This window comes from Streptomyces sp. NPDC026673 (assembly GCF_040638135.1).
Classification (GTDB): Bacteria; Actinomycetota; Actinomycetes; order Streptomycetales; family Streptomycetaceae; genus Actinacidiphila.
Genome location: NZ_JBEZXR010000069.1, coordinates 1 through 45,441, shown reverse-complemented (window position 1 = coordinate 45,441; position 45,441 = coordinate 1). Strand labels below are relative to the sequence as shown.

The window sequence follows — 45,441 nt, the reverse complement described above, 5'->3', positions numbered from 1 at the left end:
GAGAACACGACCGGCCGGCCGGTCCCCCAGTCCTTGAAGAAGATCTGGGTCCCGTCCTTGGCTGTTGCGTACGGCATGATCCTCAGTCCTCCTCGTCCCGGCGGGAACGCAGGGCCCGGGGTCGCCGGTGCTCACGCCGGACGCCGGACCTGGCCTGGTACGCCATTGCTCAACGGTAATCCGGGGGCGAGGACGCGGCGCGTCGGAGCCGCGCCCGCCCAAGGGGTGAGCGAAGGCACGAGAGGCACGGGGCGTCCGGCGTCCACAGCCATCGGAGTGGCGGAATACCCCCTGACCGTCACCGTGGGTATCCGCCACTCCTGACGGGTTCAGGCCGCCTGTCCCCCCTGGCGGACCCCACTGCCCTCGACGCCCCGCCCGCGAGGGGCGGCGAGGGTCAGCGCACCTTGCGGAAGGTCTCGCGGACGTCGCCGATGTAGGCCCCGGGATTCTCGAAATGGCCGAAGTGGCCTCCCTTCGGGTGGGCGTTGACGTTGACCACGTTGAACGAGTCGTAGGACGGGCCGTGCACAAAGGCGGCGATGCGCTCCTCGACCGTACGGACACCGGGCGGGTAGACGTCACCGAGCAGGAAGGTGAAACCCGCCGGGGCCTCGACCACCGGCCGGCGGTCGTGCGACGGCGTCCAGGGGTAGCGGATGGTGTTGCGGTACATGCGGATCGAGGTGCCGATGGATTGCGTCACCCAGAAAACGGTGGCCTGGGTCAGAACGAAGTCCCGGGAGAAGGCTGCGTCGAAGTCGCCGTTCTTGTCGCTCCACTTCTTCCACCGCTGCAGCAGCCAGGCGAGCATGCCGACCGGGGAGTCGTTCAGACCGTGCGACAGCGTCGACGCGTCCAGCATGTGCACGGCGACGTGGGAGGCGTAGGTGGAGTGGAACGTCTTGATGTCATTACGCAGTTCGGGTGAGGCGTCCGCGGGGATGGGCTGGCCCATGGTCAGGTCCCAGTAGCGGTCGTGCTGGAAGAGACCAGGCGGCAGGTCGTGGCCGAAGTGCAGGGCGATGAGGCTGTCGGCGTACTTGTGGCCCAGGGCGCTGGTGACCAGGGCACCGTAATCGGAGCCCAGCGAGCCGTACTTCTCGTAGCCGAGCACCTCGGTCATGAGGGTGTGGAGGATGTCGGCGATCTTCCAGTAGTTCAGGTCGCCCCGCGTGAGGGGGGTCGACCACGCGAAACCGGGCAGCGTGGGCATGATGACATCGAAGGCGTCGGCCGGGTCGCCGCCGTGGGCGGCGGGGTCCGCGAGGGGGTCGAGAAGCGGGTAGCTGAACTCACCAGGCCACGGCCAGCCGTGCAGGACCAGCAACGGGGTCGGGCTCGGGCCCTTGCCGGGCTTGCGGACGAAGTGGACGGGCGTTCCGTCGATCTCCACCGTGAACTGTTCATGGCCGTTCAGCCGCTTCTCGGCCGCGCGCCAGTCGAACCCGTCGGCCCAGTACTCGACCAGCGGCTTGAGGTAGGCGGTGCTCACGCCGTAGTACTCCTCCTCGTTGTCCAGGTCGTCGAAGAAGCGGGTCCTCCTCAGGCGATCCGCAAGGTCGTCCAGGACGTCCTGTGCGACATCGATGGTGAAGCGTTCCGGCGACGGAGCCGTGTTCTCTTGAGCCATGAGCGCACTTCTTTCTGGGGAAATCTCTCGGGAGGTTTCTCGGGCAGTTCTCGGCAAGCCGGCGATGTGCCGAAGAGCGAGGTGCAGGGGCCCGGCGACGGGGCGCCGTCAGTAGCTGAAGTCCAGGCGCAGCCGGGTCTGCTCGAGTTCGGCGATGAACCAGGCGCCGCCGGTCCTGACGAAGCGCGCATGGTAGTGGCCGTAGCCGTGCATGCCCTTGAAGGGGAAGTCCGGGTTGGCCTCGGCGTCCTCGGGCCGGGTGATGATGTCCTCCATCGACCAGGTGCCGCGGGCGCCGGTCGCCGACTCGACGTCGATCTCGTCGGAGTAGAGATGGTGGACCAGGACGTCGTCGGGACCACTGCTCCCGCCGATCGTGGCGGCGATCTCCTCACGACCGGTCATCCGCAGCCACACCGAACCGTCGGGCTTGCGTGGGGTGAAGGTGCCGTCGGGAACGAACAGGCCGGCCAGGTCCTTCCACCGCTTCTGGTCGGCGTAGCGGACGTACCGTGCCATCAGGCGGCGCAGTTCTTCGATCGTGTTCAGGCGCTCGAGGTCGTTCATGTGGTGCTCCTCACGGGGTCGGGATGGTCGCCCGGCGGCAGTCGCCGGCTCAGCGCAGGAGCGCGCGGGCGTAGTCGGGGTTGGTGTAGTCGCGCCAGGCGGCGATCCTGCCCTCGCGGAGCTCGTAGACAGCCAGGTTCATCACGGGAGCCGGTGCCCTGCCCGGAAGGCCGAGGCCGTGGACCTGCTCGGCGATGACGACGTCGCCGTTGACGGCCTGGTGAACCGTCTCGAAACTGACCTGCTCGAAGGTGTCGAAGACGTTCCGCCACATCTCCAGAAGGGCGTCCCGGCCGCGGATCTCGTCGTCGCCGTAGTTGCGGAAGACGACGTCGGTGTGGAGGAACGGCAGCAGGCGGTCGGTGTCCTTGGTGGCGAACGCCTCGACGAATGCACGGACCAGGGTGTCGTTGTCGACGGACATGGATTTCACTCGCTTTCCGGGCTCGCACGCCGGGGCGCGCGGCACACGAGGGGGTCGAGGTACCGGGAGCGGTCTGGACCGGCTGGTCCATCTGTTCACAGCCGCCCAGCATGAGTGGAGAAAATTGGACCCGCAAGTCCAGAAGGTTGTTTATGGACCACGCGGTCCAGTTACCTATGATGGTGACGCCATGCTGATCTGGAAAGGGCACGGCGACCAAGGCGCGGATCACCGAGGCCGCCGCGCGGCTAGTCGCCGTCAAGGGCGCGGCCGGGACCTGTCTCGACGACATCCGCGCCGCCACCGGCACGGGCAAGAGCCGGCTTTTCCACTACTTCCCGGAGGGCAGGGCCCAGCTGCTGCTCGCCGTCGCGGAGGACTGCGCACAGCGCGCCCTGGAGGACCAGCGCCCCCTGCTCGACCGACTCGACACCTGGGAGTCCTGGGAGCAGTGGCGGGACCTGATGCTCCGGCTCCACACCCCCGACAACGGCCACTGCCCGTTGACAGCACTCACCCGCCGGTCCCCGCGGACGGGCCCGGGCGTTCAGGCGCTGATCTCCGACCACCTCGAACGCCGGCACGCCGCCCTCGCCAAGGGCCTGACGGCCATGCGGACCGACGGGCTGCTCCGTGAGGAAACCGACGTGGACGAGCTCGCCACAGCCGTCCTCGCCGCCGTACAGGGCGGGGCCGCGATGGGACGGATCACCGGATCCACCTCCCCTCTGCGTACCGCGCTCACGACGGCACTCGACCACCTGCGGACCTGGGCACCAGCCGAGCCGGTCCTTCCGTTCGGGCGGAGCCCGAAGCATGTACGTTTTGTCGAGCTGTCCGGCGGGGCGATGTCCGCTTTGCTCGATGGTGACCTGTCCGAAGCCGGCAGCATGGCCGGGATTCCGCCGCCAGGGATATGCCCGATCCGCACTGATCGAACTGCTCCGCCACGCCGCGGCCGAACCCGCGGTCACGACCGTGCGGGCGACGATCAGCCCCCGACAACGTGGCATCCCTGGCCACGATCTCGGGCTTCGGCTTCGTCGAGGTGGGCGAGCAGTGGGACGAGGAGGACGGTCGCGAACTCGTCTTCGAGGTTCCCGCCCGCCGGATGCCACCCGCTTGATGGGCAGGGGTTGTTCGCCCATGCCCGCCCATGCTCCGGCCCTCAACGGTCGCGGGCCTCAGGCGCTCCAGGAACGCGAGCAGAGCACCAAGCGGTAGCCGTCAGGATCGGCAACGGTGACGCCGTACTCGTCCCAGTAGGGGTTGTGCGCCGCGACGCGGGTGCCGCCCGCGGTGATGAGGCGACCCACGAGGGCGTCATCGACCGCGGCACCGAGATAGAGGACGAAGAGGTCGTCCACTGTGGGCATGGGCTCCAGCGGACGCTCGGGGTCGTGGGTGAGCTCGAAGTGCCAGGAACCGCCCGGGAATCCGAGCATGACCAGATCGTGCTTGCCGGAGACACTCTCGGTGGTGCGCCACAGAACGTCGAGCCCGAGGCCCTCGACGTAGAAGCGCTCGGCGGCCACGAGGTTGCGGGAGGGGCGGGCGATCCGGATGCGGGTGTCCGGCGTGATCACTCCGAGGCCTCCAGGGCCGCGCTCCAAACCGGGCTGTCGACGTAGTGGTTGTCGAAGCGCTCGGACGTCTCTGCGAGTCGGCCCGGGGGCTCCTCACCACGGGTGACCTGCCCCAGAAGACGCAAGTAGTCGAAGCGGTCCATGCCCGGCGTGAAGACGCACAGCACGTCGGCACCCGAGCCCGGGGCAGCGCGGAAGGCGTGCGGCGTGCCCGGCGGCACAGCGAGGAAGTCACCCTGGTGCAGGATGGTCACCTCCTCGCCGAGCAGCACCTGGAGCGATCCGCTCAGCACGAAGAACAACTCCCAGGCGCGCGTGTGGAAGTGGGCAGGCGCGCCGGCCGCCCCCTCGGTGAAGGTCGAGCGGTAGCTGGTGAACGCTCCCCCGGTCTGCGCCGAATCGGCGAACAGCGCCATCACGGCACTGGGGTCGGCGCAGGTCTCGGCCTCGCCACCGCGCGTGAGTACCGTCCCGCTGCCTATGTGGCCGTTCAGGCTGTGGTCCCAAGTCATGATCACGACCTTACCGATCAGGTAGGACAACAGGACCACACGCGAGGTCCCTGGTACGGCGAACTCGGGTCCGCTACGCGACTGCCGTGCTCGGTGCCGCCCTCAACGGGTGGTCGTGACGTATTCGTCAGACGACAACGCGAACACCCGCACTCGCCGGCCGCTGGTGGGATTGACGGTCTCACGGTCCAGACGCATGCCCAGTTTGACCATGATCCGCTCGGAGGCGTCGTTGCCCACCTGGGCGATGCTGACGATCCGCTCCAACCCTCGCTCTTCGAACCCGAACCGTACGGCGGCCGCAGCGGCCTCGGTGGCCAGGCCCTGCCCCCAGTGGGAACGTCCCAGCCGCCAGCCGACCTCGACCGCCGGCAGTACCTCCGGCAGGAACGTGGGCACCGAAAGGCCGGTGAACCCGGCGAGCTCGCCAGTGGACCGGATCTCCACGGCGAACAGGCCGAATCCCTGTGACTCCCACTCGCTCTCCCATGCCTGGATCCCGTTGCGAGTCTGACGTTCGTCACGGACGCTGCCGTCACGGATCCACCGCATGACCTCGGGATCGGCATTGACGGCGGCCATGGGCGCGACGTCTTCCTCGCGCCAACGACGCAGGATCAAACGGGGAGTCTCAAGCGTGACCATCCGATCATTCTGGATCACAAATGGGCGCTCTGCCATCCTCACCAGGCACTTTCGATACCGAAGGAACGCAGCGACCGGCAGCGCGGCGATCAGAAGACCTTGACTGCCCACCGCCGACAGTCCGGGACGCTCAGAAACCCGGCACCGGGCAGTCGGCCCACGCCCTTGAACTCGGAGTGCCGGGAGAGGCGGATCACCTCCCCGCCCGTGGCACGGTTGAACACCAAGGCATTGGCCGTGATCTCGGAATGGAAGTCGAACGAGACACCGGCCGGTCCGCCTTCGTACCGGAACACGGCGGCTCCGCTGCCGGACACCTCCCCTGCCAGAAGCGGCAGTTCCTCCCCCGAGAGCACCGACAGCCTCCAGCGCGCGACCCCACCGACACTGCGCCCCGGACACCGGCGAACCACCCGCAGAGCGTTGAAACCGGCGGGCACGACGGCCCGGGCCGGCCGGACACCTCTGGTCCAGCCCAATTCGCCTCCCGTGACGATCTCCCGGGACGTCTTGCGCAGCGGAAAGATCTGGAAGTTGCTCGTCCAGCCGCCTGTGATCTCCACCGGTACCGGCCTGTCCGGCGCATGCTCCGCGATCTCGATCTCCCGGCTGCGCCATCCACTCCACGTGGCGCGCGCCTCATCTCGGTTCACCATTCGGCCTTTCGGTCGCACCAAAGTCCCCACCGCGACGTGATGTCCGGACTCCCTCGTCGGCTCGCGGACCCGAGGACCGTCGGCCTGGCCATGAGCCCCTCATCTCGTGCGAGGGCCAGTATGGCGACACTGCACACCGTTGGTCATCTTCTCGGGACCACTCACGCCAGGCAGGCCGCGGCGTCGGAGATGACCGGGGGACGAACGCCGGGCGGCCGCCCGCGGGCGGCCCGCACACCGCGGCGGCCCGCCGGCCGGGAGACGGCCGACGGGCTGCCGGGGGCGTACGAACGGCCGGCGGCCGCCCGATCAGCGTTCGGCGAACATCGGCGTCCACCGCCCGGCGGCACCGTCGTTGCCCTTGCGGAAACCGCTCAGCGGCACGACCTTCTCGCTGCCGACCGTGACGAGCACGAGCCGGTTGCGGAACTCGTTCGAGCCCGGTGTGATGTCCCAGGCGATCAGCCGCCTGTTGTCGACCCAGGCGAGCAACTGCTGCCCGCGTACCGTGGTGACCTGCCTGCCGGTGTACGGGTCCAGGAGCGCGGAGGCACTGCGCTTGTTGTCGCCCGCGAAGTCACCCGCGACGAGCTTGCCGTCCGGGGACAGCCCCGCGTAGTTGGCCCAGTGCACGTACTCCTCGTTGGCGGGCTTGGCGACCCTCTTGCCCGCGAAGTCGTAGTACCGCATGTGGGGAACCGTGATGAGCCCGGAGTAGACCAGCTTGCCGTCGTGGCTGAAGGCGAAGTCCTGGCGGGCGTTGAGCTCGTCGACGTCGGTGACCTCGCTCCAGGATCCCTTCCCGGAGGCCACGTCGAGAACGTAGAAGCCGGTCCGGCTCGACTGGTCGAGCGGCCTGTCCCAGTCGTTCTTCTCGCCGTCGCCGTCGCTGTCGTAGTCCGCCTTGTACAGCAGGTCCGGGTTCGCGCTGTACGTCGTCGCGACGAGCTTGCTGCCGTCGGGCGAGAACTCGACCCCCGCGACGCCCTTGTCGACCGGAATCCAGCGCTCGACCTGCCCGGTGAGCAGGTTCAGCAAGCCGATCCGCCGGGCTGGAAGGTCCTTCTCCAGGACGGCGGCGGTCCGCATACCGGGAGCGACGTCGATGAAGGACCACTTGGTGCTCTTCACATACCTGCCGGTCTTCTGGTCCAGGAGCCGGTAGGTGCGAACCGCGACAGCACGGTCCTCGGTCTGCTTGACGTTGCTCCAGGTGTAGTAGCCGGCCAGTGCCACGTCACCCGCCGCGATCAGGTCACGCGGCGGTGTCTGGTCCGGATGGGCCACGATGTCGCCCGGGGTCATCTCGCTCGCGAGGCGCACCCCGTCCTTGCCGGAGTCCAGGAGGGGCACCGCCACCGCGACGGTGACCACCGCGGCGGTGGCCGCGGCTGCCAACGCCAGAGCCCGCGTCCGACGGCGCCGTCGGAGCGTCAGCACCCGCTCGGCGAAGCCCGGCCCCAGCGGCGGCTGTTCGGCGGCCTGGTCGCGCAGCGAATCGCGCACCAGTTCATCGACGTTCACGGACGCACCTCCACAGGCGAGAAATCACGGGACGGCTGCTGTTCGGCGTCCGCTGGGCCAAGCGCGGCCAGTTCGGGCGCCAGGCCCCGCAGCCGGGCCAGGGAGCGGTGCGTGGTGGACCGCACCGTGCCGACCGAGCAGCCCAGGAGACGGGCGACGTCGGCCTCCGGCAGGTCCTCGAAGTAGCGCAGGACCAGTACGGTGCGCTGACGGGTGGTGAGCCGGGCCAGCGCGGCGCGCATCACGATGCGCAGGTCGGCAGCACCGGGCCCGTCGTCGGAGCCGTGGCGTGCGGGGCTCTCCAGCGGCTCGGGAACGCTCAGTTCGCGCCGCGGCCACTTCAGCCGCCAGCGGCTCACCTGCTGCCGGTAGAGGATCTGCCGGACATACGCCTCGGGCTCCTCGATGCGGTGCCAGCGCCCCGCAGCCCTGATCAGCGCGTTCTGCAGCAGATCCTCGCCCGCATGCCGATCCCCGCCGCTGAGCAGGACAGCGGTCTTCAACAGCGCGGACGACCTGCTCTCCACGAACTCCCGGAAGCTTTCCTGACCCTCGGCATCCATCGTCACCTTCTCTGGCTCGTTGCGGAAGTTTCCGCGACCGGCTCGCTGTCCTTGAAGACGCGCGCGACAACCCCTCGCTATGCCTGCGTGCACACGGAAAAACAGGCGGCCGGCCCACACCGGGGTCCCGACGCCGCCGACACACCACGCCGGCAGCCCGGCAAAGGCGATCCCGCCGAGCCGGACACGACGGTGCCCGTTCCGGCGCGGCCCCCAGCCAGCGCGGCCCCCAGCCGGTACGGCATCAGCGTGGCGCGGGCTCAGCAGCGGCTGAACGAAGACCTTTACCGACCCCGCCTCTGCGCCGCCATCGTCGACCGGCTCACCTTCGGAGGCGGCATCATCGAGACCGGCACTGACTCCTGCCGGCTCGCCCCAGACGCGGGCACAACAGCGAGCCTCCGCCTGAAGACGGTCCAGGGCGCTCCTGCTACTCGACCTCCGGCGGAACGGGAGTGGCCTGGTGGTAGTACATCCGCCAGCCCGTCCCATCGCTCCGCTTGCGCCAGAGCGAGCTACGGCGCGCCCGCCGGCCATCGATCACCGTCTCGTAGGTGAGGTGCACCAACCCGGGTGCCAGAACGCCCCCCGCGATGTCCGACGGCTGGTACTGGGGACCTTCCTCGGAACTGCCCGCCATGTCCGGCAACGCGGCGAGCATCTGCTCGTAGGTCCATCGCCTGCCAGATGCACCGACCTCGACGAACTCAGGGTCCAGTAGTTCCCTGGCCAAAGATCGCGACGTCCGCACGTTGGGGGCCATGAGACGCAGCTCGCCCGCGACTGCCTCGTTGACCTCGTCCGATTCATGACTCACAGACGTATCTTCGCCTCGGCCCCCCAATCCGTTGCAACCGGGTTACCGCCGGCCGGGCCCTCGCGATCGCCCGCGGAGCAACAGTCGTGGCCGAGGAGAGCCTGATGCGCAGGCAGCGGACGCGTGCGAAACGAGCGCCGCGCTCAGTACGTCAGCGGCGGCGTCGCCCTCGGGGCGGTGACACGACCTGCCGACGGTCTGGGGCCCCGATCCTTCTCGGGCCGGCCGACTACGCGCCCGGCTTCAGGTAGTCGAGCTCGAACGCCGAGCGGTGTTCGTTGATGAACTCCTCGATCGTCGTGAGCGGCTGTCCCGTGATGCGCGGGGCCGTGTCGCTGATGCCCGCCAGGCGGCCCTCCCGCTGGTCGAGGGTCACGGCCTCGAAGTGCTTGAGCTTAGCCATGTCGTCCCCGATGCCGAGCAGCTCGAGGAATTCGGCCGCGGTGACCTGTTCGAACGGAAGGTCCCGGCTCAGCACCCGGCCGACCTCGGCGGCGAGTTCTTCATGGCTGTACTCCACAGGGCCGGTGAGGGCGTGAATCCGCCCACCGTGCTCTTCGGGCGAGGCGAAGATGCGGGCAGCGGTCAGCGCGATGTCGCGGCCGGCGATCGGGGCGAAGCGGCTCTCCTTGTCGAACGGCATCACGTACCGGCCGTAGCGGATCAGCCCGGAGATGTAGAGCAGCCACTGCATGAAGAACGTGACCCTCAGGTGAGTGGTGGGAACTCCCGACCAGTCGAAGATCTGCTCGGAGAGCCAGTGGTTCTGCGTGGTCTTGCTGTGCGCATGGGGCCGGGACTGGAAGTGCGACATGTTCACGATGAGCTCGAGGCCCTCTTCCCTGGCGGCCTGCGCGAACATCACCGCGGCCTCGACCAGTCCGTCCCCGATCGGGTAGTTGAAGTAGGCGCGCTGGACTCCCTCCATGGCCTTGCGGACGTCACGGAGGTTGAGCAGGTCGCCGAAGACGACGTCGGCGCCCTTGTCGCGCAGTCGCTGTGCCCGCTCGTCGTCGCTTCGGACCATGGCGCGCACCCGGAAGCCCGCCGTGAGCAGGTAGTCGACCATCGGTCGGCCGGTCTCGCCGTTGGCTGTCGTGATCAAGATCGTGGTCATGGATTCCTTCTTCGCTGGTGTTGCCGGTACACGGGGCCTGGGCTTCCTGGCGTCGCGCCCCTCGGGAAGAGGGCCCAGACCGCGGGAGCGCGGGAACGGACGGGATGCGGTGCGCCCTCCTGCGGGCGTGGGGTATCCCTGCCTGGGCCCGGGCCGCCGCATCGCCCACGGGCGCTGGACCCGGCGACGCCCCGCCGACGTCCCTGCCGGCGACCGGACCACTCACACATAGATTCTACATGAAATCTAAAGATGGCAACGGCCGCCACCCCGGGCGGGCGGCGATCGATCGGCCGCGGACCCGGCACCGAGGGCCACCGGCCCGGCGACACCCGGACCGAGGGCGACCGGCTCGCCGCGGACCCCGAGGCTCATGCCGATCCGCGGGTGTGACCGCGGTCTCTTCGCGCGCCGCCGGAGCCCCCCTTATCCTTGATTTCGAAATTAAAGCCAGAGTCTCCGACCGGTCGAGCCTCACCGCACCGGGCGTGACCTCCGGCACCATCAGCAAGGAACGAGTACATGAGCGCACACGAGCAGTTCCAGGTCCAGGCAGTCAGCTCGTCCTACTGGAGGGTGACCTTCTCCAACGGCGAGATCAACCTGATCGACCCGGACACCATCGAGCAGCTCGCGGAGCTGATCACCCGCATGGAACAGGCTCCCGACCTCACCGCCGTCGTCTTCCGCAGCGCGAACCCCGACTTCTTCATGGCGCACTGGGACATGCTGGCCGACCGCTCCCGCGTGGCCGGCATGAAGCCGGCACCCTCCGGTCTCCACCCCTTCGCGGACAACCTCTACCGGCTGGCCAAGGTGCCGGCCGTCACCATCAGCGAGATCAATGGACGCGCCCGCGGCGCGGGCAGCGAATTCGTCCTGGCCACCGATATCCGCTTCGCCGGTCCGAGCGCCATCCTCGGACAGTTCGAGGTCGGCGTGGGGTCGGTCCCCGGAGGCAACCCCAGCGGCCGCCTTCCTCGCCTGCTGGGCCGGGGCCGCGCCCTGGAGATCCTGCTGGGCGCCGACGACTTCGACGCCGACCTGGCAGCGGCCTACGGCTATGTCAACCGCGTCCTGCCGCAGGATGAGCTGGACCGCTTCGTCGACGCCTTCGCCCGCCGCATCGCCGGGTTCGACAAGACAGCCGTACAGGAGACCAAGGCGCTGGTCGACACCGTCACCGAGCCGCCCGTCGAGGAATTCGGCACAGCACTGGCGACCTTCTTCCGGACCTCCGGCCGACCCGAGAACGCCCACCGCGTCAAGCGGCTCTTCGAAGGCGGTCTCCAGCAGCCCGACGGAGTCGAACTCGACCTCGGCCGAGCGGTGGACCTCACCTCCTGATCCACCCGCGAGCCGACTGGGGCGGTCATATCCTGCCGAGCGCGTACGACGAACACGAACCGGCCGCTCACGCCGGGCGGCGAACTCTCTCGCGCACTCGGCTGCCCTCGCCACAGGGAGGGTCGGCGGTCGGGTACGCGACGTCGGGCGAAGTGATCGTGGACGGCCCCGCCGAGTCCTCCAGGGGACCGAACGGGAGGGGGATGCCGCACCGTTGGCATCCCCTCCCGCCGTCATGCCCCCAGGCGGTGCGGCCCGGCAGGACCGATGCGTCGAGAGGGGTGTCGCAGATCAGGGCCAGCGCGTGCCGAGTATCACCGGCGCCTGGCTGGAGTAGCCGCGCCGGCTGTCGCCGGGGTAGAGCCACAGGTCGTCGGTCCAGTAGTACTGGGCGATGATGTCCTGGTGCCCGTCGCTGTCCCAGTCGGTCACCCCGAAGGCGATGTACCAGGCCCAGCCGTTGCCGATGCGTACCCGGCCCTGACCGGAGTAGCCGCGCCGACTGTCGCCGGGGTAGAGCCACACATCGCCGGCCGTGTCCTCGGCGACGATGTCCTGATGCCCGTCACCGTCCCAGTCCGCCACCCCGAAGGAGCTGTAGCCGTTCCAGCCGTTGCCGATCTTCGCCACCGCCTGGGTGGAGGGACCACGCTTGCTCTCCCCGGGGTACAGCCACAGATCACCGGTCGCGTCGTTGCGGAAGAGGATGTCCTGATGGCCGTCGCCGTCCCAGTCCGCGACCCCGAAGGCGCTGAAGAAGCCCCAGGCGTAGCTGATTTTCACCGGCGCCTGGTTGGGGTAGCCGCGGCGGCTGTCGCCGGGGTAGAGCCACAGATCACCGGTCGCGTCGTTGCGGGTGAGGATGTCCTGATGGCCGTCACCGTCCCAGTCGGCCACCCCGAAGGGGCTGAAGCCTTTCCACCCGTTGCCGATCTTCACCGGCGCCTGGGTGGAGGGACCACGCCGGCTCTCCCCGGGGTACAGCCACAGATCACCGGTGTTGTTGCTCCTGGCGATGATGTCCTGATGGCCGTCGCCGTCCCAGTCGGCGGCGCCGAAGGGGGTGTTGACGATCTGGCCGGCCTGAGCATCCGTCGCGGCCGGCATCGGCAGGGCGACCGCCAGTACGACAGTGGCCACGCACCTGATCAGCCACCGTCTGCGGCCATGTCCGGGGCCACGCGGGGCGGGCGGGAGAGTACCGATCTTCACTGCGCCTCCAGCTACGTGAGTGTGCTGCCGGTGAGGGCGAAGACGTTGCGAACCTGCCCGTGAGGTCTCGGGTCTCAACCGAGAGGCCGATCCCATGCCGGATCGGCGCCGGTGCCGACCGACCTCGATGAGCCGCGTACGCGGCCTGCCCGCAACCTCGGTGCCGATCTTCTCCACCGAAGGCGGCGTTCCCACCCCCTGGGCAAGAAGCTAAGGCAACTCCCTTGGTGATGCGCTCAGTTGTGTGATTTTCAAACCCCTCATCGCCCCACCGGGACCGTCGTCACACCCGACGGTCGTCCACGCCGAGCGCCTCAAGCGATCAGCCTCAGGTGCCCCGTGGGGAACTCCCCTCCCGGCACAGGCCCGGTGGCCCGCACGGCTGCGGCGCGGTGCGCTCCGCAGAGTGCGACAGGTCCGACAGGGCGGGCGGTCGGCGTGGGTGCATCGTCAGCGGACCTGGCCGCCGCTCCGGCCTCGCGGGCGCCGGCCGCGCTGCGGCGGCCGGGACCGGCGCGGCGCGGCGCTCTCCTCACCGCCCGGCGGCGCCGAGAACAGCGGGGCCGCGGAGAAGCCGCCCGGCACGTCGGGGCGCACCTGCGCGGGAACCGCGGCCGGCTGGGCGGACGGCTGGGCCGTCACGGTCGCGGTCGCGGGGCGGGGGCGGACCGCGGTACCCATGGGCCGGGCGTGCGGGATCAGCGGGGCGCAGGCCTGGCAGACCTCTTCGACGGTCCACAGTTGGCCGACCGCGGGGTCGTGACGAAGGATCAGCACAACGCCGCCGGTGCACATCACCTTGGTGTCGGCGTGCGCGGCGCACTGCCGGGACCGGCAGTGGCAGGCGGCGTTGGGGCGGATGGTGGCGACCCTGGCGTGGGCGGCGGCATGCTGCGCGGCAAAGGTCCGCAGCGCTTTGAGGTCCCGAGAGCGGGGCGGCATCCGACAGGCGGTGCTGCTGCAGGTGACGGTGGCCGTTCGATCCGGGTGGCCCTCGAGACGAACCGCCCAGATTCGTCCCGGAACGCGCTCGGTCGCCGGTGGGGTTGACGCAATTGTCACGCAGAGCTTCCATTCATCAGTCGTCAACAGTGTCCGAACCCCCATGGGTTACCGGACGGGCACGGCAGCAGCGGACGAAGCACCTTCGGGCATGAAGGGCGGCTTGATGTCCGTCGGCAGCTTGGGGCCGAGCTCACGCACGGTCTCGTCGGCTGCGTTGCACTCCGATACTGAACCACACCTCCGTAGGCCTGCCCGACGGCGGCCCATCCGTCGTCGCGAGCTTGCGCAACCCGCTTCGCAAGGGGAGACAGACCACGATCCGCGCCTGTGACGCCCCTGCGCGCCTGTGCCCCGAGTGGCGCACGTCGCGTCCTCGTGTGCACGGCCGAGGGACGGGTCGACGGTGGGCGCGGGGCCCCTCGGCTGTGGTGTGCACGGCGTCGTCCGTCTGACGGGCCGGGGCGGTGCGGCTGGTGGCGTCGCTTCGCCTCACGCGTCGCCGAGCTACGACGCTCGTGACCCCGCCCGGGGACGGGAGGTGCCGGGAAGCTCCTGCTCCGCCCAGACGACCTTGCCGCCGGCCACCGTTCGCGAGCCCCAGCGGCGTGACATCTGGGCGACCAGGAGCAGGCCGCGGCCGCCCTCATCGGAATTGCGGGCGCGGCGCGGGCGCGGGGCGCAGGTGTCGGCGTCGGATACTTCGCACGTCAGCACTTGGTGACGTTTCAGGCGGAGCCGGATGGGGCCGTCGCTGTGGCGGATCGCGTTGGTCACCAGTTCGCTGACGATCAGCTGCAGGGAGTCGCTCAGTACCTCCAGGCCCCAGACGGTCAGCTGACCGGCCGCCAGGTGCCGGGCGCTGCGAACGGCGCTCTCGTCGCTGGGCAGGATCCAGGAGGCCTGCTGGGCCGGGGGCAGGGATCGGGTCCTGATCAGCAGCAATGTGGCGTCGTCGCAGGATGCCTGCCCCGGGTTGGTCTCCGTCGCGCGCGTGCAGAGTTCCTCCAGACTCCGGCCCGGGTCCTTCAGGGCGGTGCCCAGGCGGTGCATGCCGTCCTCGATGTCCCCACCGCGGGTCTCGATCAGGCCGTCGGTGTACAGGGCGATCAGGCTGCCTTCGGGCAGTTCCAGTTCCACGGTCTCGAAGGGGTCGCCCAGGCCGATGCCCAGAGGGGCTCCGGGGGGAAGGTCGGCAAAGGTGACGCGGCCCTGCGGGTCGACGATCGCGGGCGGCAGATGCCCGGCGCGGGCCATCGCACACACCCCGGTGGCGGGGTCGTAGACCGCGTACAGGCAGGTGGCGCCCACGGCCCCGGGCAGCGGGTTGGAGTCGTCGCAGTCCTCCTCGGCCAGGCGCTGCACGGTGTCGTCGAGGTGGGCCAGGAGTTCGTCGGGGGGCAGGTCCATGTCGGCCAGGGTGCGCACCGCGGTACGCAACGTGCCCATGGTGGCGGCGGCGTGCAGGCCGTGCCCGACCACGTCGCCGACGACGAAGGCCACCCGGGCACCGGACAGCGGGATCACGTCGAACCAGTCTCCGCCGACCCCGTGGTCCAGGTCGGCCGGCAGGTAACGCGACGCCGTCTCGATCGCCGTGCCGCCGGTCAGCCGGCGCGGCAGCAGATTGCGCTGCAGGGTGAGGGCGGTGGCGTGTTCACGGGCGTACTGACGGGCGTTGTCCAGCGACTGCGCGGCGCGGTTGACGAGCTCCTCGGCCAGCAGCAGGTCGGCCTCCTGGAACGGCGCCGGGTTGTCGGTGCGGACGAACATCACCACCCCCAGCAGCGCGCCCCGCACGCGGACGGGCACCACCATCAGCGAGTGCATGCCGCTCTCGCGGAACCGTCGGGCCAGCGTCGGCCGCCCGTCGACCCAGGGCCGGTCCAGATGCTGTTCCAGGAAGGACTTGCCGGTACGCAGGGCGACGGCGAGCGGCGACGCGGACGACATCGGGACCGGGTCGCCGCGGGTCAGCGGGGACTCCGGGACCCCGGGGTGGATCGAGGCCTGCCCGGCCCGTCGCAGTACGGGAACACCCCCGCCGGTGCCGGTGCCGGAATGGAGTGCCGGCACTTCACCGAACGGAACGGACTGCTCCAGGTCGACGGTCACGTAGTCGGCCAGCAGCGGCACAGCGAGATCGGCCAGTCCCTGGCTGGCCTGCATCACGTCCAGCGTCTCGCCCAGACGTGTACCGGCCTCGGAAATCGCCGTCACGCGCTCGCGGATCCGCCGGCTCTCGGTGACATCGGCACTGATCACGCACACCCCCACCGTCTCCCCGTCGGCGCCCAGAAGACAGTGGTAGGCCGCAGCGAACGGATGCTCCCGGCCCTGAGCGGTGGGCAGCCACGCGCGGTACTCGTGCACCTTGGTGACACCGCCCTGCAGGACCTGCTCCATCACCGCCTCCACCGCCTCGGCCCTGGCTCCGGGCGCCGCCTGACTCAGCCGCCGGCCCAGCCGCCGCTCCTCGGGAATGCCGTCGTGCCGCTCCATCACCTCGTTGGCGAACGTGCACCGCAGCTGCCGGTCCCGGATGACGACTCCGATGGGCGCGCGGGCGACGAGCGGTCCGCGCACCAATCCACTCAGCGCGTCCCCGGCCAGCGCCCCCGGGTCGGTCACCGACAGCAGCCAGCGCCTCGTGCCGCCCTGTCCTCTCAGCGCCGTGATCCGCAGGCTGACGTCCACCAGGTGACCGTCACGGTGACGCACCGCCGTCGCGCCCGGCCAGCCGTTCTGCGCCGCACACCGCTCGACGGCCACCGGCATGCTCGGCGCCGCCCCGAAACACGGCACCACCACCGCGGCACTGCGGGTCACCACGTCCCCGGCACCGAAACCGACCAGCCGCTCGGCTGCCTGCGTCCACCCCACCACCATCCCCCGCTCGTCCAGCAGCCCCAACGCCGTATCCGAGACGTTCAGCCCCTCCAGCTGCTCACTGTGAGCCACCCCATGCGCACCCGCTGTCGCCACCAAGACCCTCCTCCTCCATCCCGACCAAAGCGTCGAAAGATTCCACTTTCGACCCACTTAGTTGAAAGACAGACGGTCTTTCCGATTTGTGACAGCAGCACCGCGACGGCCGACAGCAATCACGCAATGGCGATCAGCGAGGGGCGTGAACATGGATCCCCACCGACCGCGCCGACGTCCAGAACCGCGGGCCGCCCCCTCCAGCCCTCCAGCCCTCCAGCCGGTGCCGCCGACGCGGCCCCGCGGCCACCCCCTGCCGAAACCTGGACACCATGCCGGGGCCACTCCGGCCCGAGGTGACGTTGGGGATGACACTCCGCTGGAGCGAGGGAGGACTCCACACCAGCGGCATTTCCCAAGCCCATGCGGGAGGCTCAGGGACCCCCCGGCCCGAGCAGGGGCTGTTCACGGTGCCGCGACCGTAACCCCCGTCCCGGACCACGGGCATCAGCTCGCGCGTCGCCCTGTGAGCAGGTCCTGGTACGACGTGGACTGGAGCTGCAGGGGTGGAGCCATGTCGCCGAAGGACTTGCCGAAGGCTTGCGGCGACCGCGCCAGTTCCATCAGCACCTGGTCCGCTGCGTCGTCGCCGGCAAGGTTGGGCGCCAGTGCCGCACAGACCCGAACACCTGCATGCGGGTCGGCCAGCCAGGGGCGCGTGTCGCCGTCGAGGTGGCCTATGGCGATCACCATCGTCGCCAGGTCGTGCGAGGAATCGGCGGCCCAGGCCATCGACGTCAACTGCTTGAGCAGCTCCGGACGCTGTGCGGAGGCTGCGGGATGCCGCGCCAGTGACCCGACAGCCGCGGCGGCGCATGTCCTGCGCCTGGCGCGTTCCGACGCGAGGTGCGGCAGTGTTCGCCGCAGCAGCGCGGGAACCAGGTCGAAGCAGGCAAGTGCCGCCTGATCGAGAACGAGTTCACCCAGACCCGTGCCGTCCCCCCACATCCGGGCCCTGCCATCCGCATCGGTAGACACGTACGCGGCGGTCCAGGCCCGCAGCTCCGGTGCGCGGTCCTTGACCCGAGCACGGATCTCCGCAGCCCGGTCTCCGAGGTCGGCGGCGACGCCGATCTCGTACAGATAGGCGAGCATGGCATCGCGCAACGAGGGATCATCCGGCCCCAGCAGCGGATTGTCCAAGAGCTCGGCGACAAGCAGCGCAGTGGGCGCCGTCGCGGGCCAGGCCTTGCCTTCGCGACGAAGCGTCGCCGACCACAGGTGCGAATACCCGTCGACGAAAGCCTTCGCATCATCGCCGAGGAGAGCAGTCAGGTGCCGCGGCGTGTCGCCGGCGGGGCCCACGGCATGGAAGAGGCCGGACCAATCCACGTCATGCGTACGGTCATCCACAGCGGGGATGGTGCCACAACACCTCGACGGGCTCACATGGCCCGGACTCACTCCGGATCGGCGGACACGTTCACCCAGCCCGGTCCCCGACTTCGGACGCGGACACCCGACCCGCCAACCTCGCTCAACCCGCAATCTGGAACCGGACATCACCTTGCGTATCGCCCTCTCAGGGGGTTGGGGCGGGCCAGGGAATGTCCGTGGCCACTGCGGCGGTGTAGTCGACGCCCGGCACGGAGAAGCCGTACAGGCGTTGGACTTCGGCGCGGAACCAGTCGAGGTCGGCGAGGCCGGCGATGGTGTCGGTCGTGGCGGCCTCCCAGCGTTCGGCCACCGCCGCTTGGACGCGGTCGGTGAGTTCCCAGGTGTCCAGGCGGATCCGGCCTTCGTCGTCCAGGGCGAGCGGCGCGGCACCGGTGAGCTGGTCCCACAGGGCGGCGAGCTGGCGTACCGGCGGAACCAGGTCCTCCCCGAGCACACCGCGCAGCAGGCCGGTGTACAGGGCGATGCCGGGGATGGCGGTGGAGGACTGGGTGACGGCGGCACCGTTGACGGAGGTCACGGCCCGCCCGCCCACCGTCGCGCCGAGCCGCTCGTCGAGCGTGCGGGCGGTGGCCTCCAGGTGTGCCTTGGCGGCGCCAATGGTGCCCTGCCGGTAGATCGCCGCGGTCAGCGGCGATCCGATGTACGACAGCGCCGCGGTGCTGAAGCCCTCGCCGAGCAGTCCCCGACCGTGCAGGTGGTCGATCCAGCGTTCCCAGTCGGCACCGCCCATCACGGCCACGGTCTGCTCGACGTCATCGCCCTCTGCCGGGCCGGTCTCGACCTCGCGCACCTCGGGAACGCCCTGGTCGTCGAAGACCAGTGTCTTGGTGCGGTTTGCCCGGCCGATCGGCTTGAGGACGGAGGCGTAGGTGGTGCCGGTGTCCGGGTCGGTACGCCGGGGCGCGGCCACCGAGTAGACCAGGTGGTCCAGCCTGCCGCCGAAACGCCGCTCGATGAGGTCGGCGACCTGGTTCTTCATCGTGTCGGAGAACGCGTCGCCGTTGAGGAAGACCAGATCCCGCCCGGCGGCACGGGCGATGTCGGCGGTGGCGGCGGTGCGGTACCAGCCGGCCGTGGCGGTACGCCGTTCGGTGGCGGCCTTCTCGAAGGAGACCATGATGCCGCGGATGCCGGCGCGCTTGAGTCCGGCGACGGTGGCGGCCAGACCGTATCCGGCCGACGAGCCGATGATCAGGGCCACCGGCCCGGCACCCTCCGGCACGCCGGCGGGGTCGGGGCATGCCTGCCACATGTCGGCCACGAGCCGCTCGCAACCCGCCGGGTGGGCGTCGAGGAAGAGGAAGCCCCTGTTGCGGGGGGTGAGAACGCGCTCGCTCACGATGCAGTCCTTGGGTCGACCGGGCCGAGGACGCGGCAGCCGGCCGGGCCGCCACGTCCTGCAAGTCTGCGACAGCACGGACACGGACAGTGGCCCGGCCAGGGACAAGGATCATGAGTCGATCTTGGAGTGTTCCCCTACTTCCGGCAGGGCACGACGCGGCTGCGACCGGGGTCGGCGGCCCTGACCGGGGGCCGTTGGCCGCCCGCCTGCCCGGGGATCAGAATCCGGTGAGGGTGATCTTGCCGATCGCGGTGCCGGACTCCAGGATGCGGTGGCCTTCACGGAGATTGGCCGCGTTGACCGGCCCGAGGTCCCGGTGGGCGGTGGTGGCGAGGACGCCGGCGTCCACCAGGCGTGCCACCTGGGTCAGGATCTGATGCTGCCGCACCTGGTCCGGAGTCCGGAACAGGGAACGTGTGAACATGAACTCCCAGTGGTAGGAGATGCTCTTGGCCTTCAGCACGCCCAGGGGCAGGGAGTCGAAGTCGTCGATGGCGACGATCTGGCCGAAGGGCCGCAGCGCCTCGGCGTAGTCGGCGAGGTTGCGGTCGGTGTTCGTCGTGCTGAACACATGGGTGATGCCGTCCGGAGCCACCTCGGCGAGCTGGGGGGCGAGCGGCTTGCGGTGGTCGACGATGTGCCGGACGCCCATGCGGTGGGCGAACTCCACGGTCTCGGGGCGGGACGCGGTGCCGATGACGGTCAGACCGGTCAGGGCACGCGCCATCTGCGCCGCGATGGCTCCCACGCCGCCGGCGGCGGCGGTGATCAGCAGTGAACCGCTGTGCTGCAGGCCGCCGTTCTGCAGGCCGAGCCTCTCGAAGAGGCCTTCCCAGGCGGTCAGGGAGGTCAGCGGGAGGGCGGCCGCCTCGGTGAAGCCGAGCGTGGCGGGCTTCAGGGCGACGATGCGCTCGTCGACGGTGTGGAACTGCGCGTTCGCCCCCGCCCGGTCGATGGCGCCGGCGTAGTACACCTCGTCGCCCACCCGGAACATCCCGACCCGGTCGCCGACCGCGACGACGGTGCCCGCGGCGTCCCAGCCCAGCACCTTCGGCTCGCCGCCCGGGTCGTTGCCCTGCCGGACCTTGTAGTCGACGGGGTTGAGCGCCACGGCCTCCACCCGCACCAGCAGATCGTGCGGGCCGGGCCGGGGCACGGGAAGCTCCAGGTCGACCAGGCTCTCGTCGTCGGTGATCGGCAGGCTCTTGCGGTAGCCGACGGCACGCATCAGGGCGCTGTTCATGGAATGACTCCGTTTGCGGTGGTGGTGGCCAGTGCACTCAGGGTGCTCCTCGACCTGTCCATGCGTCCAAGTACTGCCTGGCATCGTTCCCATATGCTGGACACATGGCGACGCTGCGACAGCTGGAATATCTGGTGGCCATCGTGGACGAGGGGTCGTTCACCCGGGCCGCCGAGAGCCTCAACGTCACCCAGCCCGGGCTGTCGCACCAGTTCCAGGCGCTCGAACGCGAGGTCGGAGGGCCGCTCCTCGAACGGCTCCCGCGAGGGGTACGGCTCACACCCGCGGGGCGGTCGATGCTGCCGCATGCGCGTGCCGCCCTTGCCGAGGCCGGACGGGCCACCGTCTCGGCCCGCCGAGCCGCGGGCGTCGCCACGGGCGAACTGCAGCTGGCGACGCTGTACTCGATCAGCCTCGGCGTCCTGCCCACCGTCCTGGGCCTGTGGCGCGCGCAGCACCCCGAGGTGCGGATCCGGCTGTTCGAGCACCGGCGCGCGGACGACCTGGCCAGGGCCATGGCCGCGGGCCAGGCGGACGTGGCGGTGGGCCCCCTGCCCGAGGACTGGGAGGGGACCGCCCGCCACATCGGTGCCGAGGAGTTCCTGGTCGTCACGCACGCCGGTGATCCCGCCGCGACGGCGGCCTCCGCTCCCGACGTCCCGCTGCCGGACCTCGCGGACCGCGAGTGGGTGCACTTCATCCCGGACAGCGGCCTGGCCGACGTCCTCGAGGCCGCGTGCGCGGCGGCCGGTTTCCGCCCCCGCGTCGCCGTGCGCACGGAGCAGGCGCCGACCGCCATCGGGTACGCGGCAGCCGGGCTGGGGCCGACACTCGTGCCCGCCAACACCATTCCGCCGCACTTCGGCGGCGCCTTCCTCCGGCCCGACCCGCCGGTGAGCCGCCGGCTGAGCGGATACACCCGCACGACTCCGGACCCGGTGACCGCGAGCTTCCTGGAAGTCCTCGGCGAGCACGCCCCTCTGATGCCCCACCACGTGGCCAGGCGCCTGCGCCCGACGGGCCGATCGACACGACGTTCCGGGGCGCGGCGGGAGTGAGGCCGGCCGCACCGCGCTCCGCTTCGACAGACCCATGGGCGGTGGCGAACCCCCTGCGCGCACGGGGACCGCTGGAGTCGCGCGGCCTACCGGCGCGCCGGACCGGCGTCCACCGTCACGCGGTAGAGCACGTAGGGCTTGCGCCGGAGGTCGGCCCCGGAGTTGTAGGCGGGCTGCCGGTTGAGCTGGTTGGCGATGACGTACAGGTTCCGGTCGTAGCCGATCGAGAGGGTATCGGGCCAGATCAGCCGGTCGTCGCGGACCAGAGTGCGATACCGCCCGCCGGGGTCCCGGACGACGAGCGCGTTGTGTTCGATGTCCCCTCCGTACACGCGTCCCGCGGCATCGGCCTCCAGCCCGTCGGACATGCCCTTCCGGCCGAGGTCGCGCACGGTCTTCGCGATCTGGGAGTCGGGCACCCGGCGGTCGGCCAGACCGTCGGTGGGGACGGAGTACAGGGTGCGGCCGGAGAGCGGGCAGTAGTACAGCGTCTTGCCGTCCCGGCTCAGGGCGATGCCGTCCACCCCGATGTCGATGGGGCTGGTCGGGCCGTGCGCCGGGCGGTTGAGCATCCGCTTCCCCTCGATCACGGGCACGAAGTCCGGGACGGGCCGGGTCGAGGGCTGGTTGTCGAGCCGGCGCCACGACGTCCCGGAAGCCAGGTCCACGACGATGAGACCGTTGGGGCCGTCGGGTGAGGCGTCGGTGAGGTACGCGGTGCCCGCCTTGCCGCGGGTGAGGTCGAACCGTACGTCGTTCACGAAGCTGCGCGGTCCGGCCACCCCGCGTGGCAGGACGATCGTCCGGACGATCTTGTCGGTGCGCAGGTCGATCGCGACGAGCTTCGGGCCGCCCTTCGGTGCGTCGCCGAACTCGATACGGCCGGTGTCCACCACCCACAGCCGGTCAGCCGCGTCGACCACGACGCTCTGCACACCCAGGAAATGGTGCGCGGGATCTTTCGTGTCCGCTGTGTTGACGGCGTGATCCGGATACGGAACGGCCTTTCCGTCGCGTATCTCCGCCACGGAATAGGGAACCTTGTCGCCCCAGTGCGGGAAATTGACGAATATCCTTCCGGTGCGCGATACGGTCACGCCGGTCGGCATGGCGCCGTCGAATTCAGCCACCGGTCGCAGGCGCTCGCTCTTCTGCGCGGGAGCGGTGGGGGGTGGCTCTCCGGAGCCGGTCAGCGCGGTGCCGTGGGCGGTCTGGACGACCCCACCGCCGATGCACAGCGCGGTTATCAGAGCGATGACGCCACGTGTCGAAGCTTTTCTCCCAGTCACGTCCTCCCCCTGTTCCGGGAAGTGGGGAGTGGGCATTTCCTGTCAACCTATGACCGGGCTGTGGGGGCCGCAACCGTGAGCGGACACGCTCGGTGTTCCGGTCGGAACCCGGTGGAATCTCCGTGCGCGATCCCGGGGAGGAACGATTCGGCCGGGGGCCGCGGCGGTCGTCGGCGGACCGCTCATGCGGACGGACCCCCGGCGCCGCCCCGCGGCTCGGCCGCCTGGGGCGGGGGCGCCGCGGGCGGGAGTTGGCCCCGGGCGAGAGCGACCAGCGTCCGCGCGGCGATGCCGCCGATGAGCACGGTGATGGCGCCGAGGAGTACGCAGGTGTACACGCCGGCCCCGGGCGGGCCCAGGCGCTCCACCCAGTGGATCGCGACGGCGGCGACCGCGGCCCAGCTGAAGGTGAACGCCCAGGTGCTCGGCATGAAGGGCAGCTTCAGGTAGGCGGGGAGCAGGCGCAGCTGGGCGAGCACCATCAGCAGTCCGTAGCCGCCGAGGAAGGCCGCGATCGCGTCGATGGAGTCGTTGAACAGCTTGAAGTACGCGAGGCTGGCCACGGCGGCCGGGGCGACCTCGATCGCCAGCGTCGGCAGCAGAGGGGGAGGCGGCAGGGGGCGGAACAGCAGCCGTCCCATGATCACCGAGCCGAGGATCATCCAGCAGACCGCCCCCAGGCCGAACATCACCTGGCCCAGCCGCTGCTGCCCCACCGCCCCCGCCGACGCCGCGGCCAGCAGACCTCCGGCGACCGTCGGCAGGAAGTAGCCGGGATGGAAACGGTCGACGTCGACCCGTCCGTAGATCCACTGACCGGTGAACCAGGCGCCGAGCAGCACGGTGAGCACGAGGAACACGTCCACCAGCACCCGTCCGGCCGTCGGCGCGCGGGCGTACAGGCCGTTCGCGGCGATCACCATGGGGACGATCACACACAGCGACGCGAACGGCCCTGCCGCGGGGTCGGTCAGGTCCCGTGCCAGGGACCGTGCCCGCCCCGCGTGGTCGAGGTAGGCGACCGTCACCAGCAACCACACGGCTGCCGAAAGGATCAGCAGCGCGTCTCCGACGCCCCGTGGCACACGACCGGCTTCGGCGGCGATCAGCCACACGTCGGCGAGGCCCACGAGACCGAAGGGCATGCCGAAGAAGTTCAGGGGAATCGGTCGCTTTGTCATGGTATGAGGAATTATCGCAATCAACGCGAGCGGCTGTCATGTGGCCCACGCGTCGGACGGCGAGGTGCCGACCGCCCGGCAGGGGTCGGCGCGCCCGCCCGTCGGGCGCGCCCGGGGTCAGCCCATCATCGTGCGGATCTCCGTCATGAGCGTGGTCAGCGCGGCCCGTTCGGGCGGTGTGGTGTCCGGGTGCCAGAGGTCCACGAGGAGACATGTCCGGGTTCGTGTTCCGTGGTTCCACGCCTCGTGCTCGAAGGAGTAGTCGAACAGGCACTTGCCCTCCTGCCACTGCCGTGTCTCGCCCGCGACGCGTATTCCCGCACCGTCCGGGATGTCGATGGCCAGATGCAGGTTGATGCTGAAGTTCCACAGGTCGCAGTGGGGCGCGATGGAGGCGCCGGCCAGCAGCGTCGAGAAGTGTGACTCCAGGAGCGGGCAGATGATGCCCGGCTCGACGGCGTTCTCCTCGAGCACCCGGAACGCGGTCGGCGCTATCGGTGCGGACTCCGGTACGAGAGCGCCCTCGCGGTAGAGGTACAGGGCCTGCCAGTTTCGCTGGCGGACCAGGTAGTGCTCGTAGTCGGAGAAGCTCTCCCGCCGCCGCGCCCAGGCCTCCTCCTGTTCGGCCTTGATCTGCGCGTGGTTGCTCTCCAGCGCAAGGATCAGCGGCAGCAGTTCGGGGTAGGCGTACGGGTCGTGCCAGGGGGTCTGCGGAATGCCCGGCAGTACCCATTTCGCCGCCCGCTGGAGCGGGTGGCGCTGCTCGGCGAGGCCTCGCGGCTCCAGCATCTGCTCCACCCGTGCCAGCGAGTCGGCACCGTGTTCCGCCTTGATGGCCGCGAAGTGTTCGTCGATCTCCGGTGTCACTGCTGTCTCCCTGGGGGCTGTTCGTCACCGCGTGCGCCACGAGTGGCACCTCAACTCGAGGTGCGCACCACGGGGAAGTCGCGCTCGGGACTGCGCGGCCGGGGGCGGGCTGTCACACGCCCCGGCACTTCCACGTCAGTTGATCGCGCGCTTCATGCACTCATGGTGTGCACGTGTGAGGCGGCGACCTGAACAGTGTTCGTGGGAAAGGGAGATGGGACGTGAACGCCAGAAGTGACCGTCGTGGCCGCCTCCTTCGCCTCGGTGACGCGTGGCGGCCGATGTGTCCATGACCGGGGCCGTGAACATTCCCGGACCAGTGTGATGTGTCACGGCATCACATGTTCCCTTTAGTGTCACACCGTGTTGGTCAAGATCGCCTCTATGGTTGCGCGGAATCCGATCACCCCCAAGCAGGCAGGGAGTTCCGTGAGAGAGGCAGTCGTCGGTCATGCGGCCGCACCGGAGCGCGTTGGCCCGGTCGATGTCTGGGCGGCCGTCACCGCGTGGGCACATCGTGCTCCTCAAGCGGTGGCGATCGTCGAGCACACGAACGTGACGACGTACGCGGAGCTCGTCGAGCAGGTCACGGACCTCGCGGCGGAACTCGACGCCGGCGGCGTCCGGGCCGGGGATCTGGTCGGGATCCGCCTGCCGCGCGGCCGCCGGGCGATCGTCGCGATGCTGGCGGTGTTGCGGGCGGGAGCCGGATACGTGCCCGTGGACCCCGCGTATCCGGCGGAGCGCACGCGGATGATGCTCGAGGACACCCGTCCCCGCGTCGTCGTCGACCAGGACGGGATCTCCGCATACGGGCCCGCCGGGAGCGGGCCCGTACAGCCGGGCACGGCGTACGTCATCTTCACGTCCGGCTCGACGGGCCGGCCCAAGGGCGTCGCGGTGCCGCGGACCGCCCTCGACGCCTTCTGCCGCGCCGCGATGGACCGGTACGGCCTGAACGACCGCGACCGTGTGCTGCAGTTCGCGTCGCTGAGCTTCGACGCCAGCGTCGAGGAGATCTTCCCCGCGCTCGCCGCCGGCGCCGCGATCGTGCTGCGCGACGATGACATGATCAGCCGGCCCGATGTGTTCCTGAACCGCTGCTCGGAGCTCGGCGTCACGGTCCTCGACCTGCCGACCGCCTACTGGCACGAGCTCGTGACGGCCCTGGTGCGCGGTGAGGCCACCTTCGCGGCGACGGTCCGGCTGGTCGTCATCGGCGGCGAGGCGGCCCGCGCCGACCTGGTCCGCGGCTGGCAGGACGCGGTCGGAGCCTCCGTGCGGTTGCTCAACACCTACGGGCCGACCGAGACCACCGTGGTGGCCACCGTCGCGGAGCTGACACGGTGGAACGGTGACCAGGTGCCGATCGGTCACCCTCTGCCGGGGGTCACCTGCCGGGTCGTCGATGCCGAGGGCGGGGAGGCGGACACCGGGGAACTGGTGATCGGCGGCGCCGGCGTCGCCACGGGCTACCTGCACAGACCCGACCTCACCGCGGACCGGTTCCGCCCCGGACCCGGCGGCGGCCGCGAGTACCGGACCGGTGACCGGGTCAGGCGTGCGTCCGACGGCGGCCTGGTGTTCCTCGGCCGGCTCGACGACCAGGTGAAAATCCGCGGCTTCCGTATCGAACCGGGCGAGATCGAGGCCGCGTTGCGCGCCGACGACGCCGTGTCCGACGCCGTCGTCCGGGTGGAGGAACGCGCCGGGCAGCAGCGCCTGGTCGGCCATGTCGTCGCGCTCCCGGAGACCGATCTCGCGGCGGTGCGCAGCGGGCTCCGCCGTCGACTGCCGGAGTACATGGTCCCCGCCGTGCTGATCGGGCACACGTCGTTCCCGCTCACCCCGCAGGGCAAGATCGACCGGCGGGCCCTGTCGGAGGCGGCCGGGGAGGCACCCGTGTCCTCCGAGGGCCTCACGCCGGCGCAGGCCGAGATCGCCGAACTGTGGGGCGCCCTGCTCGGCGTCGCCGAGATACGGCCGGACGACGACTTCCTGGCACTCGGCGGCAACTCCCTCGCCGCGGTCCGGCTCATCGGCGCCCTGCGGCAGCGGTACGGCGTGGACGTCACGCTGAGCCGGCTGTTCGCGGCGCCGACCCTGGCCGCGGTGGCCGAGTTGATCACCCCACGTGCCGACGTCGACGAAAGCCCTGCCGACGTCGGGGAAGGCCCCGCAGGCGTCCGGGAAGACCCCGCAGACGGCCTGCCCGAGGGGGTGGAGCTGCCGCTCACGCCGCTGCAACGCGACTTCTGGGTGGCCGAGCGCATCTGCGCCGACCTGCCCGCGCACACCCTCGGAGTGCGCTTCCGGTGGAGCGGCCGCATCGACACGGCGGCGATGTCCCGGAGCCTCGACGAACTCGTCCGGCGGCATCCGCTGCTCCGCGCCCGCTTTCCCGACGACGGCACCGAACCGCGGATGGTCATCGGCGAGCACGGGCACATCCCGCTCACCGAGCACACCGGGGCGGACGGCGCCGTCACGGTCGAGGACACCGACCTCGTCGACGGGCCTTTGGCGCGGGCCATCGTCGTCCGCACCGGCGACGACGACGAACTCGTGCTGCTCATCCACCACCTGGTGTACGACGGCTGGTCCGGGGCGGTGCTGGGTGACGAGCTGGCCGCGCTCTACCAAGCGGCACTGAGCCACCCTCAGGCGGCCGACGGCCTCGGTACGGCCGCGGCGCTGCCCCCGCCCGCCGCCGTGCCCGACCTGGCCGCGCGCTACGCCACCGCCAGGCAGGACGCCGGCCTCGCGGCGTACTGGAGGGACCGCCTCGACGGCGCCGACCTGGACATGGAGTTGCCGGCGGACCGGCAAAGGCCCGCGGCCCGCTCCTTCGCCTCGGCCCGCATCGGCCGACGGCTCGACCCGGAACTCGTCGCGCGGCTCACCGACTGCGGCACAGCCCATGGCGCCAGCCTGTTCATGGTGGTGCTCACCGGCCTGCAGTCCCTGCTGGCCCGCTACACCGGGCGTACCGACATCACCGTTCTGTCGCCGGTGGCCGGCCGCAACAGCCCCGGGCTGGAGGGCGTGGTCGGACCGCTGCTCAACATCCTGCCGCTGCGGGGTGACGTCGCGGGCGATCCTTCCTTCGCCGAACTCCTCGGCCGGGTCCGTGACTCCACGCTGCGCGATCTCGACCACCAGGACCTCGCCCTGCCCGACCTGGTCGCCACGCTGCGGCAGCCCGGCAGCGGAAACCGCAACCGGCTCAGCCCGGTCGTGCTCACCGTGCACAACATGCCCACGCCTCGGCACGAGGCCGTGCGCTACATCGGCGAGGTTCCGCCGGCCGCGACGCTGGTGGACCTCTCGGTCAGCCTGGACTTCCCCGCCGGCGGACCGCGGCTCAGCATCGACTACGCGACCGAACTGTTCGACCCCGACCGCGTCGAGGCGCTGCTCGGGCACCTGCTGACCCTGCTCGAGGCAGCCGCCGCCGACCCCGGGGCGCCGGTCGCGCGGCTACCCCTGCTCGGCGCGGAGGAGCAGCAGCGGATCCTGCACGACTGGAACGACAGCGCCATCGCCCTCCCGGACGCGACGACCCTGCACCAGCTCTTCGAGCGCCGGGCCGCGGCCACTCCGGACGCGCCCGCCGTGACCTTCCGCTCCACGACCATCAGCTACGGCGAGCTCAACGGCCGCGCGAACCGGCTGGCCCGCAGGCTGCGGGCCGAGGGCGCGGGCCCCGGCGACCGGGTCGCCATCAGCCTGGACCGGGGCATCGACCTGTTCGTCGCCATGTGGGCCGTGCTCAAGGCCGGGGCGGCGTACGTACCGCTCGACCCGGCCTATCCGCAGGACCGCCTCGACCACATGCTGCGGGACAGCCGGTCGAAGGTGCTCGTCGACGCCGACTACCTCCGGGGACCGCTGCCGTCCGACCGCGGCGACCTGACGCCGGTGAACAGCGGCTCCGACGCGGCGTACGTGATCTACACCTCCGGATCGACGGGGAAGTCCAAGGGCGTCGTCGTCAGCCACGGCAACCTGGTGCACGCCGTCGCCATGTGGCAGCACGCCTACCGCCTCGAACCGGGGTGGACGTACCAGCAGGCGGCCAGCTTCTCCTTCGACATGTTCGTCGGGGAGACCCTGCGGGCGCTGTGCACGGGCGGCCGGCTGGTCGTCGTCCCCCGGGAGACCCTGCTGGACCCGGCCGAGCTGTACGACCTGATGCGCGCCGAGCAGGTCCAGTGCACGGAGCTGGTCCCGGCGGTCCTGCGCAACCTGCTCGCCCACGCCGAACAGTCCGGACAGGGACTGGATTTCGTGCGCCTGCTCATCGGCGGCGGCGAGAAGTGGCACGTACGGGAGTACGACCTGGCCCGCCGGCTGGTCGGACCCGGCAACCGGGTCGTGAACGCGTACGGGGTCACCGAGGCGACGGTCGACAACGTGTACTTCGACGGCCCGGTGCACCACCTCGCCGACGAGGCCCCGCTGCCGATCGGCCGCCCGTTCCCGAACAACCGGGTCTACGTCCTCGACGCCCACGGCCGGCCGGTGCCCCCGGGGGTGGTCGGCGAGCTCTACCTCGGCGGTCTGGGCGTCGCGACCGGCTACCACGACCGCCCCGAACTGACGGCCGACCGCTTCGTGCCCGACCCGTACGCGCCCGGACCCGGTGCCCGCATGTACCGCACCGGCGACTCCGCCCGCTACCACCTCGGCGGCGACGTCGACTTCCTCGGCCGTCTCGACGACCAGGTCAAGGTGAACGGCTACCGGGTGGAACTCGGTGAGGTCGAAGCCGCGCTCGGAGCGCTGCCGGACGTCGTCGCGTGCGCGGTCGCGGTGCACACCCTGCCCTCCGGCATCGCCCAGCTCGTCGGATACGTCGTCACCCACTCCGCCCTGCCGCCGGACGAGACGCTGATCCGTGACGCGCTGAGCACCACGCTGCCCGTCCACATGGTTCCGGCCCGGCTGATGAGCCTGCCGGCCCTGCCTTTGACGCCGAACGGCAAGCTCGACCGCCGCAAGCTGCCGCCGCCCGGCGACGACGGCGGCAGGGCGTCCGGCAGCGCTCCGCGAACGCCGCTGGAGGAGCGCATCGCGGCCGCGTGGAAGGAGGTGCTCGGCGTTGAGGGGATCGGCATCGACGACGGCTTCTTCGCCCTCGGCGGTGACTCCTTCGGTGCCCTCCGGCTGGTCAGGCGCATCGAACCCGCGCCGACCCTGGTCGAGCTGTACCAGCACCCGACCGTACGCCGGCTCGCCGCCCTGCTGGAGGCACGTGATTCCGCGGCGGTCGTGGAACACGGGCTGCTGCACCGGCTGACGCCCGCCGACGCCGACCCGTCCACCGGCGGGGTCACCGTCGTGGCCGTCCCGTTCTCCGGGGGCAGCGCCATCGCGTACCAGCCGCTGGCCGCCGCCCTTCCGGACGGCTGGGCCCTGCACGCCGTCGAGTTGCCGGGCCACGACCTGACCCGGCCCGACGAGGCGCTGCTGCCCGCCGCCGAGGTGGCGGAACTGGTCCTGACCGAGATGAAGGCGATCGAGGGACCGGTTCTGCTGTACGGCCACTGCCTCGGCGTCGCGGTGACCGTCGAACTGGCCCGGAGGGCGGAGGAGGCGGGTCTGCCCCTGGTCGGCGTGGGGCTCGGCGCCGGCTTCCCCACGGCCCGGCTGCCCGGCCGGTTCTTCGACTGGTTCCACCGCCTGGTACCCACCGACCGGTTCACCTCCGACCGCGAGTACCTCGCCTACCTCCGCGGGCGCGGCGGCTTCACGGACGTGGACGACCCGGAGCAGGAGGCGTTGGTGCTGCGCAATGTGCGCCACGACGCCCGGGACGCCGAGGAGTACTTCACCGCGGCGTACCGGACGGAAACCGAGCCGCTGCGCGCACCCGTGCTGGCTGTCGTCGGCGCCCGCGACCGGGTCACCGAGCACTACCAGGAACGCCACCAGGAGTGGCGGCACTTCTCCGCCGACGTGGACCTGGCCGTCCTTCCGAAGGCCGGCCACTTCTTCGTCAAGAGCCACTCGGAGCCACTGGCGCGGGAACTGGTCGCGTTCGCCGGACGCTCCATGCCGGCAGCACCGCACGAACCACGCGAACCGCAGGCCGCGGAACACATGACGGGCCCGGAGCCCGAGCCCTCGCCGGACCGCGCCTCCGAGGGCGACCGCACGTCGCAGGAGGACCGCACCTCTCACGGGGAAGGCACCGCAAAGGGGGACCGCACACCGCCAACGGATCGCACCTCCCCGGCCGGCAGCGGCCCGCGGCGGAGGCGCTCGCTCGAGCCGAGCCTGCGACGCTTCGCGCTGGTGGCCTTCGGCCAGTTCGTGTCCATGATCGGCAGCGGACTCAGCGCGCTGGTCCTCGGCATCTGGGTGTTCCAGCGGACCGGATCCCTCACCGACTTCGCCACCGTCAACGCCGTCGGCCTGCTGCCCGGCATCCTCGCCGGGCCCCTGGCCGGAGTCGTCGCCGACCGCTGGGACCGCCGCACGATCATGCTCGCCTGCGACGGTGCCGCCGCGGCGGCCATCGGCACCCTGGGCGCCCTGATGTTCACCGGCGGCATGCAGTTGTGGCACGTCTACCTCGCCGTGTCGGTGACCTCGCTCGCGGGCGCCTTCCAACGGCCCGCCTACCTCGCCGCCATCGCCCAACTCGTGCCGAAGCGGTACCTGGGGCACGTCGGCGGAGTCACCCAACTCGGCATCAACGTCGGACTGGTCTTCGCCCCCATGCTCGGCGCCGGCCTCGTGGGCCTGATCGGCGTGCCCGGCGTACTCGTCCTCGACATGCTCACCTTCGCCGTCGGCGTGCTCACCCTGCTGGCGGTCCGCTTCCCCGACCTGATGTTCCGCCGCCGTGAAGAGACCTTCCGCACCGAGATCACCGCGGGCTGGCGCTACATCGCCCGGCGACCGGGGCTGGGCGCGGCGCTGCGCTTCTTCGTCATCGACCACGCCTTCTACACCCTCGGCTTCGCCGTGATCACGCCGATGCTGCTGATCGAGCAGAGCCCCGCGGTCCTGGGCCTCGCCCTGGCCGCGGGCGGCCTCGGCGGGCTGTCCGGCAGCCTGCTCATGGGCCTGTGGGGCGGCACCGTACGACGCGCGAACGGTCTGATCATCTTCATGGGCGTCGGCAGTCTCGCCATGGCGGTCGTCGGCGCCCGCACCACACCCACCCTCGTCATGATCGGCATGTTCCTGGTGGCTTTCGGTGAATCCCTCGCCGAGGGCCACTGGATCGCCCTGGTGCAGACCAAGGTCGGTTTCGAGCTCCAGGGCCGGGTCCTGTCGATCTTCATCACGGTCATGCTGCTGACGATGCCGCTCGGCTACCTCGTGGTCGGACCGCTCGCCGAACGCTACGTACAGCCTCTGCTCGTGCCCGGCGGCGCGCTCGCCGGAACCGTCGGGCCCCTGCTCGGAACCGGCCCCGGCCGCGGTCTGGCACTGCTCGTCGTCGTCAGCGGCCTCCTCCAACTCGCATGGGCGGTGCGCGGGTGGTTCAACCACCGACTGCGGCTGCTCGAAGACCACCTGCCCGACGCCGTACCGCCCGCCGAGATCGGCTCCCGCGACGACCTGCAGCGCGAAGCCGACGCCCTGCTCACCCGCTAAGGAATCCCCTTGTCCGTGCACACACTCCCCTCCGACGCGCCCGTCGACGCCTACGGCACCCCGCTCATCGACGCCGGCGAGCTCATCCCCGGCACCCGCGTCCTGATCAAGGACGAGACCCGGTACGCCTCGGGCAGCCACAAGGAACCCGCGGCCCGGGCCGTCGTACGGCGCGCCGCCGCCGACGGCCACCACCGGGTCGTGATCGCCACCTGCGGCAACTACGGCCGGGCCATGGCCATGGCCTGTGCCTCAGCCGGAATGGCCTGCACCGTGGTGCTGCCGGAAGGCTGGAGCGACGGCGGCGCCTTCATGCGCGCCGCCGGCGCGGACGTCCACCTGGTCCCGGGCAGCTACGAGGACGCCGTCGACGCGTCGCGCCGGCTCGCGCTCGCCGACGGATCGGTCGACGGCAACGTCGACGGCCCCTACGTCGACGCGGTCCTGGCCGGACACGGCGTCGTCGCCCAAGCGCTGCACCAGGAGCTCGGCGAGCCGCCGGCGGCGCTGTGGATCCCCGTCGGCAACGGCACCACGATCATCGCCGTGCATCGCCGACTTGGGGATCTCGGCTGGTCGGTGCCCATTCACGGGGTCGGCTCCGCCGCCAACAACCCCGTGGTCACCAGCTGGCCCGGCGCGTACCGGACCCTGCCGCCCGAGGACGTCGTCACCACCGACCACAACCAGCCTCTGGTCAACTGGCACGCGCTGCAGGGGCCCGAGGCGATGGCGGCGGTCGCCGACTCCGGCGGTGCCGTGCACGGCGTCGACGACGACGAGCTGCGCGCGGCCGCGGCACTGCTGGCCGAGCGGGGTGCCCACCCCACCGCCGCCGGATCGGTCGCCCTGGCAGGGCTCCTCCGCCATGCCCGCACCACCGAGCTTGCCGGAACCCACGTCGTGCTCCTCAGCGGACGCTGAGTGGACCCCCTCACGGAGAATGTTCGATGACCCACGTGGCACCGTCCCCCACGTTGCTGTTCGCCCGGACGCGAACAGGCGCGAGGGACGAACGGATCTTCCTCGCCAAGCTGGCCCTGCTCGCCGCGCTGACCACACTCGGCGCCACCCTCGCTCTGCGGCCCGAACCGCCGGCCGCTGTCATCGGTGTGGTCCTCCTGGCCGCCATGTACACCCACGCGGTCGAGTTGCAGCACCAGTCCCTGCACCACTCGGCCTTCCGGCGGGCATGGCCGCACCGGCTCGTCGGAGTGCCGCTGGGCCTGCCGATGCTCGTGGTCTACACCCACTACCGGGTCCGGCACCTGCAGCACCACCGCTACCTCGGTACGGCGCAGGACAGCGAGTTCTTCGGCTTCGACACCCGTGAACCCCTGACGAAGGGCGCGCTCCTGCGCGGGCTGTTCGACTACCGGCGGCTGGCGGTGGTCGTCCGCGACGTCGCGCGCGCGGCGACCGGTCGCTGGCGGTACGAACTCGGTGACATCAGCCCGAAGCTGCGCCGCCGGGTGATCACCGAGCACCTCGTCCTCGGCGCTGTCCTCGCCCTGGTGGGCGTCCTCACGGCCGCCGGTTACCACCAGGAGGTGCTGCTCCTGTGGCTGCTGCCGCTGCTGCTCGCGGTGCCGATGCACTTCCTCGTGGAGCTGCCGGAACACATCCTGTGCGACACCGACAGCACGGACGTGCTGCGCAACACCCGCTCCATTCACGGAAGTTGGTTCAGCACCTGGTTCACCAACGGCAACAACCTGCACATCGAACACCATGCGGCGATGAGCGTCCCGATCAACCGGCTCCCCACCCGCCACGCGGAGACCGTCCTGTACGCCGCGCACGTGGAACGGACCTACCCGGACTTCTACCGCACCCTGTGGCAGACGGTGCGGCGCTGAACCGGCCCTACCGAGCCTGCCGCGGCCTCGCCACCGTCATTGTGACGGCGGCGAGGCCCCCCGCCCCTCCCGTGACAGGGCGGTGCCGGCTCGCGGACTATCCGGCCGGCCAGTGCGGCCACGCCGGGGCGTAGCCGCACCACTGCTCCGGGCAGCCCACTCGGTAGGCACGGGTGACCGTCTCCGTCACCGACGCGCCGGACCGGTCCGCGGCGGTCACCTTCAGCGAGACCCAGCCGGCGTCCATGGCGGGCACGGTCACCCGCCGGTCGCCGTCCCGGCCGCGGACCTCCGCCGCGTGCCAGGTGGCCCCGTCGTCCGTGGAGTACCGCACCGACACCCGCTCGATGCCGGCGCCGCTCACCCCGGCCTGCCGGCCGATGCCCAGCCCGAAGGTGAACTCCCGCTGCTCCGCGACCGAGTTGTCGCCGTCGAGCCCCGCCATGTCGTAGCGCGTGTCGAGCAGCGGCAGCGGGCGCTCGCCACCGGTGTGCTCGGAGCGGAACCGCCAGGTGTCCGTGATGCGCGTGCCCAGCTTCCACTCCGGGCTGTCGTGCCGCGCGGACGAGGTCAGCTCGTACCACTGGCCACGTGCGGGCACGTCGAAGACGCCCTGCCCCGGCTCGTCGTTACGGGCGATCAGCTTGCCCGATCCGTCGCGCAGCACCGTCTCGCCGGACTCCAGATTCCGCAGCGGGTCCGTGCGGTGGCCCGCCGCGTCCGAGAACATCGGCAGTGCGAGACGCAGTTTGTCCCCCGCGCGGGTAGCCTGTGCCCGACCTCCGGGCCCGTTCACCGACAGCGACGGGTTGAACGGCGCGGTGAGCCAGTTGTCGGTGACCGTGCGCCCCTGGCGGAGGACCGTCGGGTTGGTGTACTGCACACCCAGCGGCCCTTCGTCGAGCGCGTACTCGAACGTGGCCGTGGTCCACGGCACTTCGGGGGTGTAGTACGCCGTCATCCGGTGCGGTGCGCGGAACAGCGTCGACTGCTGGGCGATGTCCAGTCCGCCGTAGGTCACCCACCCGTAGATCCCCTTGAGGTCGTTGGGGTATCCGGTGGTGCGGAAGCTGTGGTCCACACGGGCCAGGTCGCGGCGCCGGTCCTGCCAGTTCGCGCCCGCGGGGACCCCGTCGTCGTGGGCGTGGAACGTGAAGTAGGTGCGTTCGCCGTTGCGCTCCCCCTTGATCCGCAAGGTCACCCCGCCCTTGGCGAGCCGCTCGCGGAGCAGGGCCACACCGTGGTCGCCGATGCTCAACGTGGGGTCGTCCGCGCCGATCGACGCCGACCCGGCCAGCAGGATCGCCGCCGGCCGCTGCGCCTTGACCGCCTGGTAGCGCCGGTCCAGCTCCTCCCAGGGCAGGCTCCAGTCCGACTCCAGGAGCACGATCCGGTCCGCGATCTCACGTCCCGTCAGGTCCCCGCCGTCGCCCGCGTCCGTGACCCGCTTCTCCAGGTCCCACGCCACCTGCTGCGTCATCAGCGAGACCGGCACGTCCACCGGAGTGCCGGAGCCACCGACGGTCGTCGCCAGGACGGACGGCTGCTCCCACGAGGCGGCGGAGAAGTACGTCAGACCGGGTATCTTGGCGCTGCCCACGGCATACGAGCGGTACGCACCGGAGTAGAGCGGCGCGACCAGGCCCTTCGGGTCGCCCGCGCCGGCCGACGAGACCATCCCGGTCGCCGACCCCCACTCGTTGAGCCGCATCTTCGGGTCGTCGATGCCCATGGTGACCAGCTTCGCGGTGGACAGGTCGGTCCTCACCGTCCGGTCGCCGTCGAGGCTGACGCGCCGGGCGACGGCGACGGAGGTCTCGGGCACGCTCGCCCTGCCGTACCGGACGTACTCCCACACCCCGCCGAACACCCGGTAGTCGCCGACCGGCAGCCGGAGCTCCTCGGCTCCCTCGGTGAGGCTGACCAGCTGGGCCTCGCCGGTCCTCTCGTTCTGCACCACCAGGTTGGTGTAGGCCGTCTCGACCCCGGGCCGCAGCGCGGCGGCTTCGAGAGTGAGCGTCGCGGTCGGGCTCTCGGCGTCGATGCCGACGGGGGTGCGCGCCGTGCTGCCGTCACTGCCGCGTGCGGTGATCCAGGCGCTGTGGGTGCCGGCGGAGGCCCGGGCGGTGTCGACTCTCACGGTCGCCTCGGCGGTGCCGCCCGCCGGGACGGTCAGCCGACGTGTGACCAGCGAGACCGGTGCCTTCCCGGTCAGGGAAAGGTCCAGCCGCATGTCCTTGCCGCCGTTGTTGCGGTAGGTCACCGTGCGGGTCGGGTTGCCGCCGTACGGCCAGGTCAGCTCGGCGGAGACGGCGGCCGGGGAGGCGGTGACCGACGACGAGAGCGCGCTGGGCACGTCCACGCTGCCGGCGCCCTGCTCGTAGACGCCGGCACCGTCGACCGGGTCGGCGGCACCGACGAGCGCCGCCTTGAGCCGCCGCGCGTCCCAGTCGGGGTGCCGCTGCTTGAGGATGGCGGCCGCCCCGGAGACGTGCGGGGTCGCCATGGAGGTGCCGCTGATCGTCGCGTAGAACTCGCTGTTCGCGGCGGCGTCCAGGGTGCCGGCGGCACGGGCGGCGGTGATCGCGCTGCCGGGCGCGGTGATCTCGGGCTTGACGCCGCCGTCGGTCACCGCGGGACCCTGGGAGGAGAACGACGACATCGCGCCGTCCTTGGTGATCGACCCGACGGTCAGGGCGCTCGGCGCGGCGGCCGGCGTGCCGATGCTGCCCGGCGTGCCCTCGTTGCCGGCCGCGACGACGAACAGCGGTCCGCCGTCCCTGGACAGGGTCTCGACCGCCTGGGAGACCGGGTCGCTGCCGTCGCTCGGCAGGTTGGAGCCGAGGCTCATCGAGACGATGTCGGCGTCCTGGGCGGCCGCCCACTCCATGCCTTCGAGGATGCCGCTGAAACTGCCGGATCCGCCGCCGTCGAGCACCTTGCCGATCAGCAGCCGGGCCCCGGGCGCGACGCCCTTGTAGCGGCCCTGCGAGGCGGCGCCGCTTCCGGCGATGGTCGAGGCGACGTGCGTGCCGTGGCCGTTGAGGTCGGTGACGTCCTCGTCCCAGGTGAAGTTCTTCTCCGCAACGACCTTGTTCTTGAGGTCGGGGTGGGCCGGGTCGTACCCGGTGTCCAGCACGGCGACCCTCACGCCCTTGCCGTCGAGCCCCTTGCGCCATGCCCGGGGCGCGCCGGTCATGGCGACGGACCGGTCCAGGCTCGCCTCGACCTCGGCGTCCAGCCAGAGTTTCCCGGGCGCCGCGGTGCGGGACGTCGACGTCGCGTCGGCGGCGAGGAAGCCCCGCCAGGCCGTGGCCGCCTCTGACTTGGCGACCGTGCGGGCCGCCAGCCCCAGTTCGGGGAAGGTGTCCCGCTGGGTGGACCCGCGCAGCGCGGGGCCGGCCTGGGCCGTGGTGATCAGCGGGATCGAGGTCCGGGTGGCGTCGTCCAGCCCTTGCGCGACGAGTGCGGTGACGTCGAAGAGCTGCCGGTCCACGCGGCCTTGGGCCAGCGGCCGCGTGGCGTCGACGGGAATCACGTACTCGTGGTCGTTGATCCTGGCCCGGGTGAACGCGATGTGGCCCCGGCCCTTGCCCGGGGTCACCCCGCTGACCTGGAGTCCGCTCCCGCTGCCGGTGAAGCCGACCCGGTCGCCGCTGATCAATGTGACGGTGTGCTGCCCGGGCGCCGCCGGCGGGGCGGCCGGACGGCCGGTCCCGGCGGCCGGCCCGGCTACCGGATCCGGCTCTGCCGCCGCCGGCAGTCCGGTGGCGAGCAGCGCCACCGCGGTGGCCGCGACCACGGCCGCGGTCCTCGATCTGGAACGCATAACCTTGTACCAACTCCCCTGAGATCGCCCGACGAACGAGCGTCACCGGCGTGTGCCCGGCCACAGTCGGGCCAGGAGTTGACGCCGTGCCAGGTGGCGGGCGTGGCGCATAGGTGCCATGTCACCTGTTCGCCAGTCGGCCGCCCCTTGTTCGGTGGCGCGACCGGCGGGGGCCGGGTGCGAGGGAGGTGGGAACATCGCCGCGGCAAGGAACGGCGCCGACCCCAACGACGGCCCGGCCCCTCCCTCCGGACCACGGCGGACGTCGACGACGCGGCCCACGATCTTGGGAGCGGGGAGGAGAGGGCCACCGCGGCGGGCGTGGCCGGACTACGCTTGATGTGAACTCGCTGGTCGCCAGTCTCGGCGCCGCCTTGCCGCGGGTGGGCACCGTACGCGGCCGTCGGGTCCGGGCCCGACCTCGAGGTGGGGCCCCGTCGGGGAGAACCTCGGCGGTCGAACAGTGGCGTGCCGCCCCCGGACGCACATGCTCACAACCGGTTGCAGGCCCCCGCTCTCGCGACCGCCGTCAGCCTGGCCGATGGGCCCGGAGCGTGTTCGCAGGACTTCGGCCGGCCGGACGGCGGTGCCGTTCGGGCGAGCCTGAGGCAGCGACCCCGACCGTCGCACCGTGCAAGGAGGCGAATCCTATGACCGAGCGGCAACGCGTCAACATGGGAAAGCAGCACCCGGCCGATTACAAGGCTCTTCTCGCCCTGTCCTCGGCGGTGGAGGAGACCGTCACGGCGGCAGGTCTCGATCCGCTCCTGGTCGAGCTGTTGAAGATCCGCACGTCTCAGATCAACGGCTGTGCGTTCTGCCTCAGGATGCACACCCGTGATGCCCTCAAGAAGGGCGAGAACCCGGATCGGATCGCGGTGCTGCCCGCGTGGGCGGAGGCCGGGTACTTCTCCGAGACCGACCGCGCGGCCCTGCGCCTGACCGAGGCGATAGCGCTCGTGCCGCAGGGCCACGTGAGCGACGAGGACTACGACGCGGCCGCGGCGGTGCTGCCCCCAGAGCAGCTCTCGGCGGTCGCCTGGCTGGCGACGGTGATGAACGCCTTCAACCGCGTCGCGATCACCAGCCGATACCCGGTCGGCGGCAGCTGAGCGCGGCGTCCAGCGCTTCCGGTCACCGGACGGGGGCAGCGGCTCTCAGCCGGTCCCTCACGGGATGCGCGGCTCGCGCCTCCCCTCAAGGCCCGCGAGCACCCTTTCCGCCTCCGCGACGGCCCCCTCCTCGTCGAAAAAGCCCGCCATAAGGTGTCCGACCAGCGGCGGAATGGTCGCGCCCACCCGCTGCCCGAAGTCCTGCCATTCCGCCGGGCTGACATGATCGCGGAGCGCGGGGAAGAGGATCGGCTCTTCATGGTCCAGGTGGTCATGCACCGTGTCGCGCACCGCGGCGGCCGCGTCCCGCAATGCGGCCCGGGCTCGTTCCCCCCGGACGCCATCACCGAGGCCGGTATCGCCTCGGCCAGCACCCGTGGTCTCACCGGCGCCGTCCTCGGCTTCTTGGCCGCTCAGGTTCACGGCGGCCAGACGGTCGAGCGCGGCGTCCAGACGCTCGTGCTCCTCGCTCAGCGCACCGAGTTCGTGCTCCGTGTCGGGCGCCGCCGCAACGATCCGCGGCCACAGTTCGTTGTCCTCGGCCTCGTGGTGATGGCGCAGCATGGCGACGACGAAGTCGCGCAGCTGCCCCAGGGCGCCGAGCGGCACCGAGGGGTGAACGGCGGCCACTGCCAGCACGACGGTGGCGACGCGGTGGACCTGATGAGCACGCCGGGTCTCCATGACCGCCGAAGATTCTTCAGAAATTTCCATATTCACCAACCAGGATATATCGACTTGATTCCGCCATCGCCAATAATTGCCTCTCGGGCAGAGAATCGAATGACGACAGCGCTCTTGCGATGGACCGACCCGCCCCTATCGCCCGGTCAGCAGCGATCCATCACGGCACGGTTTCACGAGACCAGCGAAGCCAGCAGCCTGAGCCGTTCGGCGGATTCGGATCCGGGGGCGGCGCCATCGAAGATGATGCGCTGGCCAGGGGGGTCGCTAAAACGCACGACCTCTTCATTGAGGGTGAGATGCCCTACGAGTGGGTGATTAAACTCCCGGACCGCGTATGTCCACTCGGCTACCGACTGGACATCCCAGAACTTCACGAAATCCGGACTTTCGACGGTCAATTCACTGATCAGCTCGGCCATGAGGAGATCACCGGGGTACTCCTCCGAAGCCACCCGCAAATACCCGGCCACGTGCCGCGCCCAGTAACTCCAGTCGACCATCAGCTCGCGCATCGCCGGTTCGAGGAAAAAGCTCCTCGCCAGATTCGGCCGCTGGTCCGGACTCACACCGAGCAGTGCGAACCCCAGGCGATTGCCACCGAGCAGGTCTGTACGCCTCCCCACGATGTACACCGCCTGGTCGGTGACACTCTCGGCCAGAGCGAGCACCGAGTCCCGCACCTTTTCAGGCCCGGTCTGATACCTCGCGACCTCCGGGGGCCATGCCAGGCGCAGCATGTGGAGCCGATCGACGTCGTTCAGGCGCAGCGCGCTCGCGATCGCCTCCATCACCGCACCGGACAGGTGGTGACCCTCCCCCTGCTCGATGCGGGTGTAGTAGTTCACGCTCACCCCCGCCAATCGCGCCACCTCCTCGCGCCGCAGACCCGGTACTCGGCGCGGTGAACCGTGGGCGGCGATCCCGGCGTCCGAGGGGGAGAGCGCTGCCCGCCGGGCACGGAGAAAGTCCCCGAGTTTGACGTTCCACATCCTGCTCACATTGAGAGCATATGCTCCCATGTGCGAGGCGGCAAAGCCGCCCCCGAGCCGAAGCTCCCGGTACCGGATCCCGGAGGGAACTGACCGGCCCTGCAGACCCCTTGAGGGCATCCGGGCAGCGTCCGACGCAGCCCCACGACCGTGCGGCCTAACCATGTGGCGGGCCGCAGAGCCACAGCGGGATGCCGTCGACGGCCAGCGGCACGCCGTCTCGCAAACCGCCACTCGGACTCGTCAGGTCGATCACGCGACCACGTGCCGTCCGGGTCGACCGCCACCAGGTCATCCACGCGCCCCGGATCGAACCCGGCCCGCCCCGGATCCGGCCCTCTCATGCCGGCGACGACACAAGGCACAACCGCTCACGGTGGGTACCCACGCCGTGGGTACCCACGGCACGGCGAGGCACCGGATGGGAGGTATGTGCTGAATTAAGCCGGTATTGACGGACAGGTGTGCGCCAACTGCCGTCGCGGGACTGCATACGATTCTCAGCACGTCGGCTCTCCGGAGGCCCATCCGGAACTTCGGCGTCGCCCCGTTGCACGCTCGTCGCGAGACCCGCTTCGAGGTCGCATACGGGCTCGTCACCCTCTCCCGCGAGGCGTTCCCGTGGAACGCCTCGATCGCATGCGGCTCATAAAGCCTGCGCAGGGAAAGGGGAGTTGTCGGGCGAAGAGAGCGGCAGCTCACCGGTGCACCACACGGTTGAGGTACCACCGGACGGGAACCGGTGGCCCGCCAGGTGGGCACCCATGCGTGTGACCGTCGGCTCCCACCGCAGAATCAACAAGCGCTCCGGGGGATAGGCAGTGTGTCCGATCCCGGGTGCCTGTACGGGGACCATGTCCCATTCGCGCGGGTCATACCGCAAGGCGACGGGGGCGCCTCCCTCCGGCACCGCCGGAACCGAGACAGAAGGCCGCCTGCGTTCGTACCGCGGCGCAGCTCAAGACCACGGTCGTTCGAACTCACGGCGCCATCGCGCGCTCACACGCCCTGCCGCATCGCAGCAGTCGCCGGGACATCGGGCTGCGGTGCGCCTCAACGTGCCCATGACGGGCGCTCACAACAACAACCTTCAGTACAGGAAACCAACCACCATGAAGCACAATCGACGGACCTTCCTCGGCATGGCCGGCGGCACCGCGGCCGCTGCCGCCGTGGCCGGCACCGGAATCTACAGCGCGACGGCCCTGACCCAGGGACGCGCACAGGCGAGCCAGACGATCGCCGGCGGCAGCAAACCGCTCAACGGCGTGGGCTCCCCGGAATTCACCAAACTGACCCCGTTCAAGGACCCGCTGCGCATTCCCCCGACGCTGCGCCCCGGCGACGAGGCGATCACGCAGGTCGACCTGGTGGAGTCCCAGATCCGTCTGCACTCCCAGATGCCGGCCACCCGCCTGTGGACCTACATGGGCCACTTCCCCGGTCCGACCATCGAGGTGCGCAGGGGCCGGCGGGCTCGCATCGCCTTTGAGAACAAGCTGAGGAGCACCATCCCCCTCAAGGCCGTCTTCGTGGACCCGGACGGCCCGGGGCCCGGCCTGCTGCCCTACAACATCCCGGGATCCAAGGGCGCGCATGCGCGTCCCGAGGTCGACAAGCTGACCGCCTGGACCACGGCCCACCTCCACGGCGGCCACAATCACGCCCTGCACGACGGCGGTGCGGACCTCGCCGTCACCCCCGGAAGTGCGCAGTTGGCCGAGTACGGCAACGACCAGGCCGCTGCGCACCTCTTCTACCACGATCACGCCATGGCGGTCACCGCGCTGAATGTGCAGGCCGGACTGATGGGCCACTACATCATCCGCGACGAGGAGGAAGACCGGCTCGATCTGCCGGGCGGCGCCTACGAGATCCCCCTGGCGATCCAGGACGTCAACTTCGAGACCGATGACCAGGGGCGACTGACCGGGCAGATCCTCAACAAGAAGATCTCCCCCACGAAGCCCGAACCGGGGATGATCCCGCCCTCTCTCGCGAGCTTCGGCCCCTTCACCATGGTGAACGGTGTGGTGTGGCCGCATCTGGACGTCAAGGCGCGCGCCTACCGATTCCGCCTGCTCAACATCTCGGCGACCCGCATCTACCGGATGGCCGTGATCGACGAGGAGACCGGCAAGGTGGTGCGCGGGGCCATGAAGGTCGTCGCCACCGACCTGGGCCTGCTCGGCACTCCCCAGACCGTCGACGAGGCGCTGACGCTCTCCCCCGCGGAACGTGCCGACGTCGTCATCGACTTCGCCGCCTTCCCGGGCAGGAAGCTCAAGCTCGTCAACACCATTCCGGGCCAGACTCCCGGAACTGCCCTGCCCGACTTCAACATTCCCTTCCCCGAGGTCATGCAGTTCCGCGTCGCGACCAAGCGGCACGAGACCTACACGCTTCCGGCGAAGCTGTCCCCCCGCTTCAAGAAGCTCACCTCCGCCGACATCCCCAAGGGCGCCGTCGAGCGGTTCGTCGTGCTCACCATCGGCGCCGGCATGCCGGTGATCTGGGAGATGAAGGAGGTCTCCGACGAGGCGTCCGGCGAGGGTGTCGTGCAGATCACCCTGCCCGGCGGCACGAAGACGCTCCGCCGCGTGGCCTCGATATTCGAGGACGCGACCACCTTCTTCGCGGCATCCAGCACCTGGGAGAAGTGGCACCTCATCAGCATCGCGCCGCCCAACGTGCCGATCTACCACCCGTTCCACGTACACCTGATGGACTTCCAGGTGGTGGACCGGCGTGAGATCGACGTCAGCGGCATGGACTTCGCCGCCGGCGGCACCAAGGCGCCCATCACCCTCGGCCGTGAGGTGCCCGTCGCCCCTGAGGAGTCCGGGTGGAAGGACACCGTCAACGTCAACGCGAACACCATGGTCACGATCGGCGGCAAGATCGCTGACCAGACCGGCCGGGTCATGTACCACTGCCACCTCTTGGACCACGAGGACGAAGGCATGATGCGTCCCTTCGTGGTCATGCCGCCGGCCGTGCACGAGATCCACAGCGGCCTGCTGGGGCAGCACGGCGGGCATCACTCGATGTAACCGGTCGTAGGTTTCTCGCCCGTGAGGCCGCATGCCGATCGTCGATCGCGCTCGGTGGCGGGCGGACCGGCCGCGCCATGGATGCGGAGCGTCGGCCTCACGGGTCGGCCACGGTGGCTCGGATCCACGCGTGTGGGTCCCAGCCACCATGGCCCAGCGCTGACACGCACGGAATCGCCCCTGAGCGCCCACGAGGTCCGGGGCCGACATCCCCCCGCCGCCCCGGGCCGCACCCCAACCACGCGACGACGAATGTGCATTCCCCACGACGATCACCTTGCCCGGGGACTGCCGCCGTGTCACACCGTTCCACCACACCGGCGACCAACTCGCCGACCTCGTTCGCACACCCACTCGCCGAGCCTGGGTGCCGATGGGAATCCCACATGTCCTCTCCACAGGAACACACGTCGACGGGCGACCGCGCTGGGGCTGCCGGCCCCGGTTCGCCGTCACCCTCCACGGAAGCCCGAACCCTCCACCGAGCCCGTTCATGGCGGGGCGTACGGGCGCTTCTGGTCCGACTGCACTTCTACGCGGGCGTCTTTGTCGCGCCCTTCCTTCTGGTGGCCGCGCTGACGGGCCTGGCCTACACGGTTAGTCCGCAGCTCGACCAACTCGTCTACGGGGATCTGCTGCGCGTCGAGCAACCGGGTGGTGAGCCCCGTCCACTCGCGGTGCAGATCGCCGCGGCCCGGGCCGTCCACCCGGAAGGAACGCTGGCGTCGGTGATCTCCCCGTCGGGACCGCGGGAGACCACGCGGGTGGTGCTCTCCGTTCCGGAGCTGGGTGACCGGCAGCGCACCGTGTTCGTGGACCCCTACACGGCCCGGGTGGAGGGCGAGCTGACCACCTGGGGAGACTCGACGCCGTTGACCACGTGGTTGGACGATCTGCATCGCAATCTGCAGTTGGGGGAGACCGGCCGCCTGTACTCGGAGGTCGCCGCGAGCTGGCTGTGGGTGATCGTGGCGGGTGGGCTCGTGCTGTGGATCGGGCGTGCCCGTGGGCAGCGGGCGAGGTCGGTACGGGGTGTGCTGCTGCCCGAGCGGTCCGCCCGGGGGGTGCGGCGTACCCGGACCTGGCATGCCGCCACGGGGGTGTGGATGGCGCTGGGTCTGCTGTTCCTCAGTGCGACCGGGCTGACCTGGTCCCACTATGCGGGTGACCGGTTCGGGCAGGTGCTGGACGCGGTGCAGGGGCATGCGCCGGAGCTGGACACCGCGCTGCCCGGTGCGGACGCGGCGTCCGGTGACGGCCACGCGGGGCATGCCGGGCACGGCGGCGGGACCGCTGCGGGGTCGGGGGACCCGGCGGACTTCGACGCGGT

Annotated in this window: 32 protein-coding genes and 2 pseudogenes; 11 read left to right on the top strand and 23 right to left on the bottom strand. The window is 70.6% G+C overall.

The annotated features are described in order from the left end of the window. Positions 1–397: 397 nt before the first annotated feature. From AB0F62_RS33365 to AB0F62_RS33355, 3 genes are all read right to left on the bottom strand, one after another. Positions 398–1,633: an epoxide hydrolase gene (locus AB0F62_RS33365; RefSeq protein ID WP_361808029.1), complete on the bottom strand. Its 1,236-nt coding sequence runs from the start codon at positions 1,631–1,633 to the stop codon at positions 398–400. A 108-nt stretch (positions 1,634–1,741) separates the two neighbouring features. Beyond that, entirely contained in the window at positions 1,742–2,200 is a 459-nt protein-coding gene (locus tag AB0F62_RS33360) for a nuclear transport factor 2 family protein (protein WP_361808026.1), read from the bottom strand. A gap of 49 nt (positions 2,201–2,249) precedes the next feature. Continuing rightward, the gene (locus tag AB0F62_RS33355; protein WP_361808023.1) at positions 2,250–2,624 is read right to left on the bottom strand and encodes a nuclear transport factor 2 family protein; all 375 of its coding nucleotides are present in this window, start codon (positions 2,622–2,624) and stop codon (positions 2,250–2,252) included. Positions 2,625–2,851: 227 nt separating this feature from the next. Between AB0F62_RS33355 and AB0F62_RS33350 the strand changes: the two are divergent. Next, positions 2,852–2,983, top strand: a pseudogene (locus tag AB0F62_RS33350) (TetR family transcriptional regulator); the annotation flags it as partial. A gap of 825 nt (positions 2,984–3,808) precedes the next feature. Here AB0F62_RS33350 and AB0F62_RS33345 read toward each other — a convergent pair. The 6 genes from AB0F62_RS33345 to AB0F62_RS33320 form a co-directional block, all read right to left on the bottom strand. Beyond that, a complete protein-coding gene (locus AB0F62_RS33345; protein WP_361808020.1) occupies positions 3,809–4,210 on the bottom strand; it encodes a VOC family protein in 402 nt (133 codons plus the stop codon). Continuing rightward, on the bottom strand, positions 4,207–4,722 hold the full coding sequence (locus AB0F62_RS33340; RefSeq protein WP_361808017.1) for a cupin domain-containing protein: 516 nt from the start codon (positions 4,720–4,722) through the stop codon (positions 4,207–4,209). Before AB0F62_RS33340 ends, AB0F62_RS33345 begins: the two co-directional genes overlap by 4 nt. Positions 4,723–4,824: 102 nt before the next feature. Then, on the bottom strand, positions 4,825–5,367 hold the full coding sequence (locus tag AB0F62_RS33335; protein WP_361808014.1) for a GNAT family N-acetyltransferase: 543 nt from the start codon (positions 5,365–5,367) through the stop codon (positions 4,825–4,827). A gap of 89 nt (positions 5,368–5,456) precedes the next feature. After that, complete coding sequence (locus AB0F62_RS33330) at positions 5,457–6,023, bottom strand: hypothetical protein (RefSeq protein WP_361808011.1); 567 nt, start codon at positions 6,021–6,023, stop codon at positions 5,457–5,459. 309 nt (positions 6,024–6,332) lie between these two features. Then, positions 6,333–7,547 (bottom strand): WD40 repeat domain-containing protein, encoded by a 1,215-nt coding sequence (locus AB0F62_RS33325; RefSeq protein WP_361808008.1) that lies wholly within the window; start codon positions 7,545–7,547, stop codon positions 6,333–6,335. Next, entirely contained in the window at positions 7,544–8,110 is a 567-nt protein-coding gene (locus AB0F62_RS33320; protein WP_361808005.1) for a SigE family RNA polymerase sigma factor, read from the bottom strand. The genes AB0F62_RS33325 and AB0F62_RS33320 overlap by 4 nt, the downstream gene beginning before the upstream one ends. Positions 8,111–8,378: 268 nt before the next feature. Between AB0F62_RS33320 and AB0F62_RS33315 the strand changes: the two are divergent. Then, positions 8,379–8,485 (top strand): annotated as a pseudogene (locus AB0F62_RS33315) (AAA family ATPase); the annotation flags it as partial. A 55-nt stretch (positions 8,486–8,540) separates the two neighbouring features. Here the strand turns inward: AB0F62_RS33315 and AB0F62_RS33310 are convergent. Then, positions 8,541–8,927, bottom strand: coding sequence for a DUF4440 domain-containing protein (locus tag AB0F62_RS33310; protein ID WP_361808002.1), 387 nt, complete (start codon positions 8,925–8,927; stop codon positions 8,541–8,543). 229 nt (positions 8,928–9,156) lie between these two features. Continuing rightward, the gene (locus tag AB0F62_RS33305) at positions 9,157–10,044 is read right to left on the bottom strand and encodes an NmrA family NAD(P)-binding protein (RefSeq protein WP_361807999.1); all 888 of its coding nucleotides are present in this window, start codon (positions 10,042–10,044) and stop codon (positions 9,157–9,159) included. 252 nt (positions 10,045–10,296) lie between these two features. On the opposite strand from AB0F62_RS33305, the gene AB0F62_RS33300 reads away from it, so the two are divergent. Then, positions 10,297–10,437, top strand: a complete 141-nt coding sequence (locus tag AB0F62_RS33300) for a hypothetical protein (RefSeq protein WP_361807996.1) — start codon at positions 10,297–10,299, stop codon at positions 10,435–10,437. A 129-nt stretch (positions 10,438–10,566) separates the two neighbouring features. After that, positions 10,567–11,391, top strand: coding sequence for an enoyl-CoA hydratase/isomerase family protein (locus tag AB0F62_RS33295; protein WP_361807993.1), 825 nt, complete (start codon positions 10,567–10,569; stop codon positions 11,389–11,391). 291 nt (positions 11,392–11,682) lie between these two features. On the opposite strand, the gene AB0F62_RS33290 is transcribed toward AB0F62_RS33295, so the two are convergent. The 6 genes from AB0F62_RS33290 to AB0F62_RS33265 form a co-directional block, all read right to left on the bottom strand. Beyond that, on the bottom strand, positions 11,683–12,531 hold the full coding sequence (locus tag AB0F62_RS33290) for a VCBS repeat-containing protein (RefSeq protein WP_361807990.1): 849 nt from the start codon (positions 12,529–12,531) through the stop codon (positions 11,683–11,685). Positions 12,532–13,053: 522 nt separating this feature from the next. Next, complete coding sequence (locus AB0F62_RS33285; RefSeq protein WP_361807987.1) at positions 13,054–13,545, bottom strand: hypothetical protein; 492 nt, start codon at positions 13,543–13,545, stop codon at positions 13,054–13,056. 567 nt (positions 13,546–14,112) lie between these two features. Next, complete coding sequence (locus AB0F62_RS33280; protein ID WP_361807984.1) at positions 14,113–16,566, bottom strand: SpoIIE family protein phosphatase; 2,454 nt, start codon at positions 16,564–16,566, stop codon at positions 14,113–14,115. Positions 16,567–17,037: 471 nt separating this feature from the next. Then, positions 17,038–17,943, bottom strand: coding sequence for a hypothetical protein (locus AB0F62_RS33275; protein ID WP_361807981.1), 906 nt, complete (start codon positions 17,941–17,943; stop codon positions 17,038–17,040). Positions 17,944–18,112: 169 nt separating this feature from the next. Beyond that, the gene (gene fabV, locus AB0F62_RS33270; protein ID WP_361807978.1) at positions 18,113–19,327 is read right to left on the bottom strand and encodes an enoyl-[acyl-carrier-protein] reductase FabV; all 1,215 of its coding nucleotides are present in this window, start codon (positions 19,325–19,327) and stop codon (positions 18,113–18,115) included. Positions 19,328–19,547: 220 nt separating this feature from the next. Continuing rightward, the gene (locus tag AB0F62_RS33265) at positions 19,548–20,573 is read right to left on the bottom strand and encodes a zinc-binding alcohol dehydrogenase family protein (RefSeq protein ID WP_361807975.1); all 1,026 of its coding nucleotides are present in this window, start codon (positions 20,571–20,573) and stop codon (positions 19,548–19,550) included. Between the two features lie 104 nt (positions 20,574–20,677). Here AB0F62_RS33265 and AB0F62_RS33260 point away from each other — a divergent pair, with 104 nt between their 5' ends. Next, positions 20,678–21,631 carry a LysR family transcriptional regulator gene (locus tag AB0F62_RS33260; protein ID WP_361807972.1) on the top strand — a complete coding sequence of 318 codons (954 nt, stop codon included), beginning with the start codon at positions 20,678–20,680 and terminating at the stop codon, positions 21,629–21,631. A gap of 86 nt (positions 21,632–21,717) precedes the next feature. Here the strand turns inward: AB0F62_RS33260 and AB0F62_RS33255 are convergent, their stop codons facing one another. The 3 genes from AB0F62_RS33255 to AB0F62_RS33245 all read right to left on the bottom strand — a co-directional run bounded on the left by AB0F62_RS33255 (position 21,718) and on the right by AB0F62_RS33245 (position 24,968). Continuing rightward, positions 21,718–22,659, bottom strand: coding sequence for an L-dopachrome tautomerase-related protein (locus AB0F62_RS33255; RefSeq protein ID WP_361807969.1), 942 nt, complete (start codon positions 22,657–22,659; stop codon positions 21,718–21,720). A gap of 443 nt (positions 22,660–23,102) precedes the next feature. After that, positions 23,103–24,101: a TDT family transporter gene (locus AB0F62_RS33250; RefSeq protein ID WP_361807966.1), complete on the bottom strand. Its 999-nt coding sequence runs from the start codon at positions 24,099–24,101 to the stop codon at positions 23,103–23,105. 117 nt (positions 24,102–24,218) lie between these two features. After that, entirely contained in the window at positions 24,219–24,968 is a 750-nt protein-coding gene (locus tag AB0F62_RS33245; protein ID WP_361807963.1) for an aspartyl/asparaginyl beta-hydroxylase domain-containing protein, read from the bottom strand. Positions 24,969–25,352: 384 nt separating this feature from the next. Between AB0F62_RS33245 and AB0F62_RS33240 the strand changes: the two genes are divergently transcribed. From AB0F62_RS33240 to AB0F62_RS33230, 3 genes are read left to right on the top strand one after another with little or no spacing between them, the layout of a single operon-like run. After that, a complete protein-coding gene (locus AB0F62_RS33240; protein ID WP_361807960.1) occupies positions 25,353–32,582 on the top strand; it encodes an amino acid adenylation domain-containing protein in 7,230 nt (2,409 codons plus the stop codon). 15 nt (positions 32,583–32,597) lie between these two features. Beyond that, positions 32,598–33,506, top strand: a complete 909-nt coding sequence (locus AB0F62_RS33235; RefSeq protein WP_361808038.1) for a pyridoxal-phosphate dependent enzyme — start codon at positions 32,598–32,600, stop codon at positions 33,504–33,506. Positions 33,507–33,532: 26 nt separating this feature from the next. Next, positions 33,533–34,441, top strand: coding sequence for a fatty acid desaturase (locus AB0F62_RS33230; protein ID WP_361807957.1), 909 nt, complete (start codon positions 33,533–33,535; stop codon positions 34,439–34,441). 97 nt (positions 34,442–34,538) lie between these two features. Here AB0F62_RS33230 and AB0F62_RS33225 read toward each other — a convergent pair whose 3' ends face one another. Next, complete coding sequence (locus AB0F62_RS33225) at positions 34,539–38,270, bottom strand: S8 family serine peptidase (RefSeq protein WP_361807954.1); 3,732 nt, start codon at positions 38,268–38,270, stop codon at positions 34,539–34,541. A gap of 650 nt (positions 38,271–38,920) precedes the next feature. Between AB0F62_RS33225 and AB0F62_RS33220 the strand changes: the two genes are divergently transcribed. After that, a complete protein-coding gene (locus AB0F62_RS33220) occupies positions 38,921–39,382 on the top strand; it encodes a carboxymuconolactone decarboxylase family protein (RefSeq protein ID WP_361807951.1) in 462 nt (153 codons plus the stop codon). A gap of 57 nt (positions 39,383–39,439) precedes the next feature. Here AB0F62_RS33220 and AB0F62_RS33215 read toward each other — a convergent pair whose 3' ends face one another. Both AB0F62_RS33215 and AB0F62_RS33210 read right to left on the bottom strand, forming a co-directional pair. Beyond that, complete coding sequence (locus AB0F62_RS33215) at positions 39,440–40,096, bottom strand: hemerythrin domain-containing protein (RefSeq protein ID WP_361808035.1); 657 nt, start codon at positions 40,094–40,096, stop codon at positions 39,440–39,442. Between the two features lie 143 nt (positions 40,097–40,239). After that, entirely contained in the window at positions 40,240–41,058 is an 819-nt protein-coding gene (locus tag AB0F62_RS33210; RefSeq protein WP_361808032.1) for a helix-turn-helix transcriptional regulator, read from the bottom strand. A 1,112-nt stretch (positions 41,059–42,170) separates the two neighbouring features. On the opposite strand from AB0F62_RS33210, the gene AB0F62_RS33205 reads away from it, so the two are divergent. Together AB0F62_RS33205 and AB0F62_RS33200 are read left to right on the top strand one after the other, a co-directional pair. Next, positions 42,171–44,111, top strand: a complete 1,941-nt coding sequence (locus AB0F62_RS33205) for a multicopper oxidase domain-containing protein (protein WP_361807948.1) — start codon at positions 42,171–42,173, stop codon at positions 44,109–44,111. Between the two features lie 386 nt (positions 44,112–44,497). Beyond that, positions 44,498–45,441, top strand: a 944-nt coding sequence (locus AB0F62_RS33200) for a PepSY-associated TM helix domain-containing protein (RefSeq protein ID WP_361807945.1), incomplete at its 3' end; no start/stop codon positions are given.

What these genes read in the sequence shown, in the direction of transcription:
- AB0F62_RS33365 (WP_361808029.1), bottom strand. Translation starts at nt 1,633, where the DNA reads ATGGCTCAAGAGAACACGGCTCCGTCGCCGGAACGCTTCACCATCGAT.
- AB0F62_RS33360 (WP_361808026.1), bottom strand. Translation starts at nt 2,200, where the DNA reads ATGAACGACCTCGAGCGCCTGAACACGATCGAAGAACTGCGCCGCCTG.
- AB0F62_RS33355 (WP_361808023.1), bottom strand. Translation starts at nt 2,624, where the DNA reads ATGTCCGTCGACAACGACACCCTGGTCCGTGCATTCGTCGAGGCGTTC.
- AB0F62_RS33340 (WP_361808017.1), bottom strand. Translation starts at nt 4,722, where the DNA reads ATGACTTGGGACCACAGCCTGAACGGCCACATAGGCAGCGGGACGGTA.
- AB0F62_RS33335 (WP_361808014.1), bottom strand. Translation starts at nt 5,367, where the DNA reads ATGGTCACGCTTGAGACTCCCCGTTTGATCCTGCGTCGTTGGCGCGAG.
- AB0F62_RS33330 (WP_361808011.1), bottom strand. Translation starts at nt 6,023, where the DNA reads ATGGTGAACCGAGATGAGGCGCGCGCCACGTGGAGTGGATGGCGCAGC.
- AB0F62_RS33320 (WP_361808005.1), bottom strand. Translation starts at nt 8,110, where the DNA reads ATGGATGCCGAGGGTCAGGAAAGCTTCCGGGAGTTCGTGGAGAGCAGG.
- AB0F62_RS33305 (WP_361807999.1), bottom strand. Translation starts at nt 10,044, where the DNA reads ATGACCACGATCTTGATCACGACAGCCAACGGCGAGACCGGCCGACCG.
- AB0F62_RS33300 (WP_361807996.1), top strand. Translation starts at nt 10,297, where the DNA reads ATGGCAACGGCCGCCACCCCGGGCGGGCGGCGATCGATCGGCCGCGGA.
- AB0F62_RS33295 (WP_361807993.1), top strand. Translation starts at nt 10,567, where the DNA reads ATGAGCGCACACGAGCAGTTCCAGGTCCAGGCAGTCAGCTCGTCCTAC.
- AB0F62_RS33285 (WP_361807987.1), bottom strand. Translation starts at nt 13,545, where the DNA reads ATGCCGCCCCGCTCTCGGGACCTCAAAGCGCTGCGGACCTTTGCCGCG.
- AB0F62_RS33265 (WP_361807975.1), bottom strand. Translation starts at nt 20,573, where the DNA reads ATGAACAGCGCCCTGATGCGTGCCGTCGGCTACCGCAAGAGCCTGCCG.
- AB0F62_RS33260 (WP_361807972.1), top strand. Translation starts at nt 20,678, where the DNA reads ATGGCGACGCTGCGACAGCTGGAATATCTGGTGGCCATCGTGGACGAG.
- AB0F62_RS33250 (WP_361807966.1), bottom strand. Translation starts at nt 24,101, where the DNA reads ATGACAAAGCGACCGATTCCCCTGAACTTCTTCGGCATGCCCTTCGGT.
- AB0F62_RS33240 (WP_361807960.1), top strand. Translation starts at nt 25,353, where the DNA reads ATGGTTGCGCGGAATCCGATCACCCCCAAGCAGGCAGGGAGTTCCGTG.
- AB0F62_RS33230 (WP_361807957.1), top strand. Translation starts at nt 33,533, where the DNA reads ATGACCCACGTGGCACCGTCCCCCACGTTGCTGTTCGCCCGGACGCGA.
- AB0F62_RS33225 (WP_361807954.1), bottom strand. Translation starts at nt 38,270, where the DNA reads ATGCGTTCCAGATCGAGGACCGCGGCCGTGGTCGCGGCCACCGCGGTG.
- AB0F62_RS33220 (WP_361807951.1), top strand. Translation starts at nt 38,921, where the DNA reads ATGACCGAGCGGCAACGCGTCAACATGGGAAAGCAGCACCCGGCCGAT.
- AB0F62_RS33215 (WP_361808035.1), bottom strand. Translation starts at nt 40,096, where the DNA reads ATGGAAATTTCTGAAGAATCTTCGGCGGTCATGGAGACCCGGCGTGCT.
- AB0F62_RS33210 (WP_361808032.1), bottom strand. Translation starts at nt 41,058, where the DNA reads ATGTGGAACGTCAAACTCGGGGACTTTCTCCGTGCCCGGCGGGCAGCG.
- AB0F62_RS33205 (WP_361807948.1), top strand. Translation starts at nt 42,171, where the DNA reads ATGAAGCACAATCGACGGACCTTCCTCGGCATGGCCGGCGGCACCGCG.